The following is a 57,671-nucleotide window of genomic DNA, read 5'->3' as shown; positions in this document are numbered from 1 at the left end:
CCACCTTCATGCCGATGCGCTTCATGGTCGACAGCATTTCCGAGCGCAGGTCCTGCACCGCGTCGGTGGGGTTGACCGGGAAATAGCCGCCCTTGACGCCGGGGCGATGCCCGGAATTGCCCATCTCGAATTCCGCGTCGGTGTTCCAGGCGGCGTCGTCGGCGTCGACCTCGAAGGACACCTTGTTCATGGTGTTGGAGAACCGCACGTCGTCGAACAGGAAGAATTCGGCCTCCGGCCCCCAGAAGGACTGGTCGCCGATGCCGGTGGATTTCAGATAGGCCTCGGCCTTCATCGCGGTGCCGCGGGGGTCGCGCTCGTAATGCTCGCCGGTGTCGGGCTCCAGCACGTTGCAATGCATGCACAGGGTCTTTTCGGCGTAGAACGGGTCCATGTAGGCCGAGGCCGGGTCGGGCATCAGCTTCATGTCGGACTGGTCGATGGCCTTCCATCCGGCGATGGAGGAGCCGTCGAACATCAGCCCGTCCTCCATGAAATCCTCGTCCACCTGATCGGCGATCATGGTCAGGTGCTGAAGCTTGCCGCGCGGATCGGTGAAGCGGATGTCCACGTACTGGACGTCCTCGTCCTTGATGGTCTGGAGCACGGAATTCGCGTCGCTCATCTGTATGTCCCTTTCCTGTCTCGGGTTTTTCGGGGCCCGGCGGGGTCGCGCGCCGCGGGGCGGGTGTCTGGAATGCGGGGGAGGGGGGGGCTCAGAGCGCCTCGACCCCGTCCTCGCCGGTGCGGATGCGGATCGCCTGCTCGACGCTGGTGACGAAAATCTTGCCGTCGCCGATCTTGCCGGTGCGCGCGGCGCCGATGATCGCCTCGACGGCCTTTTCCACCAGATCGCTTTCGATCACCACCTCGATCTTCATCTTGGGCAGGAAATCGACCACGTATTCGGCGCCGCGATACAATTCGGTGTGCCCCTTCTGGCGGCCGAAGCCCTTGGCCTCGATCACCGTCAGCCCCTGCACGCCAATGTCCTGCAGCGCCTCCTTCACCTCGTCGAGCTTGAAGGGCTTGATGATGGCTTCGATCTTCTTCATCGGCGTCGGGCTCCCCGGAGTTGTCGCGCGCATGAGGCGGCGGTGGGATCGGATCGCGGCCGGGGCGCGGCCCCGCGCGATCCTGTCTTGCATGGCGTATGCCAATCACTTCAACTGGGCGAGTTCAATGGAGCGCCGCGCCGCGCCGGGCGTCGGGCGTCGGATTTATGGAAATCCGCCCATTTTTTAGGCGCCTTGCCGCAGGATTGGGCGAATCGAAAAGGCTTGGAATGGTTGGAATCGACGGGCCGCTGGAACTGCTGACCGCGGCGCAGATGCGCGCCATCGAGCGCGCCGCGATGGATGGCGGCGCGGCCTCCGGGCTTGAACTGATGGAGCGCGCCGGGCGCGGCGTGGTCGAGGCCATGTTCGAATGGCGCCCTGATCTGGGGGCGCGACCGCGGCGCGCGACGGTGCTGTGCGGGCCGGGCAACAATGGCGGCGACGGCTATGTCGTCGCCCGGCTGCTCAAGCGGCGCGGCTGGCTGGTCGAGGTCTTCTGCCATGGCGACCCGGCGAAACTGCCCCCGGACGCCGCGCAAAACCATCGCCGCTGGGGGGAGCTGGGCGAGGTCCTGCCCATCGCGCCGCTCGCCGACGGGTTTCCCGATTGCGACATCTGCATCGACGCGCTGTTCGGGACCGGGCTGGCGCGGGGGTTCGACGCGACGCTGGACGCGGTGCGCCAGGCCCATGCGCGCGGCGGCTTCGAGACCGTCGCCGTGGACATGCCCTCGGGGCTGTGCTCGGACAGCGGGCGGGCGCTGGGCGCGAGCCCCTGCGGGGCGGGGGGCGGGGCGTTTCGCGCCGCCCTGGCGGTGACGTTTCAGCGGCCCCGGCTCGGCCATTGTCTTGGCGATTCAGCCATCTGTCTGGGGCGCTTCGCGGTGAAGGACATCGGGCTGGAAACCCAGACCGCGCGACTGCTGGCGCAATGGGGGAGCGAGGTCGCGACGCTGGTCGGCGCGCCGGAACGCCTTGGCAAGGCCGTGCGGGCTCACAAATACGGCTACGGCCATGCGCTGGTGCTGTCGGGGGGCGTCGGGCGCGGCGGCGCGGCGCGGCTGGCGGCGCGCGCGGCGCTGCGCGTGGGCGCCGGGCTGGTGACGGTGGGCTGCCCGCCCGCGGCGCTGATCGAGAACGCCGCCCGGCTCGACGCGATCATGCTGCGCCGCATCGCCGACGCGGACGCGCTGGCCGAGACGCTGGCGGATCGGCGCATCAACGCCGTGGCGCTGGGCATGGGGTTGGGAGTGAACGCGCGCACGCGCGCGATGGTCGCGACGGCGCTTTCCGCGCCGACCCACCCGTCCGCGCTGCTGGACGCCGACGCGCTGACCGCCTTCGCCGACGACCCCGACGCGCTGTTCGCGCTGCTGAAAGCCGCGCGCGCGGCGCGGCGCGGCGCGGGGTCGATTGCGGGGCGGGGGGTGGCGATGACGCCCCATGCGGGCGAATTCGCGCGGCTGTTCCCGGACATCGCCGCGCGGCTCGCGGCGCCGGCGACGAAGGGCCCGGCGTATTCCAGGGTCGACGCGGCGCGTCAGGCGGCGGCGCGCGCCGGCTGCGCGGTGCTGCTGAAAGGCCCCGACACGGTGATCGCCGACCCGGAGGGCCGCGTCGCCGTCCATGCGGCGTTCCATGAACGCGCCGCGCCCTGGCTTGCCACCGCCGGGTCGGGCGACGTGCTGGCCGGGCTGGTCGCGGGGCTGCTGGCGCGCGGATTCGCGCCCATGCGCGCCGCGGGCGCCGCCGCCTGGCTGCACGCGGCGGCGGCGCGCGACTTCGGCCCCGGCCTGATCGCCGAGGACCTGCCGGAGCGCATCCCCGCCGCGCTGCGCGATCTGGGGGCCTGATTTCCACGCCCCGCGCCGATCGAAAAACGATTTTTCGCTCGCGCCGGGTTTTCAACCCTGTTACGACACGCCGGAATCCGAACCGCGACGCCGGGCCGCCCTGGCCATGGCGCCGCGCTAGGCGCGCAGTATCCGTTGCGGGCGTGGTGGAATTGGCAGACACGCGAGATTTAGGTTCTCGTGCCGCAAGGCGTGGGGGTTCAAGTCCCTCCGCCCGCACCAGTCCCCCGCCCGTGACGACAGTTTGATGATGAGGACGAGAATGCAGGTCACCGAGACGATGTCCGAGGGTTTGAAGCGCGCATACGCCATGACGGTGCCCGCCGCCGAGCTCGCCGAGAAGATGAACGAGAAGATCGAGGCGGCGCGCGGCGAGGTCCAGATGAAGGGCTTTCGCAAGGGCAAGGTGCCGCTGCCGCTGCTCAAGAAGATGTTCGGCAAGTCCATGCTGGGCGAGATCGTGCAGGAAAGCGTCGACGGCGCGATCCGCGATCATTTCGAGCAGACCGGCGACCGCCCGGCGACCCAGCCCGACGTGAAGATCGTCAACGAGAATTTCGACGAGGGCGACGACCTCAACGTCGAACTCTCCTACGAACGGCTCCCTGATGTGCCCGAGGCCGATTTCGCCGCCATCAAGCTTGAGCGCCTGACGGTGGAGATCGAGGACGACGCGGTGACCGAGGCGCTCGACAACCTCGCCGAGAACGCCCAGACATTCGAGAAACGCGACGACGACGCGGCCGCCGCCGAAGGCGACCAGGTGGTGATCGATTTCCTCGGCAAGGTTGACGGCGAGGCGTTCGACGGCGGCGCCGCCGAGGATTACCCGCTGGTGATCGGCTCCAATTCCTTCATCCCGGGCTTTGAGGAGCAGCTGATCGGCGCCAAGGCCGGCGACGAGGTCGAGGTGAAGGTGGATTTCCCCGCCGAATACGGCGCCGAGAACCTCGCCGGCAAGGCCGCGGCGTTCGCCTGCACCGTCAAGGAGGTCCGCGCGCCGGTGAAGGCCGAGATCGACGACGAGCTGGCCAAGAAATTCGGCGCCGAGGATCTGGAGGGCCTGAAGACCCAGGTGCGCGAGCGCCTCGCCTCCGAATACGCCTCGGCGGCGCGGGCGCTGCTGAAGCGCAAGCTGCTGGACGAACTGGACGAGGCGGTGAAGTTCGAGCTGCCCCCGAGCCTCGTCGAGGTCGAGGCCAAGCAGATCGCGCATCAGCTCTGGCATGACGAGAACCCGGACGTGGAGGGCCACGACCACCCCGATGTCGAGCCCACCGACGAGCACAACAAGCTTGCCGAACGCCGGGTGCGCCTTGGGCTGTTCCTCGCCGAGACCGGCCAGAAGAACGAGATTTCGGTCAACGAGAACGAGCTGAACCAGGCGATCTTCAACCAGGCGCGCCAGTATCAGGGTCAGGAAAAGGCGTTCTTCGACTTCGTGCGCGAAAACCCGCAGGCGCTGCAGCAGATCCGCGCGCCGCTGTTCGAGGAAAAGGTGGTGGATTACATCCTCGAACTGGCCGACGTCACCGAGACCAAGGTCAGCAAGGACGATCTGCAAAAGGCGCTGGAGGCGCTGGACGAGGACTGATCGCCGCGACTGCGGCAGCGACAGACGTCAAGGCAACGGCCCGCGACCAGCGTCGCGGGCCGTTGCGTCTTTCAGGCCCCGTTCGCCCGCCGCGCCCGGCGCATTCGCCCCCGTCAAGGTTTTGTCAACGCTTCGTAAACCTTTGTGTCTGACGATCCGGGCGCCGGCAGCGGCGCGCCGGAAAGGGGCGCGCATCGGGGCGCGCCCAGGGGGGGCTGGCAGGCGATCCGGCGGCGCCATCTCCCCTTGAAGGGGTCCCGGAGAGTGACTAAACCAAGACCCGACGACGCCAAGGCGGATTGGCGAACGGAACCGCGGCTGAAGCCGCAGAGCGAGGCGAACCCCATGAAAGATCCCGTCGAGCATTACATGAACACGCTTGTCCCGATGGTGGTGGAGCAGACTTCGCGCGGCGAGCGGGCCTATGACATCTTCTCGCGCCTGCTGAAGGAACGCATCATCTTCGTCTCCGGCCCGGTGCATGACGGCATGTCGACGCTGATCGTGGCGCAGCTGCTGTTTCTGGAGGCCGACAACCCCAAGAAGGAAATCGCGCTTTACATCAACTCGCCCGGCGGCGTCGTGACCTCGGGGCTGTCGATCTACGACACGATGCAGTATATCCGCCCCAAGGTGTCCACGCTTTGCGTCGGACAGGCGGCGTCCATGGGCTCGCTGCTGCTGGCGGCCGGGGAAAAGGGCATGCGGTTCTCGCTCCCCCATTCCTCGATCATGGTGCATCAGCCCTCGGGCGGCTATCAGGGGCAGGCGTCCGACATCGCCATCCACGCCCGCTATACGGCGGAGCTGAAGGAACGCCTCAACGAAATCTACGTGAAGCATTGCGGTCAGGACATCGAAACCGTGGAAAAGGCGCTGGACAGGGACAATTTCATGACCCCGGTTGCGGCGAAGGACTGGGGGCTGATCGACCAGATCGTGGACAGCCGCGCCGCGCCGGAGGGCGAGGACTGAGCCGCGATCGCGCCGCCGCCCCGCGCCCCGGACGCGGCGCGGCGGCGGCGGCGGGATCGCATGCGGCCCATTCTCGCCTTGCGCCGGGCGCGACAAGTGCGCAAATTGGCGACAAGATCGGATTCGGAGCCTGCGTCGAATACGCTATGTTAAGGCCTGCGGGCGTATCTCGACGCCTCAGCGCCCTCTGCGGCGGGAGAAACGAATGACCAAGACGACCGGACAGGACTCCAAGAACACCCTGTACTGCTCCTTCTGCGGCAAGAGCCAGCACGAGGTGCGCAAGCTCATCGCCGGGCCGACCGTGTTCATCTGCGACGAATGCGTCGAATTGTGCATGGACATCATCCGCGAGGAGGCGAAGACCTCGCTGGTGAAATCCTCCGACGGCGTGCCGACGCCGCAGGAGATCTGCCAGGTGCTCGACGATTACGTGATCGGGCAGTCGGTGGCCAAGCGGGTGCTGTCGGTGGCGGTGCACAACCACTACAAGCGGCTCAACCACGCCGGCAAGCAGGCCGACGTGGAACTGGCGAAGTCCAACATCCTGCTGATCGGCCCCACGGGCTGCGGCAAGACGCTGCTGGCGCAGACGCTGGCGCGCATCCTCGACGTGCCCTTCACCATGGCCGACGCCACCACGCTGACCGAGGCGGGCTATGTGGGCGAGGATGTGGAGAACATCATCCTCAAGCTGCTGCAATCGGCCGACTACAATGTCGAGCGCGCCCAGCGCGGCATCGTCTACATCGACGAGGTCGACAAGATCTCGCGCAAGTCAGACAACCCCTCGATCACCCGGGACGTGTCGGGCGAGGGCGTGCAGCAGGCGCTGCTGAAGATCATGGAGGGCACGGTGGCCTCGGTGCCGCCCCAGGGCGGGCGCAAGCATCCCCAGCAGGAATTCCTGCAGGTGGACACCACCAACATCCTGTTCGTCTGCGGCGGCGCCTTCGCCGGGCTCGACCGCATCATCGCCCAGCGCGGCAAGGGCTCGGCCATCGGCTTCGGGGCCGAGGTGCGCGCCGATGACGATCGCGGCATCGGCGAGGTGCTGGCGGAGCTGGAACCCGAGGATCTGCTTAAGTTCGGCCTGATCCCGGAATTCGTCGGCCGCCTGCCGGTGATCGCAACCCTGCGCGATCTCGACGAGGCGGCGCTGGTCACCATCCTCAGCGAACCCAAGAACGCGCTGGTCAAGCAGTATCAGCGGCTGTTCGAGATGGAGGACGTGAAGCTCAGCTTCACCGAGGACGCGCTGGTGGAGGTGGCCCGCAAGGCGATCACCCGCAAGACCGGCGCCCGCGGCCTGCGCTCGATCCTCGAAAACGTGCTGCTGGACACCATGTTCGACCTGCCCACCGCCGAGGGCGTCGAGGAGGTGGTGGTCAATCGCGAGGCGGTCGAGGGCGGCGCCAAGCCGCTGCTGATCTACGCCGACAAGACGGCCGAGGCCAACGCCGCCTCCTGATCCGGGGGCGGCGCCGGTCCGCTTGCCGCCCGGCGCGCCGGGGGCGGCGGCCGGGATCTTCGCTCATGCTTAACCGAATCCGCCCAATCTGCATCGGTCCGGTCTCTCCGGGGCGCCGACGCTCGGTCGCGACCGCCGGCGCGGCAATCGGCCCTGCCTTGAAACTCCCCGGTTTCGGGTCCAAATATGGGGCAACCAACTTCAGGGAACGCCCGCGTCGCCGCCTGTTCGGGGCCGGACGTTCTGCACGAGAGGAAAATTCATGACCGAGACATCTCGCGACGCGCGCCTCGCCCTGCCGGTTCTGCCGCTGCGCGACATCGTCGTTTTTCCCCATATGATCGTGCCGCTGTTCGTAGGGCGCGACAAATCGGTGCGCGCGCTCGAAGAGGTGATGCGCGACGACAAGCAGATCCTGCTCGCCAGCCAGCGCGACGCCGGGCTCGACGAGCCGAGCGTGGAGGATATCTACGATACCGGCGTAATCGCCAACGTGCTGCAATTGCTGAAACTTCCCGACGGCACCGTCAAGGTGCTGGTCGAAGGCCAGACCCGCGCCAGGGTGCTGCGCTTTCTCGACAATGATGAATATTTCGAGGCCGAGGCCGAGACGCTCGACGACGAACTGGGCGATCCCAGCGCCGTCGAGGCGCTCAGCCGTTCGATCGCCGGCGAATTCGAGAAATACGTCAAGCTCAACAAGAACATCCCCGACGAGGCGCTCGGCTCGCTGTCCGAGATCGACGATCCGGCGCGGCTCAGCGACACCATCTCCGGCCATCTGGGGATCAAGATCGCCGAGAAACAGGCGTTGCTGGAACAGTTGAGCGTCGAAAAGCGGCTGGAGAAGATTTACTCGCTGATGCACAGCGAAATCTCGGTGCTGCGGGTCGAAAAGAAGATCAAGTCGCGCGTGAAGACGCAAATGGAGAAGACCCAGCGCGAATATTATCTCAACGAACAGATGAAGGCGATCCAGCGCGAACTGGGCGACGGCGAAGAAGGCCGCGACGACAGCGCCGAATACGAAGAAAAGATCGCCAAGACCAAGCTGTCGAAAGAAGCCCATGACAAGGCCATCGCCGAACTGAAGAAGCTGCGCCAGATGTCGCCCATGTCCGCGGAGGCGACCGTGGTGCGCAACTATCTCGACTGGATGCTGTCGATCCCGTGGGGCAAGCGCAGCCGGGTCAAGAAGGACCTGACGCTGGCGCAGAAGATCCTCGACGACGACCATTACGGGCTTGAAAAGGTCAAGGAACGCATCATCGAATACCTGGCGGTGCAGATTCGCAGCCAGAAACTGCGCGGCCCGATCATCTGTCTGGTCGGCCCGCCGGGCGTGGGCAAGACCTCGCTGGGCAAGTCGCTGGCGCGGGCCACGGGGCGCGAATTCATCCGCATTTCGCTGGGCGGCGTGCGCGACGAGGCCGAGATTCGCGGTCATCGGCGCACCTATATCGGGTCGATGCCGGGCAAGATCATCCAGTCGATGAAAAAGGCCAAGACCATCAACCCGCTGATCCTGCTCGATGAAATCGACAAGATGGGGCAGGATTTCCGCGGCGATCCGGCCAGCGCCATGCTGGAGGTGCTGGATCCCGAGCAGAACTCGACGTTCTCCGATCATTATCTCGAGGTCGAATACGACCTCTCCAACGTGCTGTTCGTGACCACGGCCAACACCTACAACATGCCGCGCCCGCTGCTGGATCGCATGGAAGTGATCTCGATCTCGGGCTACACCGAGGAGGAAAAGGTCGAGATCGCGCGCCGCCACCTGCTGCCCAAGCAGGAAAAGGGCCATGGGCTGAAATCCGGCGAATTCGCCATCGAGGATGACGCGCTGCTGCAGATCGTGCGCCGCTACACCCGAGAGGCCGGGGTGCGCAATCTGGAGCGCGAACTGGCCAAGCTGTGCCGCAAGTCGATCACCGAGATCATCAAGGACGGGGTCGAAAGCGTCACCGTGACGCTCGACAATCTCGAGGATTACCTCGGCGCGCCGCGCTTCAAGTACGGGCTGGCGGAGGAGCATGACCAGATCGGCGCCACCACCGGCCTCGCCTGGACCGAAGCCGGGGGCGACCTGCTCTCCATCGAGGCGCTGAAACTGCCCGGCAAGGGGCGGATGAAGACCACCGGCAAGCTCGGCGACGTGATGAAGGAATCGATCGAGGCGGCGTCTTCCTACGTGCGCTCGCGCGCGGTCGATCTGGGCGTCACGCCGCCGACCTTCCAGAAGATCGACATCCACGTGCATGTGCCCGAGGGCGCGACCCCCAAGGACGGACCTTCGGCCGGGGTGGCCATGGTGACCTCGATCGTGTCGGTGCTCACCAACATTCCGGTGCGCAAGGACGTGGCGATGACCGGCGAGGTGACGCTGCGCGGCAACGTGCTGCCCATCGGCGGGCTGAAGGAAAAGCTGCTCGCGGCGTTGCGCGGCGGCATCAAGACCGTGCTGATCCCCATGGAGAACGTGAAGGATCTGCGCGACATCCCGGACAGCGTGAAAAGCGGCCTGGACATCATCCCGGTCGAGAACGTGACCGAGGTGCTGAAAGTGGCGCTCGTTTCCGCGCCGACGCCCATCGAATGGTCCGAGGAGGACGCCGCGGCGGCCGCATCGACCAAGGGCGCGGCCGAGGAGATCCGCGCGCACTGATTGCCGGCGATCGGACCGGCGATCGGACCGGCGGGCGCCGTCGACGCGGCGCTTGCCGGGCTGTTGCCCGGGCGCCGGAGCGGGCGTGTTGACGCGGCGCCGGCGCTCGCCTATCCCTGACCTTCCGGGCGGTTAGCTCAGTTGGCAGAGCGCCTCGTTTACACCGAGGATGTCGGGAGTTCGAGCCTCTCACCGCCCACCAATCCACAGCATCGGCGATCCGCGCCGCCGGGCCGCCCCCGCGCGCCGCCGTGGCGGCGCGGGCGGAAAAACCCGCGCCGAACACGCCTTCACCGGCTTGTGACCCGGCGGGAAATCCCGTATTGGCTGAATCCCATGCAGGCGAGCGGCGGCGATGCGCCGACCGGCTCGCGACCCAAGGCAACGCACTCAAAACCGAGGCACAGGCATGGCGCGTTTCATTTTCGTAACTGGCGGCGTGGTTTCCAGTCTGGGCAAGGGGCTGGCCTCGGCGGCCCTTGGCGCGTTGCTGCAGGCGCGGGGGTTTTCGGTCCGGCTGCGCAAGCTCGACCCCTATCTCAATGTCGATCCCGGAACCATGAGCCCTTTCGAGCATGGCGAGGTGTTCGTCACCGATGACGGGGCTGAAACCGATCTTGATCTGGGCCATTACGAACGCTTCACCGGCGTCGCGGCCCGAAAAACCGATTCCGTGTCCTCGGGGCGGATCTATTCCACGGTGCTGGAAAAGGAACGGCGCGGCGATTATCTGGGGAAGACCATTCAGGTCATCCCTCACGTCACCGATGAGATCAAGGAATTCCTCAGAATCGGCGAGGATGAGGTCGATTTCATGCTCTGCGAGATCGGCGGCACCGTCGGCGACATCGAAGGCCTGCCGTTTTTCGAGGCGATCCGCCAGTTCGCGCAGGAAAAGCCGCCCGGCCAGTGCATGTTCATGCATTTGACGCTTCTGCCCTATATCGCCACGTCGGGGGAGCTGAAAACCAAGCCGACCCAGCATTCGGTGAAGGAACTGCGCTCCATCGGCCTCGCGCCGGACGTTCTGGTCTGCCGCGCCGATCAGGAAATCCCGGAGAAGGAGCGCGCCAAGCTGGCGCTGTTCTGCAACGTGCGCCCCGAACGGGTGATCGCCGCGCTGGATCTGAAATCCATCTACGAAGCGCCGCTGGCCTATCATGAACAGGGTCTGGATCGGGCGGTGCTCGACGTGTTCAACATCTCGCCCGCGCCAAAGCCCAATCTGGAGAAATGGCGCGAGGTGGCCGAACGGGTCTACCATCCCGACGGCGAGGTGCGCATCGCCATCGTCGGCAAATACACCCAGCTTGAGGACGCCTACAAGTCGATCAAGGAGGCGCTCACCCATGGCGGCATCGCCAACCGGGTGAAGGTGAATGTCGAATGGCTCGATTCCGAGGTGTTCGAGCGCGACGACGCGGCGCAGCGGCTGGCCGGCTTCCACGGCATCATCGTGCCGGGCGGCTTTGGCGAACGCGGCACCGAGGGCAAGATCGAAACCGCCCGTTTCGCGCGCGAACGCAAGATCCCCTATATGGGCATCTGTCTGGGCATGCAGCTGGCGGTGGTCGAGGCGGCGCGAAACCTTGCCGGGGTCGCGGATGCGGGGTCCGAGGAATTCGACCACGAGGCCGGCGAGAAACGGTTCACTCCGATCATCTACCACATGAAGGGCTGGCTTGAGGGCAACCGCAAGGTCAGCCGCTCGGCCGGCGATGACAAGGGCGGCACCATGCGGCTCGGGGCCTATGACGCGGTGCTGGCCGAGGGGTCGCGCGCGGCCGAGATCTACGGCGCGACGACGATCTCCGAACGTCACCGGCATCGCTACGAGGTGGACATCGCCTTTCGCCAGCGGCTGGAGGAAAATGGCATTGTTTTCAGCGGCCTGTCGCCGGACGGCAAGTTGCCGGAGATCATGGAGATCCCCGACCACCCCTGGTTCATCGGCGTGCAGTTTCACCCGGAGCTGAAATCAAAGCCCTTCGATCCGCACCCGTTGTTTCGCAGCTTCGTCAAGGCGGCGGTGGCGCAGTCGCGGCTGGTCTGAGCCGCGGGCGCGGCGGCGCGGCAAGGGGCGGCCGGTCCGGTCGCCACCAGCCCCCCCCGGGCGCGTCAGAGCTTGTCGAGGATCTCGCGCGCTTCGGCGGCCTCCTCGGCCTCGGGGTCGAGGCGCAGGCCTTCGGTCAGCTCCCGCTTGGCGAGATCGAACTTTCCGCGCCGGAAGGCCACGGTGCCGAGATTGTAGTGGATCACCGCCACGTCGGGCAGCTTTGCGACCGCGGCTTCGAGCATCGCCTGCGCCTCGCCCAGCCGGTCGTTGCGAAACAGCGCGTAGCCGAGCGTGTGCATCACCTCGGGGTTGTCGGGCTGCAGCGCGCTGGCCTTGCGGGCGTTGTCGAGCGCCGCGGTCAGCTTGCCCTTGCGCAGTTGCACCAGCGCCAGATTGTTCATCGCCGGCCAGTGATTGGGCACATTCGCGACGATCCAGCCATAGAGGGTCTCGGCGTTGTCATACTGCTTGGCGGCGTCGTAGAGCGTGGCGAGGAAGAACCGGTCGGCGCCGCTGTCGGGGTTGATGCTCAGCACCTTCTCGGTGAAATCCATGGCCTTTTCGAAATCGCCGCGGGCCATGGCGAGCTTGCCGGCCTCGCGATTGATGTCGATGGACTCCGGTTCGCGGCGAAAGCCCTCGTCGATCATCGCCTGGGCCGCGTCATAGTCGCCGATCTCGCGCAGATAGATCGCCTTGCGCGCCGGGCCGACGGCGCGATCGGGATATTCGGCGATGGCGCGATCCATGGCCGCCAGCGCCGCGGCGTCGTCGCCGGCCTCCAGCCGGGAATCGGCGAGCGCGATCAGCGCCGCCAGCGACACGCCGTCGCGCTCCATCATGCGTTCGAACACCTCGGCGGATTTTTCCGGCTGCCCGGCGTCGCGATACAGCCGCGCGATGCGCACGTCGATGGCGACGGGGGCGGGGCTGAGGCGCGCGGCCTCCTGCAGCGCGGCGATGCCGCTCATCACGTCGCCCCGCGCCACCAGGGTCTCGCCGATCTGGATATGCGGCGCGGCCTTGTCGGGGGCCAGTTCGGCGGCCTTGCGGAAGCTTTCGAGCGCCGCGTCGGAGTCGCCCTCGGCGCGGCGCGCGGCCCCAAGCCCGAGCAGCGCCTGCCAGTTGTCGTCGTCGATGGTCAGCGACATCTCGAACTGGGTCAGCGCCGGACCGATGCGTCCGGCGCCGAGAAACGCGTCGCCGAGAATGCGGTGAGCGACGGCGAAGCGCGAGCGGTCGCGTTCCCAGGGCACCAACAGGCTGATGGCGCGTTCGAATTCACCCTTCCGATTGTAGAGCGAGGCGAGGTTGATGCGCACCCCGGGTTCGTCGCCGGCGGGGCCCGCGACCACGGATTCGTAGTGGCTGATGGCGGAGTCCAGATCGCCCTTCAGCTCGTAAAGCGTGCCCAGCCGCCGGTGGGCGTCGATCATCTCGTCGTCGAGCCGCACCGCCTCTTCCAGCGCCTGCCGCGCGCCTTCCGCGTCCTTCAGCGCGAGCAGCACAAGGCCGCGATTGAAATGCAGGCCGGCCTGATCCGGGGCCAGGCGCAGGGCGGTGTCGATCGCCTCCAGCGCCTCCTTGAAGCGCCCGGTCCTGACCAGCACCGCGCCGAGATATTCGTATCCTTGCGCGACGTTCGGCTTGAGGCGGATGAAATTGCGCAGCAGCTTTTCCGCCGGCTCCAGATCGCCCTCGCGCATCAGCGTCAGCGCCTGGCCCAGCATCGCCGCGTTGTTGTCGCCGGAGGCGAAGGGGTCCACGGGGGCCGCGCGCGACGCGTCGGGCGCGATCATGGCGGCGCCGATGGCCACGACGCCGATAGCCGCGACGCCGCGCAGGAGGGGTGTGAAACGCTTCATGAATTTCGCCTTCTTGACTGACCGGAACGCCGCGACGGCGCCGCGTTGGCGCGCCGTTCTTCACGCCTGAATCTATACACGGCCATGCCCGTGTTCAACCCGAGCGCCCCGGCGCAGGCCGATGCCGGCGCCTGCGCGGTGCGACCCTATCGGCGATTCGTTTCCGATGGGTTAGGATCGACTCCCCCCGCCAGCCCGCGCCGCGCGCGCAACGCCTTGCCACGCCGCCGGAACGGCCTAGGCTGAAGCCCCGCGCCGCCCGTCCCGGAGCGCGCCGGCAACAGATGGATTCCGAACCAGCGATGCGATTTCTCCCGATGATTTTCCGCAAGGCGATCCGCAAGGGCCGTCTGCATGTGACCGGCCCCGACGGCGCGACCGAAGTTTTCGGCGGGCGCGAGCCCGGGCCCGAAGTGGCGATCCGCATCAACGACGCCTCGCTCGACTGGCGCATCGCGCTTGACCCGGAGCTGAAGGCGGCCGAGGCCTACATGGATGGCGGGCTGGAGATCGAGGGCGGCGCCATCCGGCTGCTGGAGCTGTTTTTCCTCAACAAGCGCAATTTCGACCTCAGCCCCGGCAACATCTTCTTTCGCGGCCTGGACCGGCGGCGCAAGCGGCTGATGCAGCGCAACCCCATTGCCCGGTCGCGCCGCAACGTGGCGCATCATTATGACCTGGGCAATGATTTCTACCGTCTGTGGCTGGACCCGGACATGCAGTATTCCTGCGGCTACTTCCCCACCGGCGAGGAGGACCTGGAAGAGGCGCAGCTGCTCAAGAAACGCCATATCGCCGCCAAGCTGCAACTGGCGCCCGGGCAGCGGGTGCTCGACATCGGCTGCGGCTGGGGCGGCATGGCGCTGTATCTGGCCGCAGTCGCGGGGGTCGAGGTGCATGGCGTCACCCTGTCCGAAGAACAGCTGGCCGTGGCGCGGGCGCGGGCGGCGGCGGCGGGGCTCGCGGATCGGGTGACGTTCGAATTGATCGACTATCGCAATGTCGAGGGGCGGTTCGAGCGCGTCGTCTCCGTCGGGATGCTCGAACATGTGGGGGCCGGGCATCTGATGGAGTATTTTCTCAAGATCCGCGACCTGCTGGTCCCGGCGCAGGACGGCAAGCATGGCGGGTTGGCGCTGATCCATACGATTTCGCACAATTCGCCGCCGGGGATCACCGGGCCGTTCATCCGCAAATACATCTTTCCGGGCGGCTACGCGCCGAGCCTGTCGGAAATGGCCGGCACGCTGGAGCAAACCGGTCTGTGGATGCTGGACGTTGAGATCTGGCGCGTGCATTACGCCGATACGCTGAAGATCTGGCGGGAAAACTTCGAGGCGAAGCGCGCCGAGGTCGAAGCCATGCATGACGCGCGTTTCGCGCGCATGTGGGAATTCTATCTGGGCGCCTCGGAATGCGCCTTTCGCTATGGATCCTCGAACGTGGCGCAGTTGCAGATCGGGCGCGACCGGGACTCGGCGCCGCTGCATCGCGACTATGTGGCGCGGGCCTGCGCGATCCTGGCCGCGCGCGAGGCCGAGGCGCTGCCCGCCATCGCGGCGGCGACCGCGGCGGCCTTCGCGCGCGGCCGAGACGGTGTTTCAGACGGTGTTTCAAACGGCGGTTGAGCGCGCGCCGGTTTCGCCCGGTTGGCGCCGCCGCTAGGGTGTCGCCAGATGATTCCGTCGCGCCCACCGGCGCGCCCAGACCCAGCGCCCACCAGCGCGCCCAGACCCAGCGCCCACCGGCGCGCCCAGACCCAGCGCCCACGCCGGCGCCGCATTTCAGGAGCCGCACTTCATGTCCGACACGTCCTCCATCGCCGCCGTGGCGCTCTATGCCGGGCTGAACGGCCTGATCCTGCTCTGGCTCGGCATGAAGATCGGCAAGATGCGGCTGGAACTGGGCGTGTCGGTGGGCGATGGCGGCCATGCGGTGATGGTGCGGGCCATGCGCGGGCAGGCCAATTTCATCGAATTCGTGCCCATGAGCCTGATCCTGCTGTTCGCCATGGCGTTTCTGGGGGCGCCGGTCTGGGTGCTGCACCTGTTCGGGGTCATGCTCACTGCCGGGCGGCTGCTGCATGCGATGCATTTTCTCGCTCCCGACGCGCCGCGCTGGCAGCGGGGCGCCGGATTCATGTTGAGCGCGGCGGTGCTTGGATTCGGGTCGATCGGCGTGATCGGCCACGCGCTGGTCAACCTGTGAGCGGCGCGGCGATCTGCGCGGCGCTGCTGGACGCCGCCAGGCGCGCCGGCGCCGATTCCGCCGATGCGTTGGCCGCGGAGGGCGAAAGCCTGTCCATCGACACCCGCGGCGGCAAGCTTGAACAAGCCGAGCGCGCCGAGGGCGTCGATGTGGGGCTGCGGGTGCTGATCGGGCGGCGGCAGGCCTGCGTGTCGGCCTCGGACGCCCGCCCCGCGACCATCGCGGCGCTGGCCGAACGCGCGGTGGCCATGGCCAGGGCGGCGCCCGAGGACCCGTATTGCGGGCTTGCCGACCCGGATCAGATCGCCCGCGACTGGGATCTGGCGGCGCTGGATCTCGAAGATCCCTCGGGCGCCCCGGACCCGGCGGACCTGGAGCGCACGGCGCTGGAGGCCGAGGCCGCCGCCGCCGCCGTCAAGGGCGTCAGCCAGGTCGAGGCCTCGGGCGTCGCCTGGGGGCTGAGCCGCCTGCATATGGCTGCGAGCAACGGCTTTTCCGGGGGCTACGCGCGCAGTTCGCATTCCATCTACGTCTCGGCCATCGCCGGCGAGGGGCTGGGCATGGAGCGTGATCACCGCGCCGAAAGCCGCCGGCGCCGCGACGAGCTTCCCGCGGCGGCGGAGATCGGCCGCGTGGCGGGGGCGCGCGCCGTGGCGCGCCTGTCGCCGCGCCGCCCGCCCGCCGGGCCGGTGACAGTGATCTACGATGAACGCGTTGCGGCCTCGCTGATCAGGCATCTGACGGCGGCGGCCAACGGCGCCGCGGTGGCGCGCGGGTCGAGCTGGCTGAAGGACCGGCTGGGGGAGCCCGTGCTGCCCGCGGGCTTTGATCTGATCGAGGAGCCGCTGCGCCGGCGCGGCCCGTCCTCTCGCCCCTTCGACGCCGAGGGCGTCGCGACCGGCGAACGCGCCGTCATCCGCGACGGCGCGCTTGCCGGCTGGACGCTGGACCTGGCCTCGGCGCGCAAGCTGGGGATGCGGACCACCGGCAATGCCGGGCGCGGAACCGGCGGGCCGCCGCATCCGACGATAACCAACCTCAGGTTGAATTGCACCAATGCAACATCGCGTAAGGGGTTGCTATCCGACATGGGGACCGGCCTGCTCGTCACCTCGCTGATCGGCGCGTCGATCAACGCCAACACCGGCGATTACAGCCGCGGCGCCTCGGGGTTCTGGGTGGAGAACGGCGAAATCGCCTACCCGGTCAACGAACTGACAATCGCCGGCAATCTCAATGACATGCTGGCCACGCTTCGCGCCGCCGACGATTCCGACCCCCATCGCGGCGCCGTCGTGCCGAGCCTGCTGGTCGAGGGCATGACCCTTGCCGGCGCCTGATCCGGCGGGCCCCGGCGCCGCGCCGCACGCCGCCGATCTGGCGTTGCTGGAGGATGCGGCGCGCGCGGCCGGCGAGATCGCGCTGCGCCATTTCCGCGCGGACCCGGAAACCTGGGACAAGGGCGGCGGACAGGGGCCGGTGACGGAGGCGGATCTGGAGATCGACCGCATGCTGCGCGCCATGCTCACCGCCGCGCGCCCCGATCACGGCTGGCTGAGCGAGGAGACCGAGGACGACCCGGCGCGGCTCGACGCCGAGCGGGTGTTCGTCGTCGATCCCATCGACGGCACGCGGGCCTTCATCGCCGGGCAGCCGGCGTTTTCCCATTCGCTGGCCATCGTCGCGCGCGGCGAGGTGATCGCGGCGGTGGTGTTCCTGCCAGCCAAGGACCGGATGTTCGCCGCCGCGCGCGGCGCCGGCGCGCGCCTCGACGGCGCGCCCATCGCGCCGAGCCCGCGCACGCGGCTGGACGGCGCGCGGGCGCTGACCGGCGCGGCGCAGCTGGCCGGCGACCTGTGGCCCGGCGGCCCGCCGCCGGTGTCGCGGCATTTTCGTCCCTCGCTGGCCTATCGGCTGTGCCTGGTCGCCAACGGGCGGTTCGACGCGATGATCACCCTGCGCGACGCCTGGGAATGGGACGTGGCGGCGGGCGACCTGATCGCGCGCGAGGCCGGGGCCCGGGTCACCGATGGCAAAGGCGCGCCCGGGCGCTACAACAACCCGACGCCGCTGCTGCCCGGCATGATCGCCGCCGCGCCCGGCCTGCACGGGGCGATCATGGCGCGACGATCGGGCGGGCGCGCCGGTTGAAGCGCCGCGAATGGCGGATCGGGATCCGCCCTACTCGAAATGCAAGGCGGGCGCGGGCCGGATCCCGATCCGCCATTCGCGGCCTCGGCCATTGACGCCCGGCGCGATCAGGGGCTAGGGCTCGTCAACCGCAATCGTGGGCCGCGCCCGCCCGCGCATCCGGAGACCATCATGACCCAACGCCTGCATCTCGTCTTTGGCGGCGAACTGGAAGACCCCCAGAGCACGCAGTTTCGCGACATCGGCGGAATCGACATCGTCGGCATGTTTCCCGATTACGCCAGCGCCTACGCCGCCTGGAAGGACGCCGCGCACCGCACCGTCGACAACGCCCATATGCGCTATTTCATCGCCCATATCCACCGCCTGCGCGACGAAGAGGTCGAGGCCAGCCCCACCGAGGAGCTGGGCTGAGGCCGCCCGCCTCCCGCCCGCGCCGCCATGGCCTCGATCCTGCGCCACGTGCGCTCCAACCGCATCCTGCGCCACATGGCGGCGCTGGCCGGGGCGGGCTATATCCTGCTGGCGGACCGCACCACGCGCTGGGTCATCGAGGGCGCGGAGATCCGCGACGCCCTGAGGACCGGCGAGGGGCGCTGGCTGATCCCGGTCTGGCACGGACGGCTGCTGATCATTCCGGCCGACAAGACCCGGCGCATGAATGTGCGGGCGATGATCTCCAACAACCGCGACGGCGAGATCATCGCCACCTGCATCCGCTATTTCGGCGCGCCCTCGGTGCGCGGCTCGACCCATGATCCGCGCAAGGCCGACAAGGACAAGGGCGGGCGCGCCGCCTTCGAGGCGGCGTTGGCGGCGTTTCGCGACAATGAACACCTGACGCTGGTGCTGACCCCGGACGGGCCGCGCGGCCCGCGCATGCGTTGCCAGCCGGGCGTCGCCAACCTGTCGGCGCAGCTTGGCGTCGCGGTGATCCCCTTCGCCTATTCGACGGCGCGCGGAAAAATCCTGCGCAGCTGGGACCGGTTCCTGCTGCCGCGGCTTTTCGATCGCGGCGCCAAGGTGTTCGGGGCGCCGATCCCGCCGCCCGCCGATCCGGCGCCCGGGGCGCTCGAAGCCCATCGCCTGACCATCGAGGCGGCGCTGATCGCGGTCACCCGCCGCGCCGACGAACTGGTCGGGCGCATGCCGGTGGAGCCGGAGGCGCCGGCGGGATGAGCGTCTCGCCGATGCTGACCGCCTATCTGGGCGCCGCGCGCGCCTTGGCCCCCGTGGCCCGGCGGCTGCTGGCGCGGCGCGCGGCGCGCGGCAAGGAGGATCCCGCGCGCATGGGCGAACGGTTCGGGCGCGCCGGTCTGCCCCGCCCCGCGGCGCCGCTGATCTGGCTGCACGCCGCCAGCGTCGGCGAATCCCTGTCGCTGCTGCCGCTGATCGGCGCGCTGGCCGCCGCGCGCCCGGATCTGGAGTTTCTGGTCACCACCGGCACCGTCACCTCCGCCCGGCTGATGGCCGAACGCCTGCCGCCGCGCGCCCGGCACCAGTTCGTTCCCATCGACCTGCTGAGCGCGGTGCGGGGGTTTCTCGACCACTGGCGCCCGGATCTGTGCATCTGGGTGGAGAGCGAGCTGTGGCCGGCGCTGATCGTCGAGGCCGCGGCGCGCGGCGCCCCGCTGGCGTTGGTCAATGCGCGCATGTCGGAAAGATCGGCCCGGGGCTGGGCGCGCTGGGCGCCGGGGATGATCGCCGCGCTGTTGTCGCGATTCGCGCTGATCGCGGCGCAGGACGCGGCCAGCGCCGACTGTCTGAAGGCATTGGGCGGGGCGCCGGAAAAACTGTTTCTCACCGGATCGCTGAAGGCCGGGGCGGCGCCGCCGGACCTGCCCGAAGCGCGCGCGGCGCTTGCCTCGCCGGGCCGGCCGCTCTGGCTCGCCGCCTCCACCCATGCCGGCGAGGAGGACGCGGCGGCCGAGGCGCATCGCATCGCCGCCGCACGCATCCCCGGGCTGCTGACCCTGATCGCGCCGCGCCATCCCGAGCGGGGCGGCGCGATCGCCGCGCGCTTCGCCGCCGCGGGGCTGAAGGTCACGCGCCGGTCGCTGGGCGACCCGCCCGGCGGCGATATCCATCTGCTCGACACGCTGGGCGAAATGGGGGCGTGGCTGCGGCTGGCCCCGGTCGCCTTCATCGGCGGCTCGCTTGCCCCCCATGGCGGGCACAACCCCCACGAGCCGGCGGCGCTGGGCGCGGCGATCCTGCACGGGCCGGACAGCGCCAATTTCGCCGCCGAATACAAGGCGCTGGACGCGGCGGGCGGCGCGGCGCAGGTGCGGGACGCCGCCGAACTGGGCGCCCGGGTCGCCGATCTGCTGGGGGATGCGCGGCTCTGCGACGAGATGACCGCCGCCGCCCGCGCCGCGCTTGGCGATGGCGGCGACGCCCTGGCCCGGGTCATGGAGCTGCTGGCGCCGCTGCTGCCGCCCCCGGCGGCGCGCGGGGGCGGCGGATGATCCGGGCGCCGCGATTCTGGGCCGCGCCGCCCGCCGCGCCCGGGGCGCTGGCGCGGCTGCTGGCGCCGCTGGGGCGGATCTATGGCTGGGCCACGGCGCGGCGGCTGCGCCGGGCGCGGCCCTGGCGGGCGCCGGTCCCGGTGATCTGCGTCGGCAACCTCACCGCCGGGGGCGCCGGCAAGACGCCGACGGTGATCGCGCTGCTGGAACGGCTCGCCGCGCTGGGGATCGCCGCGCATGTGGTGACGCGCGGCCATGGGGGAACGGCTGGCGGGTCGGCTGGCGGGGCCGGAACGGGGCCGCATCTGGTGGACATCGCCCGTGACGACGCGGCGCTGACCGGGGACGAGGCGCAGTTGCTTGCCGCCTTCGCGCCGGTCTGGGTGTCAAGAGACCGCGCGGCGGGCGCCAGGGCGGCGGCGGCGGCGGGGGCCGAGGCGATTCTGCTCGATGACGGGTTCCAGAATCCGGCGCTGGTCAAGGACCTGTCGATCCTGGCGGTGGATGCCGAGGCGGGCTTCGGCAACGGGCTGATGATCCCCGCCGGGCCGTTGCGCGAACCGGTGGCGGCGGGGCTGGCGCGCGCCGACGCGGTGCTGGCCATCGGCCCGGCGCCGGCGCGCGCCCGGCTGCTGCGCGATTGGCCGGCGCTTGCCCAAATGCCGGTGCTGGCGGGCGAGATCCGCGCCCGCGAGATCGGCGTCGACTGGCGCGGGCAGCGGGTGCTGGCCTTCGCCGGCATCGGGCGGCCGGAAAAATTCTTCGACACCCTGCGCGGGCTCGGCGCGGATCTGGTCGCGACCCACGCCTTCCCCGATCACGCCGCATTCCAGCCGCGCGCGCTGCGCCGATTGCAGGCCGAGGCGGCGCGGCTCGGCGCGCGGCTGGTCACCACCGAAAAGGACGCGGTGCGCCTGCCGCCGGATTTTCGCGGCCTCGCCATGCCGTTGCCGGTGGTGCTGGGCTTTGCCGCGCCCGAGGCCGTGGACGCGCTGCTGCGGGCGCTGCCTTTCGCGGCGAAACCGGGGTGAGCGTTCAGCCCCGGTTTCGCCGCGAAAGGCAAAGGCCCAGAAACCGACGCAATTCAACCATGCGGATGCCGAGATCAAGGGCGATAAACCCATTATTGTCCCTCGGGTCGTTATCTACATGACGGCTGACATTACTGGGACGCGTCCACGCCTCATACTGGCGATCAGCGGCGCGTCCCGTTTTTTTCTTCTCATGAATCGCCTTTTCGCCCGGAACCGCCCGGAACCGCCCGCATCGGCGACGCGGCCTGGCCCGGACATGGAAACGGCCCCGCCTTGTCGGCGGGGCCGTCTTTCATTCGACAGAGAGGCGCGCCGCCCCCGAAGGCCGGGCCCGGCCTTCGGACCTTGCATCCGGGGAGGCGGGCGCCCGGATCAGCAGGCGGCGACGGCGCGTCCGGTCAGCACCTTGACGAGATGCGCGCGATAGGCGGCCGAGCCATGCAGATCGGCGATCATGCCGTCCGCCGACACCGACAGCCCGTCCAGCGCCCCGGCCGAGAAATCCGCCGACAGCGCGGCCTCCGCTTCGGTCCAGCGATGCACGCCGTCCTCCGACGCGCCGGTGACCGCCACCCGCACCCCGTCGGCGCCGCGCGCGACGAACACCCCGACAAGCGCGAAGCGCGAGGCGGGCTGGAGGAATTTCTGGTAATTGGCCGCCTCGGGGATCGGGAAGCGCACCTCGGTGATGATCTCGCCGTCCTCCAGCGCCGTGGTGAACATGCCCTGGAAATAGTCGTCGGCGGCGATTTCGCGCGCATTGGTGACGATCGTGGCGCCGCAGGCCAGCGCCGCCGCCGGGTAGTCCGCCGACGGGTCGTTATTGGCCAGCGAGCCGCCGATGGTGCCGCGGTTGCGCACCGCCGGATCGCCGATATGGCTGGCCAGATCGGCCAGCGCCGGGAAGCTGGCCGCGGCCGCCTCGGCCACCGCCGCATGGGTGGTGGCGCCCTTGACGCTGACCGCGCCGTCACCGGCCGAAACCCCGACCATCCCGTCGACGCCGGTCAGGCTGACCAGCGAAGACGGCTGCGCCAGCCGCTGCTTCAGCGTCGGAATCAGGGTCTGCCCGCCGCCGAGCGCGGTTGCGTCCTCGGCCTTGAGCGCCGCCACCGCGTCGTCGATCGAGGTGGGTTTCACGAATTCGAACTCATACATGTCCGGTCTCCCATTGGAGCGATTTATGTCCTGTGCGCCGCGCCCCCGCCCTGCGGGACCGCGGCGCCGTCGGTTCAGCCGTTCATCGCCGCCCAGACCCGGGCGGGGCTCAGGGGCATGTCGATATGGGCGATGTCATGGCCGCCGGCGTTCAGCGCGTCGATCACCGCGTTGACCAGCGCCGGAGGCGATCCGATCGCCCCGGCCTCGCCGCAGCCCTTCACCCCGAGCGGGTTGTGGGTGCAGGGCGTCTGGCAGGAATGGTCCACCTCGATCGAGGGGATGTCATCCGCCCGCGGCATCGCGTAGTCCATGTAGCTGCCCGAAATCAGCTGGCCGTTCTCGTCATAGACCGCGTGTTCCAGCAGCGCCTGTCCCAGACCCTGCGCGACGCCGCCATGCACCTGTCCGCCGACGATCATCGGGTTGATGACATTGCCGAAATCATCCGCGGTCCAGAAGCCGAGCACATCCACCTTGCCGGTGTCGGGATCGACCTCGACCTCGCAGGCGTAGCCGCCGGCGGGGTAGGTGAAGTTGGACGGGTCGTAGAAGGAGGTTTCCTCCAGCCCCGGTTCGAGTTCCTCGAGCGGATAGTTGTGGGGCACGTAGGCGGCCAGGGTGACATCGGTCCAGGCGACCTTCTTGTCGGTGCCCGCAACGGTGAATTCGCCGTTGGCGAGTTCCACGTCGCCCTCCGCCGCCTCCATCAGATGCGCCGCGATCTTCTTGGCCTTGGCGATGATCTTTTCGGTGGCGCGCACCATGGCCGAACCGCCGACGGCAAGCGAACGCGACCCGTAGGTGCCCATGCCCATGGGGATCTTGGCGGTGTCGCCATGCACGATGTCGATCTGGGCTTCGTCGATGCCCAGCATGTCGGCGATCACCTGCGGGAAGGTGGTCTCGTGCCCCTGACCGTGGGAATGCGACCCGGTGTAGACCGAGATCGACCCCGTGGGGTTCACCCGCACCGTGGCGCTTTCGTAAAGCCCGGCGCGCGCCCCGAGCTGGCCCACGAGGTTGGAGGGCGCGATGCCGCAGGCCTCGATGTAATGGGCGATGCCGAGCCCGCGCAGCTTGCCGTTGGCGGCGCTTTGCGCGCGGCGGGCTTCGAAGCCGTCCCGGTCGCACATCTCCAGCACCTTGTCCAGGGTGGCGTCGTAATTGCCGGTGTCGTAGGTCAGCGCCACCGGGGTGTCATAGGGAAACTGGTCCGGCTTGATGAAATTGCGCCGGCGCAGCTCCACCGGGTCGATGCCCATTTCCTTGGCGGCCATGTCCACGACGCGTTCAAGCTGGAACGAGGCCTCCGGGCGCCCGGCGCCGCGATAGGCGTCCACCGGCACGGTGTTGGTGAACACCGCCTTGACGTTCACATAGACCAGCGGCGTGGTGTAGCAGCCCGCCATCAGCGTGCCGTGCAGCCAGGTCGGCACCGAGGGCGCGAAGGTCGACAGATAGGCGCCCATGTTGGCCAGCGTGTCGGTGCGCAGGGCCAGGAACTTGCCGTCCTCGTCCAGCGCCAGTTCGATCTTGGTCACGTGATCGCGGCCATGGGCGTCGGACACGAACGCCTCGGAACGATCGGCGGTCCATTTCACCGGTCGCCCCACCGCCTTGGCGGCGAAGGTGCAGAAGGCTTCCTCGGCGTAGTGGAAGATCTTGGTGCCGAAGCCGCCGCCCACGTCGGGCGAGACCACCCGCAGCTTGTGTTCCGGCAGGCCCAGCACGAAGGCGCCCATGAGCAGGCGGATCACATGCGGGTTCTGGGAGGTGGTGTAGAGCGTGTGCTCGTCCGTGGAGCGGTCGTAGTCGCCGATGGCGACGCGGGGCTCCATGGGGTTGGCGATCAGCCGGTTGTTGACCAGTTCCAGCGTGGTGACGTGATGGGCGCCCTTGATGGCGGCGTCCACGGCCTCCTTGTTTTCCTCGACGAAGCCCCAGTCGAAGCAGAGGTTGTCGGCGAGATCGTCATGCACCTTGGTCGACCCGTCGCCAAGCGCCGCCTTCATGTCGACGACGGCGGGCAGCTCCTCGATGTCGAGATCGATCTTTTCGGCCGCGTCGCGGGCCTCGGCGAGGCTCTCGGCGATCACCACGGCGATGGGATCGCCCACATGGCGCACCTTGCCCTGGGCCAGCACCGGATGCGCGGGCTCCTTCATCGGTTCGCCGAAGCGGTCGGTGACGCACCAGCCGCAGGGGATGCCGCCGACGCCTTCGAAATCCTTGCCGGTGAACACCCTGAGCACGCCGGGCGCCGATTCAGCCGCGCTGACGTCGATGCCGTTGATCCTGCCATGCGCCACGTTCGAGCGCAGGAAATACGCGTGGGTCTGGCGGGCGATGTTGATGTCGTCGGTGTACTTGCCGTTTCCGGTCAGAAACCGGACGTCCTCGCGGCGCTTTGACGATGCGCCTATGCCGAAATCCTTGGGCATTTCTTGGTCCTCCCTGGGGCCGATTTCTCCGCCGCCGCGCGTTCGCGGCGCGGACCGGCCCTGTGTTTGACGATGCGGCCGCGCTTTCGCGTCGCCGCGCCCCCTGCGCGTCGGCCGCCCCCTGACGAGGCGGCCCGGCGCGGGGCGGTTTCCCGGTTGATCGGGCGGTCTCGATCGGGCGGTCTCGATCGGGCGGTCGATCCGGCGGCGGCGCGCGCGGCCTGCGCCTGCGCGTCCGCCGGGTCGGGTCGGCCGCCCGATCAGCGCGCCCGATTCAGCGCGCCCGATCGGTGCGCGGGCCGGATCACTCCGCCGCGACCGAGGCGCCCGACAGTTCTGCCGCCGCCGCCTGAATCGCCTTGACGATGTTGTGATAGCCGGTGCAGCGGCAGATGTTGCCTTCCAGATAGGCGCGGATCTCGGCCTCCGAGGGGCTGGCGTTGGTCTTCAGCAGATCCGCGGCCGACATCACCATGCCCGGGGTGCAGAACCCGCATTGCAGCCCGTGATGTTCCTGAAACGCCGCCTGGATCACGCCGAGGTCGCCGTCGGGCCTGGCCATGCCCTCGATGGTGGTGACGTCCGCGCCCTGCGCTTCCTGCGCCAGCATGGTGCAGGACTTCACCGCCTTGCCGTCCACATGCACCACGCAGGCCCCGCATTGCGAGGTGTCGCAGCCCACATGGGTGCCGGTCAGATGAAGCTCCTCGCGCAGAAACTGCGAAAGCAGCGTGCGCCCCTCTACGTCGCCGGCGACGGCCTTGCCGTTCACCCGCATGGAAACAATCGTCATGCGTCCCTCCCTGTTTGGACCTGTTGGCCCTGTCTGGACCTGTTGGACGGCTCAGCCGGTGATCCGGCTCAGCCAGCTTTTCTTCTTGCCGTCCGCCGCGTCATCGGCGCTTTCGGCGTCGTCGTCTTGCGGCCCTTCGACTTCCTGGCGGAAGCGGTCGAAGAACTGCGCCGCCATCTTCTTGGCGAATCCGTCGATCAGGCGCGAGCCGAGCTGCGCCAGCTTGCCGCCGACCTTGGCCTCGACCTCGTAGGTCAGCACCGTGCCGCCCGCATTGTCGCCCTCGCCGTCGCTCAGCGTCACCGCGGCGCCGCCCTTGGCGAAACCGGCGGCGCCGCCCTTGCCTTCGCCGCTGATGCGGTAGCTGACGCCGGGCACGATGTCGCTGAGCTTCACCGCGCCCTTGAAGGTGGCCTTCACCGGGCCGACCTTCTGCACCACCGTGGCCTCGAAGCCGTCCTCGGGGCTGCCCGCCATCTCGGTGCAGCCGGGGATGCATCTGGCCAGCGTCTCCGGGTCGTTGAGCGCGGCCCACACCACCTCGCGCGGCGCGGCTATGTCTATCGAGCCATTCATTTCCACGAGATCGGTCCTCCATTCGAAAGGCAGGTTAGTCGGGGTCGCGCGCAAAGGCCATAGGGGCGTTGGCACGATTGCGTTTGCCCGGTCCGCGTTTGCCCGGTCCGCCCGACGGCGCGCCGGCGCGGCGCGGAATACATTGACGCATCGCGCAGAAGCCCGAAACTGAATTAGCCTGCGCGGCGCGGCCGATCAACGCCGAAGCCGGCCCGCGCCCGAAGACCGTCGTTTTCGGGCCGCCACATGAAGGGGAGACATCGCCATGACCGACCATGAACCGCGCGACCGGGTGGAGCGCTGGGTCGATCTGCCGGCCAAGGCCGGTCGGGTCTGGTCCGAGATCGGCCCGTTCGGGGCCATCGCCGACTGGCACCCGGCCATCGAGAAATGCGAACTGGTGGATCTCGAAGGCGTGCGCCACCGCCACCTGACGCTGGTCGGCGGCGATCTGATTCTGGAGCGGCTCGACGAAGAGGGCGACCATCTTTACCGCTACTCGATCGTCGAGGGGCCGCTGCCGGTGGCCAATTACAAGTCCACGCTCACCTGCTTTCCCGAGGGCAGGGGCTGCCGGGTGTTCTGGTCCTCGACCTTCGACCCGCTGGGCGAGGATTCCGACGCGCTGATCGGCGGCATCTACGAAGCCGGGCTGGCGGCGCTGCAGGCCCGGTATCCGGGCTGAACGCCGCCGCGCCCCCGACCAGCGACAGCTTCGCGACCGCCCCGCCGCAAACCGGCGGCCGGGCGGTCGCGCGAAAGGAACCCAGATGATCGATTCGACCGGTCTGACCATCGGCGCGGCCTTCGACCTGGCCGCCGCGCGCCATGGTCCGGCGCCTTTTCTGTGCATCCCCGCCGACGCGGCCCGCGCCTGGAACCCCGAGGGCGTCGAACTGAGCTACGCCGAGATCGCCGCGCAGGTCGCGGCGCTGCGCGTCCGGCTGGCGCAGGCGGGCTGCGGGCCGGGGCATCGCATCGCCCTGCACCTGGAAAACCGCCCCGCGCATGTGGCCTGGAAACTGGCGATGAACGCGCTTGGCGTGTCCTGCGTGCCGATCAATCCCGATCTGCGGCCCGCCGAAATCGCCTATATCCTGGAGGACAGCGCCCCCGACCTCGCCGTGGTCGCGCCGCCGCTGCGCGCCCAGTTCGACGCCGCCATGGCGCTGGGCCGCCCCGTTCCCGTTGTCGGGCCGGCGCCGCAGGGCGATCTGCCGGCGCCCCGGACCAGGGCTGCGAAAACCTTCGACGACGCGCAGGAGGCCAGCCTCGTCTACACCTCGGGCACCACCGGGCGGCCCAAGGGCTGCATCCTGTCCCACGCCTACGAACTGGAGTTGGGGCGCTGGTATCTCGCGACGGGCGGGCGCATGGCCATGAGCGAGGGCGAGCGGCTCTACAACCCGCTGCCGCTGTTCCATGTGAACGCCGGCATCCTGACCATCTTCGCGATGATGCTGAGCGGCGGCTGCCAGATCCAGCCCGCGCGCTTCAGCCGCGCCGCCTGGTGGCGCGACATCCGCGACTGCCGCGCCAGCATCGCCCATTACCTCGGCGTGGTGATCCCGGCGCTGATGGCCGTGCCCGAATCGCCCGACGACAAGGCGCATGGCCTGCGGATGATGGTGGGCGCGGGGGTCGAGCCCTCGCTGCACCGCCCCTGCGAGGCGCGCTTCGGCGTGCCGCTGATCGAGGTCTGGGGCATGACCGAGATGTGCCGCGCCATCACCGCCCATGAAGACCCGCGCCACATCGACACCCGCGCCTTCGGGCGCGCGCGCCCGGGGCTGGAGGTGCGCGTGGTCGAGGACGTGGATGGCGAGGATCGCGACGTGCCGGTCGGCGCGCCGGGCGAGATGATCATGCGCCATTCCGCCGCCACGCCGCGAAAAGGCTTCTTCTCGGGCTATCTCAACAAGCCCGAGGCCACTGCGGAGGCCTGGCGCGGCGGCTGGTTCCATACCGGCGACACGGTGCGCATGGACGAATCCGGGATGCTGTTCTTCATCGACCGCAAGAAGAACATCATCCGCCGCTCCGGCGAGAACATCGCCGCCGCCGAGGTCGAGGCGGTCCTGCACGGTCACGCGGCGGTGGCGCAGGCGGCGGCGCTTGCCGTGCCCGACCCGATCCGCGACGAGGAGGTCTACGCCTGCGTGGTGCTGAAGGACGGCGTCGCGCCCGATGCGGCCATGGCCAGGACCCTGTTCGATCACGCCTTCGATCTGCTGGCCTATTACAAGCCCCCGGGCTGGCTGCGCTTCGTGCCCGAACTGCCGGTGACCGGCACCCAGAAGGTGCAGAAACACCAGCTGTTCGCCCCCGGCCAGGACCCCACCGCGCTGCCCGGCGTGCATGATTTCCGGGATCTGAAGAAGAAGACGCGCCAGGCGGGCTAGTTGGCCAGCGCCGGATCGGTGAGCAGACGCCCCATCAGCCGGTCCACCGGCGCGTAGTCGTCGGTGAGCAGGATCGGCTCCCCCGGCGGGGCCAGCGCGATCATCGCCGCGGTGGGCGCGCGCACCCAGTCGCGGGGCAGGCCGCGGGTGGCGGCAAGCCGGTCCAGCCCGGTGGGGCGGTCCGAGGCCAGCAGGATCCAGGTGGCGCGGGCCTCCTCCGGGCGGATTTCGGCGCGGTCGAGCCACAGTTCGACGCTGGCGAAGCGCCGTTGCAGGCTGTGGGCGAGCGACAGCAGGAAGCGCGGCGCGCGCAGCGCGTCCACCACGTTGATCGCGTAGATGCCGCCGGGCTTCAGGCGGCGCGCAATCTCGGCGTGGAATTCGTCGGTGACCAGATGCTGGGGGATGGCCACGTCCTTGAAGGCGTCGCCGAAGATCACGTCGAAGCGGCGCGATTCGGGCAGGCGGCGCAGCGCCATGCGGCCGTCCATGTGCAGGATCTCGGCGCTGGCGGGGTCGAACCACATGCGCTGCGCGGCCAGCGCCGTCACCTCCGGGTCGATCTCGGCCACGGTCAGGCGGGCGTCCGGATACTGCGCCGCCCAGGCGCGGGGCAGGGTGTAGGCCCCGCCGCCGACGAAGAACGCATCCAGCGCCGGGCCGGGAAACCGCGCGCGCACCACCTCGTCGACCAGGGCCAGATAGGGCGACAGCAGCAGCGTCGGGTCGGCCTGCACGTTGACCCCGTGCGCGAGGTGGTCGAGCGCCATGATCCGCGCCGGGCGCCCCATGTAGCGGGTGTCATCGACGCGGATGCAGTAATAGGCGCTTTCCCGCGCGCAGGGCGTGGCCAGCGCGCCGGGGGTCGCGCCCAGCGCCGCGACGCCCAGCGCCACCGCCAGCGCGCCGCCGCCGCCGACGCGCCCGAAATAGGGGATGGCGAGCAGCGCGTAGACCGCCGCCACGCTCAGCGCCGATGCGGCGCTGCCCAGCCAGGAAATCATGACCAGCCCCGCCGCCAGCGTGCCGAGTATCGCCCCCGCCGCGCCCAGCGCGAACATCCGCCCCAGCACCCGGCCGGCGGCGGCGCGATCGGCCTCCAGCGCCATCTTGGTCAGCAATGGCGACAGCAGCCCGGCCAGCAGGCTCGGCAGGAAGAACGCCGCCAGCGCCAGCGCGCCGATGCGCCCGATGGGGGGCGCGGCCTCCAGCCCCGGCGCGGCGAGGCGCAGCAACGGCAGGCTCGCGGCGGTGGCGATCGCGGCCCCGATCAGCGCCAGCCCCACGGCGCGCCCGGGCCGCGCCGCGCCGTCGGCCAGCGCGCCGCCGATCCAGTGCCCCAGCGACAGCCCGGTCAGCACCACCGCGATCACCGCCGTCCAGCTGTAAAGCGACATGCCCACATAGGGCGCCAGCGCCCGCCCGGCGACGATCTCCAGCGCCATCGACGCCGCCGAGGACAGCAGCAGCGTCAGCGGAACCCAAAGCCGCAGCCGCCATCCGATCATCGGCGCGCCGCGGGGCGTGGCGAGGGCGGCGCCGCAAGGCGGGGCGGCGACGGGGGCGTGGGCATGGGGGCGATCTCCCGATCATCGGAGCGCGCGCCGCGCCCCTGAACCGCGCCGAAGCTAGCAATCGCCCGCCCGCCCGTCCAGCGCGGGGGCGGCGACCGCATGGACAACAAGACAAGGGCGGCCCCAGGCGGGACCTGCACGCCCCGCCGCCGCGCGACTCGTCGCCGAACCCCCCGCGCGCGCGCCATTGAAGCGCGACAGGTCCGAGGCGCCGGCAAGCCCGGCGGGCGGGTTGAAATCGGCCTGCCGCGCGCCGCCATGTCCGCGATCGGCGCGATGTCGCTGACGTCGCTGTCATGCGCCTCGGTCGATCCGAGGGCGTTCTGCGTCGTCATCAAGAATGCGCCGGCAGGTCGGAAAGCTGGGCGGCGCCGGTTCCGGCCTCCGGCCCGGTGCGCAGATGGCATCCGCCCATGTCCTTGACGGCGCGAACGGATTGCCCGCGGCATGGCCCATCCGCGCAACGCAAACCTCCCAAACGCCGTTCATGCATGCGCAGGGCGCCAGGGAACGCAAACGCTGTTTGGGGGCATTCGCGCCTATGGGGCATTCGCGGCGCGACAGGACCCAGAATCAGGAAAAACCCAATTCCGACAGGTGAAAATCAAGGCGCTTCCACCGCTTGGGGCAATTGGACTAGGCTGCGCCATCCGTCCCGACCGCCTGGCGTCCGGGCGCCGCGTCTTGTCCGGCCCCCCGCCCCCGCGCGGCGCGGGCGGGGGCGACAAGGGGCGTCGTCGGGACCGCCTGCCGGGACCGGAGGCGCGCAGCAATCTTGGAGACCAGCGAATTGGCGCAGACCCATCACCCCGTCGCCGGGCGAACCGTTTCGGCGGTTCTTGCCGCCCATCCCGCCGAATCGCCGGCGATCGGCGCGCCCGATCGCGACTGGCTCAGCCACGGGGCGCTGCGCGATCTGACCGCGCGCATCCGGGGCGCGCTCGCCGCCGCCGGCATCGGGCGCGGCGACCGGGTGGCGATCGTGCTGCCCAACGGGCCGGAGATGGCGGCGGCCTTCCTCGCCGTCGCCCAATGCGCGACCACGGCGCCGCTCAACCCCGGCTACCGGGGCGAGGAATTCGATTTCTATCTGTCCGACCTCAACGCCAGGGCGCTGATCGTCATGGCGGATTACGACGGCCCGGCGCTGGCGGCGGCGCGGGCGCGCGGCGTCGGCGTGCTGCGCCTGACCCCGGGCGGCGGCGCCGGGGATTTTTCCCTGCGCGCCGAGGGCGGGCCGTTCGGGGGCGCCGAATCGCAAGCCGACGCGACCCCGCCGGGGCCTGACGACATCGCGCTGGTGCTGCACACCTCGGGGACCACGTCGCGCCCCAAGATCGTGCCGCTGACGCAGGCCAATCTCTGCGCCTCGGCCGCGCATATCGGCGCCGCGCTGGATCTTGGGCCGGAGGATCGCTGCCTCAACGTCATGCCGCTGTTCCATATCCACGGGCTGGTGGCGGCGACGCTGTCGTCGCTGGCGGCGGGCGGCTCGATCTGGTGCGCGCCGGGCTTTGACGGCTTGCGCTTCTTCCGCTGGCTCGACGTCGCCGCGCCCACATGGTTCACCGCCGTGCCGACCATGCATCAGGCGCTGCTGCCGCGCGCCCCGCGCAACGCCGAGATCACCGAACGGGCGCGCAAGCGGCTGCGCTTCATCCGCTCCTCCTCGGCCTCGCTGCCGCCGCAGGTGATGCTGGCGGTGGAGCAGGCGTTCGGCGCCCCGGTGATCGAAAGCTACGGCATGACCGAGGCGGCGCATCAGATGTGCTCCAACCCCCTGCCGCCGCGGCCGCGAAAGCCCGGGTCGGTGGGCGTCGCCGCCGGGCCGCTGGTGACCACCGCCAGTGAAACCGAGGACCGGCTGCTGCCCGCGGGCGAGACCGGCGAGGTGGTGATCTCCGGCCCCAACGTCACCCCCGGCTACGAGGCCAACCCAGAGGCCAACGCCAAGAATTTCTTCGAGATCGACGGGCGGCGCTGGTTTCGCACCGGCGATCAGGGCGCCTTTGACGACGAGGGCTACCTGCGGCTGACCGGGCGGCTGAAGGAGATCATCAATCGCGGCGGCGAAAAGATCAGCCCGCTGGAGGTGGACGAGGTGCTGATGGACCACCCGGCGGTGGCGCAGGTGGTGACCTTCGCCATCCCGCACCGCACGCTGGGCGAAGACGTCGGCGCCGCGGTGGTGCTGCGCGAGGGCGCCGCGGCGACCGATCGCGAAATTCGCGATTTCGCCCGCGCCCGGCTGGCGGATTTCAAATGCCCGCGGGTGATAAAGCTGCTCGACGAGATCCCCAAGGGCGCCACTGGCAAGCTGCAGCGCATCGGGCTGGCGGAAAAGCTCGGCCTGGGCTGAGCCGGGTCAGGTCGCGGAAAGGATTGCGAAAGAATGAAAATCTGCATTTTCGGGGCCGGGGCGATCGGCGGCTTTCTGGGCGCCAAGCTGGCCGGCGCGCGGGACGCGACCGGCGCCGAGGTCAGCCTGGTGGCGCGCGGGCCGCATCTGGCGGCGATGCAGGCGAACGGGCTGCGGCTGATCGAGAACGGCGCGCAGACCGCCCACGAAGTGCGCGCCTCCGACGACCCGGCGGCGCTGGGGGTGCAGGATTACGTCATCATCACCCTGAAGGCGCATTCCGTGCCCGGCGTGGTCGGGGCCATGCAGCCGTTGCTCGGCCCCGACACCACGGTGGTGATGGGGGTGAACGGCGTGCCCTGGTGGTATTTTCATCGCTTCGAGGGGCCCTTGCAGGACACCCGCATCGCGGCGGTGGATCCGGGCGGGGTCCAATGGGACGGCATCGGCCCCGAACGGGCGCTCGGCTGCGTGGTCTACCCGGCGGCGGAGGTGGTCGAACCGGGGCTGGTGAAGCTGATCGAGGGCAACCGGTTCAGCCTGGGCGAACCCTCGGGCGAAAGATCGGATCGCGCGCTGGCGCTGTCGCGCGCCCTGGTCGCGGCGGGGCTGAAGGCGCCGGTGCGCCCGCGCATCCGCGACGAGATCTGGCTGAAGCTGTGGGGCAATCTTTCGTTCAACCCGATCAGCGCATTGACCCACGCGACGCTGGACGTGCTCTGCACCGATCCCGGCACGCGGGCGGTGGCGCGGGCGATGATGGTCGAGGCGCAGGCCATCGGCGAGACGCTGGGCGTGAAGTTTCCCGTCGGCGTCGAGCGGCGCATCGACGGCGGCGCGGCGGTGGGCGCGCATCGCACCTCGATGCTGCAGGATCTGGAGGCCGGGCGCCCCATGGAAATCGACGCGCTGGTGAGCGCGGTGCAGGAACTGGGCCGCCTGACCGGCATCGCCACGCCGAGCATCGACATCGTGCAGGCGCTGGTGGCGCAGCGCGCGGCCGTGGCGGGGCTGCGGCCCTAGCGGCGTCGGGCGGCGGTCCGGATTGTGAAGGAAATTTTGGCGAGAGTCGCGTATTGGTGGATATCCGGAAAGCTGTCGCCAAAGGAGGACACGATGCCGATCGTCGCGCGATACTCAACGCAAAACGCCCGATTCACCCCGGGCTTCGGCGACCAGATTCGCGAAGATTACGTTGGCTGGGATGCGGATGAACTGATTTTTCCCGGCATCAGCACCTGCACCGGCGTCGCCGCCGCGACGGCGGCGGGGCGCCTGGCGGGCATGCATCTGACCATCGCCACGCCCGGCGCCGCCGTCGACGCCCTGATCGCCAGGGCCATCGAGTATCTGCAGGGGCCGCCAGCGCTGATTCTGCTGTTCGGCGCGCTCGCCCATCCGGCGGCCCAGGACAGCGAGACCAATCCCACGGGCGGATGGAAACTGGAACCCAGGTTCCACTGGCCCCGGCAGATCGCGACCTTCCGCGCCGCCCTGAACGCCCCCGGGGCGGAAACCCGCCTGCGCGCCCAGCACGGCGTCGGGGCGGATTTCGATTACCGCGTCGTCAGCGAAGACGGGGGCGCATGCGCGCTGTCCTGCCGCGCGAACGGCGGAGACGGCGACTGGACGGATGTCAGCACGATCCGCATGGCCTGACCCCGCCGGCCCAGCGTTCAGGCGATTGCGCGGCCTTGGTTGGGGATGGTTCGGGCCGATCGCCGCCTCGCGCCGCCAAGAATGACGGCAATCAACGGCGTCAGCAGGAAAATTCCTGAATTCGGCAACGGGACCACGGCAAAATTTCCAGAGACCAGTTCGGGTCTGGACGCCATGAAGAGTGAAATGGATTCCCGAGTTTCGACGTTGATGAAGTAGACCGATTCGGATATGAGAAATGAGGATAGGGGCGGGAAATATGGAGGACCCTCCGACCCGATGTCACGTCGGAATTCCAGATAGTCGTCCCGATTTATCTCGTAGGGATAAGATCCATAATCCGTCCCGGCGCAATCCCCAAGCAGCAAGCCGCATTTCTGGGCGGATCTGGGCAAGAAGTCCGTATCGGCGCCATTTGACTGGACGCCCAGCATGCCCCTGTAAATCACCTTTTTCCTGCGTTTGTCAAAAATGGTTACTTCTCCGACATATTGGGTGTCTACCCAAGGATATTCTTCAAAAGAATCGTCTGCGCGAGCTTTATATTTGAATACCAATTCATAATCTATGGGATCCGGAGCAACATTCACCCCGGTGACGCCAGTCAGATCGCAGCTCGTGATTGTGGTCAGTCCATGCAAGTAATAGCAATAATCAGGAAAGAATCCCTCATATCTGGCAATGCCATGCCCTTTGTACTTCCTGGGATTGTAGTCAATTTGGCCGGATAGCGCGTATGGCGCGGCTGCGCCGAAGCAGGCGAGCGCCAAGACAGTTGCGTAAATAAACTTTCCAGCTTTCATGAATAGGTCCTCCACAATTTAATTCTGCATACTTAAAAATATATTGTAATTTCATTAAAGTAAAGAAATCAAAGAGGGGCGGCGGGCATGCCGGTGACGCGGTTGCGCCTCTGGACTTTCAGAATCCCGAAGGCGGGCGTTGACGATCGGGCCGAAAGTCGCGCGCGGCGCAAGTCCCGGTCTGCGACTTTTGTTGGAGGCGGGCGCGCCTTCAGGCTTGTCCGGCGCGACCGCCCGCCATATGGTCGGGCGACCCGCTGGGAGAGACCGGATGCGCAAGCGTCCGGCGCCGAAGGAGCAACCGCCCCGGAAACTCTCAGGCCAAAGGACCGGCGAGGCCAGACCAGGACCATACTGGGCAGACTCTGGAGAGAGGCGCTGGCGCGCCCGCCGAAGGGATAGCGATCTCAGGCGAAAGGACAGAGGGGGCGTCGAAACGCGTGGCGTCCGCCGCGCGCGCTCATCGACGCCGGACCCATGCGCGCCAATGCGGCCGCCCGGCGGGACATACCGGGAGGCGCCAAGATGGCCCAGGATTCCGACGACCTGCTGCACACCCCGCTCCACGACCTGCATCTGGCGCTTGGCGGCAAGATGGTCGGCTTCGCCGGCTATGCGCTGCCGGTGCAATACAAGCCCGGCGTGCTGAAGGAACATCTGCACACCCGCGCCGCCGCCGGCCTGTTCGATGTCAGCCATATGGGGCAGGTGACCCTGCGCGCCCGATCCGGCGACCTCGCCGACGCGGCGCTGGCGCTGGAAACCCTGGTCCCCGCCGACATTCTGGCGCTGAAGCCCGGGCGCCAGCGCTATGCGCTGTTCACCAACGATGCGGGCGGCATCGAGGATGATCTGATGGTCGCCAACATGGGCGACCGGCTGGGGCTGGTGGTCAACGCCGCCTGCAAGACCGCCGACATCGCGCATCTGCGCGCGCATCTCGCCGACGCCTGCGAGATCGAGGCGCTGGCGGATCGCGCCCTGCTGGCCCTGCAGGGCCCCGCCGCCGAATCCGCGATGACCGCGATCGGCGCCGATGTGGCGGGCATGAAATTCATGGACGCCCATGAAGCGACGATCATGGGCGCGCTCTGTTACGTCACCCGATCGGGCTACACCGGCGAGGACGGGTTTGAAATCTCCATCCCCGCGGGCGACGCCGTGAAAATCGCCGAGGCGCTGCTGGCGCAGGACAGCGTGCTGCCCGTCGGGCTCGGGGCGCGCGACAGCCTGCGGCTTGAATCCGGGCTCTGCCTCTATGGCAACGACATCGACGCGACCACCACGCCGATCGAGGCCTCGCTCAACTGGGCGATCCAGAAATCCCGCCGCCGGGGCGGGGCGCGCGAGGGCGGCTTTCCCGGCGCCTCCGTGATCCTCGAACAGCTGGAAACCGGCCCGGCGCGGCGGCGCGTCGGCATCGCCTCGGCGGGCCGCGCCCCCATGCGCGCCGGCACGAAGCTGTTCGCGCGGGCCGAGGGCGGCGAACCGGTGGGGGTCATCACCTCCGGCGGCTTCGGACCCAGCGTCGGCGGCCCGGTCTCCATGGGCTATCTGCCCACCGAGATGGCGGCGCTCGACACGCCCGTTCACGCCGAAGTGCGCGGCAAGCGCTTGCCTGCCAGCGTCGCCTCGCTTCCCTTCACCACCCAGACCTACAAGCGCTGAGGAGCTTCCCATGACCAAATTCACCGAAGATCACGAATGGCTGAAGCTTGACGGCGACACCGTCACGATCGGCATCACCGCCCACGCCGCCGAACAGCTCGGCGATCTGGTGTTCGTGGAGCTGCCCGAGACCGGCGCCGAGGTCGAGTCCGGCGACGACGTGGTGACCATCGAATCGGTCAAGGCCGCCTCGGACATCGCCGCGCCGCTGGACGGCGTGATCACCGAGGTCAACGAGGCCATCGTCGAGAACCCGGCCCTGGTCAACGAGGACCCCATGGGCGCGGGCTGGTTCTTCAAGATGAAGATCGCCGACCCGGCGGCGCTGGACGAGATGATGGACGCGGCCGCCTACAAGGCAAGCATCGGTTGAGGAGACCCCGCGCATGAACACCGAGACCAAGTTCGCCTTCACCGACTACCTTCCCTACGATTTCGCCAATCGCCGCCATATCGGCCCCTCGCCCGAGGAAATCGCCGGCATGCTGGAGGTGATCGGGGCCGAAAGCCTCGACGCGCTGATCGACGACACGGCGCCCGCCGACATCCGTCAGGGCGAACCGCTCGACTGGGGCCGCCCCATGTCCGAGCGCGAGGTGCTGTTCCACATGCGCGAAGTCGCGAACATGAACACGCCGCTGGTGTCGCTGATCGGGCAGGGCTATTACGGCACCGTCACGCCGCCGGCGATCCAGCGCAACATCCTGGAGAACCCGGCCTGGTACACCGCCTACACGCCGTATCAGCCGGAAATCAGCCAGGGCCGGCTTGAGGCGCTGCTGAATTTCCAGACCATGGTGACCGATTTCACCGGGCTCGATGTGGCCAACGCCTCGCTGCTGGACGAGGCCACGGCGGCGGCCGAGGCCATGGCGCTGGCGCATCGGGCGTCGAAATCCAGGGCCGGGGCGTTTTTCGTGGACGCCGACTGCCACCCTCAGACCATCGCGGTGATCGAGACCCGCGCCGCGCCGCTGGGCATCGAGGTCATCGTCGGCGACCCCTTCGCCGATCTCGACCCGGCGGCGGTGTTCGGGGCGATCTTCCAGTATCCGGGCACCTACGGCCATGTGCATGACTTTTCGCCGCTGATCGCGGCGTTGCACGCCCAGAAGGCGCTGGCGGTGATGGCCGCCGACATCCTGGCGCTGGCGCTGCTGAAATCGCCGGGCGAGATGGGGGCGGACGTGGCGATCGGCTCGACCCAGCGTTTCGGCGTGCCCATGGGCTGCGGCGGCCCGCACGCCGCCTACATGGCGGTGAAGGACGCCTACAAGCGCGCCATGCCCGGGCGGCTGGTCGGGGTGTCGATCGACGCGCGCGGCAATCGCGCCTATCGGCTGTCGCTGCAGACCCGCGAACAGCATATCCGGCGCGAGAAGGCGACCTCGAATGTCTGCACCGCGCAGGCGCTGCTGGCGGTCATGGCCTCGATGTATGCGGTGTTCCACGGCCCCGAGGGCATCAAGGCCATCGCCCAGCGCATCCACCGCAAGACCGTGCGTCTCGCCAAGGGGCTTGAAAAACTCGGCTTCACGGTCGAACCGGCGGCGTTCTTCGACACCATCACCGTCGAGGTCGGCGCGGTGCAGGGGGTGATCCTCAACGCCGCCGTCGCCAATGGCGTGAACCTGCGCAAGATCGGGGCCACGCGCATCGGCGTCAGCCTCGACGAGCTCACCCGCCCGGCGACCATGGAGGCGGTCTGGGCCGCCTTTGGCGGCGAGTTCCACGATGACGACCTGACCCCCGACTACCGCCTGCCCGACGCCATGCTGCGCGGCACCGACTACCTCGCCCATCCGGTGTTCCACATGAACCGGGCGGAAACCGAGATGGTGCGCTACATGCGCCGGCTCGCCGATCGCGATCTGGCGCTGGACCGGGCGATGATCCCGCTGGGCTCCTGCACCATGAAGCTCAACGCCACGGCGCAGATGATCCCGATCACCTGGCCGGAATTTTCCTCGCTGCACCCGTTCGCCCCCGCCGACCAGATGCGGGGCTACGCGCATCTGGTCGCCGACCTGTCGGACAAGCTCTGCGCCATCACCGGCTATGACGCCATGTCCATGCAGCCCAATTCCGGCGCGCAGGGCGAATACGCCGGGCTGCTGACCATCCGCGCCTGGCATCGCGCCCGCGGCGAGGGCCATCGCGACATCTGCCTGATCCCGGTGTCCGCGCACGGCACCAACCCGGCCTCGGCGCAGATGGCGGGCATGAAGGTGGTGGTGGTGAAATCCGCCGGGAACGGCGACATCGACGTCGCCGATTTCCGCGCCAAGGCGGAAAAGCATTCCGAAAGCCTCGCCGCCTGCATGATCACCTATCCCTCGACCCACGGCGTGTTCGAAACCACGGTGCGCGAGATCTGCGAGATCACCCACGACCATGGCGGGCAGGTCTATATCGACGGCGCCAATCTCAACGCCATGGTCGGGGTGGCCCAACCCGGCAGGATCGGCGGCGACGTCAGCCACCTGAACCTGCACAAGACCTTCTGCATCCCCCATGGCGGCGGCGGCCCGGGCATGGGGCCGATCGGCGTGAAGGCGCATCTGGCGCCCTATCTGCCGGGGCACCCGGCGACCGGCGGGCAGGAGGGCCCGGTGTCCGCGGCGCCCTGGGGCTCGCCCTCGATCCTGCCGATCTCCTGGGCCTATTGCCTGATGATGAGCGGGGCCGGGCTGACCCAGGCGACCAGGGTGGCGATTCTCAACGCCAACTACATCGCCAAGCGGCTCGAAGGCGCCTATGACGTGCTGTTCAAGGGGCCGGGCGGGCATGTGGCCCATGAATGCATCCTCGACACCCGCCCGCTGGCGGACAGCGCCGGGGTCACCGTGGACGACATCGCCAAGCGGCTGATGGATTGCGGATTCCACGCCCCGACCATGAGCTGGCCGGTGCCCGGCACGCTGATGGTGGAGCCCACCGAATCCGAAACCCGCGCCGAGATCGACCGTTTCTGCAACGCCATGCTGGCGATCCGCGAGGAAGCCCGCGACATCGAGGAAGGTCGCATCGACGCCGCGAACAACCCGCTGAAGAACGCCCCGCACACGGTGGAGGATCTGGTGGGCGACTGGGACCGCCCCTACACGCGCGAACAGGCCTGCTACCCGCCGGGCGCCTTCCGGGTGGACAAGTACTGGACCCCGGTGAACCGCGTGGACAACGCCTGGGGCGATCGCCATCTGGTCTGCACCTGCCCGCCGCTGGAGAGCTACGGCGACGCCGATTGACCCCCAAGCGCGGGGTCGGGATCCATCCTTCAGTCCCGACCCCGCCCGAACCCGATGCGGCGCAGCCGCGAGGGCGCGCCGGAATCCTCCAATGCCCTTTGTCCCCCAATGCCCTTTCTTGCCTGAACTGGCAGAGCCCGACCCGTGGACATGTCAGGATTTCAGCGAGCCCTCGCTGCTTCGCAGCATCGGGGTTCGAGCGCATCGAACCGGTCTGACGCCAACCGGCGGGGCGCTTCGCGAGGGGCGCCGCGGCGGGATCGAGAGACGATCCTGACGGCCCGCCGCTTCGGGGCCTCCTGCGCCGCCGCCGGGGCGCGGCGGTCGATGGCGGCGCCCGCGCGGTCCTCAGCCTCGATCCGGCCGGCTGGCGCAGCGCGCCGAAGCTGGCGCCCGGGCGGGGCCGGGCTGACGGTCCGGCCATGGAGCGTCGCGTCGGACGTCCGGAGGGAATGGTCCGCCGCGCCCATTGGCGTGACGCCGCGTCTGGCCGTGTGATCAGGGGGCGCTGTCTGGCGCGGGTCTTGTCCGGACGGCGCCTGCCGGGCCCGGGATCTCGAGCCAATCCTCCCGCCCGTCGAGCCACGCGGCCACCGCCTTCGCCGTGTCAACTGCGCCGCCTTTCTTCAGCGCGCATTCCCAGATCACCGCGACGCGCCAGCCTGCTTGCAGCAGGCGGCGCGCGGCCTCGGCGTCCCGCGCCACGGTGCGGGCGAATTTCGGCCCCCAGTAGTCAAGCCGCGTCGCCGGGGTCGAGGCGGATTTGCAGCCCGGATGCCGGTGCCAGAAACAGCCATGCACGAACACCGCCGCCTTGCGGCGGGCGAAAACCAGATCCGGCTTGCCGGGCAGGCTGGCGCCGCGGCTCGCCCCGTGCAGGCGATAGCGCAGGCCGCGCCGATGCAGCGCCCGGCGCAGGGTCATTTCCGGCCCGGTGTCCCGCCCCTTCACCCGCGCCATGACGCGCGAGCGCGTTGCGGCGTCGTAGCTGTCGCTCATGGGCGGGGCCTCCCGTGCAGGGGCAGCGCCACGGCGCCGAGCCAGGCGCCGGGGCGCTGAAACGCGCAGACGCGGCAATCGGCGGGGGCGCGGGCGTCGAAGGCGGCGAAATCGTCGTCGAGGCCGCAGCCGCGCAGTTTCGCCACCGCCTCCTTGCGCACCCAGATTTCAAGGAACCGGCGCAGCGGATCGCGCGCCGCGCGCACGGCGTCGCGTTCGTCGGGATGCAGCAGGGCGGCGGTGGCGACCGCGTCCTGCGCGCCGCGCGGGAACAGCCGCGCCAGGCGCGACGGGGCGAGGGATTCGATGTCCGCCCCCACGGCGCAGGATGGGTGCGAGGCGTCCCTGCGGCGTATCGCCACCAGCGCCCAATCCCCGGATCCCGAGGCGCTGAACGCCAGATCATCGCGGGGGGCGCCATCGGCGGCGCTGGCGAAAGGCTTGCCCCGGGCATCCGCGCGCACCGGGCCGTCATGGCCGGCGCGTTCCAGCGCATGGCGCTGGAACGCCCGGCGCGCCGCGCGCCGCATGGACTGGCGTTCGGCCGGGTCCATGGCGGTCTCCGCGCCGCCGAGGCGTGCGAGACGCAGCATGAGCCCCGGCGGCGCGCCCGGCGGATCCGGGGGCCGAACCTCGCGCCAGGCGGGCGGCGCACCGGTCACTGGTTCGCACCGTCAGTGACGGGGCGGTGCGCCGCCTCGGCCGCGTCAGCGTCCTGGTTCGGGCGCGCGTCGGGCGCCGACCCGGGGTGCGCCACCGGGCGCGGCGGGCTCTGGCTCGGGTCCGGATGCGCGCCGGTCGCCTTCAGGCAACGGGCCAGCAGCGCCTGCATGTCCGCCGCCTCGCCATGGGCTTGGGCAAGCCAGCGCGCCAGCGGCGCCGCGTCATGCGCCTGCCCGGCATTCAGCAGAAATTCGGCGACCTGCCGCACGTTGCGCGGCGCCCATGGCCGCAGCGCCAGCGCCTCGCGCGCGGCGGCGATGGCGTCGTCATGCCGTTTTCGGCGGCGCAGGACACGGGCCAGATGCAGGCGCGCCACCGGCGCATCGGGGGCCAGCGCCACGGCGCGCCGTGCGGCTTTCAGCGCCGGGCCGCCGCGCCGCGCGGTCAGATGCAGGCGCGACAGGGCGAATGACAGCCCCGCATCCCCGCCCGCGGCGGCCAGCCCCGCATCCCCGCCCGCGGCGCTCAGCCCCGCATTCCCGCCTGCGGCGCTCAGCCCCGCATTCCCGCCCGCGGCGCTCAGCGTCGCCGACGCCGCCCGCAACCGATCGGCGGCGCCAAGGCGGGTGGCGAGCGTCACCGCCTGTTGCACGACCCAGGCCGGCGGCGGGCCGGGCGCCCATGGGGCGCCGCCCGCCAGCGCCGCGAGATAGTGATCCAGCAGGGCTTCGCGCCCGCCCCGGGCCAGCGCCGCGAAAGCCGCGAACTGAAAGCCGCGCCGGGCCAGGTCGGGCCGGCCGACCGGCGCGGGGCTGGATTCGCATGCGGCGATGGCCCGGGCCAGCGCGGCGGCGGCGGCGCGGGCAAGCGCCGGCTCGCTGACCAGGTCCACATGCTCGCCGCGCAGGCGGGTCACGCAAAACCGCCCGTCGGCGAGATCCCGCCAGCCGCCGTCGGGCGCGACGAAACCGCGTTCGGCGCAGGCGTCCATCTGCACGAAGGCCAGATCGCCGGGCCAGGCGGCGTCCGACTGCATCTCGCGCCGCCGCAGGCGCTGGTCGTGCAGGGATTCGGCGGTCGCGGGCGGGCGCGCCGCCGGGTCCATGGCCGAGGGCAGGGCGAATATGTCGAGGATCCCCAGCACGCCCAGCCGCACGCCCCGCGCGGCCAGCGGCGGTCCCATGTCCCAGGCGACCCGCGCCGCGTAGGAAAACCCGGCGAGATGCGCCTGCGGGCCGCCGGCCGCGCCGCGCCGGCGCGCCAATTCGCGGATCAGCGTCGCCGCGCAGGCCGCCGCCAGATCGCCGGGCGACACCAGCGCCGGTCCCGGTCCGTCGCTTCGGGCGCGCAATTCCCAGACCGGCAGGTCCTCGGGCAGCCCGGGCAGCAGATTGTAGGCGTAGCTGCCGTTGCCATCCACATTCGGCGCCAGCACCAGCGGCGCGCGCCCCGCCGCGCCCGGCTGCAGCGTGGCGATGTCCACGCCGGGGCCGCGGGGGCTTGCCGCCGGCGCGGCGCCGGCGGGGGCCCCGGAGATCGCGCGCGCCGTGGCGCCGGCCATCATGCGCGCCAACCCGGCGATGGTCGGGTCGTCGAAGAATTCGGACAGCGCCGGGCGGCGCCCGAAGCGGCGCTCCAGCTCCGCCATCAGCCGCAGCACCATGATCGAGGAGCCGCCGGAGGTCAGGAAGCTCGAATGGCGCGAGCGCGGCGGCGCGCCGGTCAGCGAGGCCCAGATCTCGACGAAGGGCGCGTCGCCGGGCAGCGGATCCGTCGATCCCAGGCCCCCGCCGCCCGGAAAACCGCCCGACGGCCCGTGCGGCGCGGCGAACAGCGCCTTCAGATCGGTCTTGTCCGCGGCGGTGCGCGGGAAATCGCCGACGAAAACGATGCGCTGCGGGATCATGTAGCCGGGCAGGCGTTCGGCAAGCGCCGCGCGCAGCGATTCGGGGTCCGGGGCGGCGCCGGCGGGGCGGATCGCGGCGGCCAGCGCCGGATCGCCGGCGATGTCGATCAGCGCCGCGGCGGCCTGCGCGACGCCGGCGCAGCATTCCAGCGCGCGCTCGATCTCGCCGATCTCGATGCGGTTGCCGCGCAGCTTCACCTGCCGGTCGCGGCGGCCGAGAAAGGCGATGGTCCCGTCGGGCAGCCGGCGGGCCAGATCGCCGGTGAGATACAGGCGCGCGCCGGTCCCGGGCTCGGCGACGAAGCTTTGCGCGGTGCGTTCCGGCAGGTTGAGATAGCCCCGCGCCAGCCCAGGGCCGCCCAGCGCCAGTTCGCCGATCATCCCCGGCGGAACCGGTTGCAGGTCGGGGCCGAGAATACGCGCGCCATACCCCGGCAGCGGCGCGCCGATGGGGGCGATGGCGTGGCGCGCCGCGGCGGAGTCCATGACCTGGCGCGTGGCCCAGATCGTCGCCTCGGTGGGGCCGTAGAGATTGACCAGCCGCGTCGCGCGCGCCAGCAGCCGCGCCGCCAGGGGGCCGGGCAGGGCCTCGCCGGTGGAGACGATGCGCAGCCCCCGCGGCAACCCGGCGTCCAGCAGCATCCGCAGCGTCGTGGGCGTGGCGTGAAGATCGGTGACCCGGTGGCGCCTGATCAGCCCGATCAGCGCCTCGGGGTCGCGGGTCTGGGATCCCGAGGCGATCACCAGTCTTGCGCCCGAGGCCAGCGGGCCGAGGAGTTCCCAAAGCGCGATGTCAAAGCCGCTGGGGGCCAGCGCCAGCCAGGTCGCGCCCGGGGGCGCGGGCATGGCCTCGGCCATGGCGGCGAACAGCGCGGCCATGGCGCGGCGCTCCACGGCGACGCCTTTCGGCGCGCCGGTGGAGCCCGAGGTGTAGATCACGTAGGCGAGGGCGTCGGGCGCCGCGCGGCTGGACGGCGGGCGCTGCGCGGATGGGATGGGCGCGGATGGGATGGGCGCGGCGAGGATCGTCGCCAGATCCAGGACCGGCGGTCCGCCCGGCGCGCCGCCGTCGGGCGCGTCGGCGATCATCAGCCGCGCGCCGCTGTCGCGCAGCATATGCGCGGCGCGGGCGGGCGGGGTTCCGGGGTCGATCGACATGAACGCCGCGCCGGCGCGCAGCGCGCCGGTCAACACGGCGGGCAGGGCGGCGCGCCGGCCGAGCCGCAGGGCGATGACGGGTTCGGGCCCTGAATCGCGAGGCAGCGCCGCGCGGATCGCAGCGGCGACGCGCTCGGCGGCGGCGTCAAGCGCCGCGCGGGTCAGGGTCGCGTCGGGGCCGATCACCGCGATGTCCTCGCCGGGGGCGTCGATGGCCCGGCCCGGCGGGAAGGCCGGCGCGTGACGCGGCGGCGGCGCGCAGGCGCCCAGCGTCCTTTCCCGCGCCAGCTCCGCCGGCGTCATCGCCGGCAGGGTCGAGATCGCCCGCCCGGGATCGGCGATCGCCGCGTCCAGCACCGCCCGCCAACGCGCCGCCAGCCGGGTCGCCAGCGCGTCGGTGAAAACCCCGGAATCGTATTCCAGATAGCCGCGCAGCCCGTCCGGGCCGGTGTCAAAGCCGAAGGTCAGCGCGAAGCGCGCCGTCGCGCCGCGCAGGTGCAGCGCCCGCGCCGCGACGCCGGCGAATTCGGGGATCAGGGGGTCGGGGAAATGGGTGAAGGCCAGCGAGATCAGCTCCGCCCCCGCGACGCCGCCGGTCTGCGCGGCGGCGGCGGCGGCCTCCTCGAAGGGCAGGGATTGATGCGCCAGCGCCTCGGCGACCGCCGCCGAGACCCGGGCCGTCAGCGTGCGAAAGCTCGGGGCGCCGGACAGGTCGACGCGCAGCACCACGGTGTTGACGAAGGCGCCGATGATGTCCGCCGCCGCGCCGTCGAACCCGTCGCGCCCGGCCACGGGCAGCGCCACGGCGATTTCCGTGGCGCCGCCCTGGCGATGCAGCATGGCCAGCGTCGCGGCGAGCAGCAGGGCGGGCTCGGTGCGCCCCTCGCGCGTCGCCATGTCCCGCAGCCTTGCGCCCAGCGCCGGATCCAGCGGCATTTCCACCCGGGCGCCGGCGTGGCGGCGCACGCCGCCGGGGGCGTCCGGCGGGATGCAGGGCGGCGGCAGATTGGCGAGCTTGTCCCGCCAATGGGCCGTGTCGCGCGCCCTCGCCGCGCCGTCGCGCCGGCTGCGCGCCCAGATCGCCGCGTCCCCGGTGTCCGCGCGCGGCGGCGGGGGCGCCGGGCGCCGCGCCGCGTCCGCCGCCCCGGCCGTTTGCGCGGCGTAGAGCGCCGACAGGTCGCGCATCAGGATGCGCAGCGACCAGCCGTCGCAGATGATGTGATGCTGGCTCAACGCCAGCAGATGCGCCGTGTCGGCGAGGCGGATGAGCCGCAGGCGCGCCAGCGGCGGGCGCGACAGGATGAAATCCTCGCGGCTCAGATCCTCGGCAAGGGCGAGGGCGGCGGCCTCGGGATCGGGCGCGGCCGCAACGTCGCGCCGTTCCAGCGTCAGGCGGATCGCGCCGGGGGCGTAGATGGTCTGGGTCAGGGCGCCGGCGACCTCGTCAAAGCCGGTGCGATAGGCGGCGTGGCGCGGGGCCAGCGCCGCGACCGCCCGCGCCAGGGCCTCGGCGTCCAGATCGCCGTCGAGCCGCCAGGCGTGGGGCACGTTGTAGGCGGCGGCGCCGCCGACCTGATGCAGCAGCCAGAACCGCTGCTGCGCGGCGGTGGCCGGCAGGCGTTCGCGATCGGCGGCGGGGCGCGGGCGGATCGGCGGCGGCGCGGCCGGCCTGGCGGCGGCGCGCAGACGCCCCAGCAGGCCGCCGCGCCCGGGGGGGGGGCGGGCCATCAGCGCGCGCCGTCAGGTCCGGGCGGGGCGGCCCCGGCCGGCGCCGCGGCCTCGGCCTCCAGCTCCGCCAGCGCCGCGTTCAGCGCGCTCAGGTCCAGATCGGGGGTGGCGGCGCGCAGGGCGTCCGACAGCTCCAGCGGCGTGGGCGCGTCGAACAGCGCCCCGGCGGCGAATTCGCGCCCCAGTATCGCCCCGAGGCCGGCGATGACCGTCGCCGCGGACAGGCTGTCGCCGCCGATGACGAAGAAATTGTCATCCTCGGCCACCGCATCGAGCGCCAGCGTCTCGGCGAAAAGATCGGCGATCAGCAACGCCAGGGGGTCATCCGGCGCGGGCGGTGCCTTGCCATCCGCCATGGGGGGGGCGGTCATGTCCGCCCCTTGCGCCGGGCGCGGTCGCGATATGTCGATCTGGCGGTTGTCAAGGCTGCGGGTCCTGCCGATTTCGCCGGGCGCGCCCGCGGGGGCGGGCGTCGCCGGGGCCGGTCTGCTTGGCGCCGAGACTCCCAATTGCGCGTCAGCGCGTCAAGCGTCGCGATCATCGCAGGCCGGCGGCGCGGCCAGATCGGCGCGCAGGGCGGCCGGGTCGGCGCGGCGCCCGGTGAACAGCCGGAACGCATGCAGCCCCTGATGGAAAAACAGCTCGTAACCCGAAATCACGCGCAGCCCCTGCGTTTTCGCCGCGGCGAGGAAATCGGTCTCCAGCGGCGTGTAGACCGCGTCGAAGGCCCATCGCGCGCCCTGCAGCGCCGCGGCGCGAATCGGCGCGCCGGGATGGCCGACCATGCCCGTCGGCGTGCAGTTGACCACGCCATGGGCGCCCTCGGCGGCGGCCTCGGCCGTGGCGACGCGCGTGACCGCCAGCCCGGGCGCCCAGACGGCGAGCGCCCCGGCCAGCGCCGCCGCCTTCGCCGGGTCGCGGTCGCAGATCCGCAGCCCGGCGGCGCCCAGTTCGGCCAGCCCGAAGGCCGCCGCCCGCCCCACGCCGCCGGCGCCGATCAGGCAGACGACGCCGGGGCCGGGCGGCGGCGACGCGTCGTCGCAGGGGGCGGGCGTCATGGCCGCGCGCCAGGCGGCGACGAAGCCGCTGCAATCGGTGTTGTGGCCCGTGGGGCGCGGGTCGGACGCGCCCGGGGGCGCGAAAATCACCGTGTTCACCGCGCCCATGGCGGCGACCGTCGGATCGGCGGGGCGGCTGCTTGCGGCGGCGCGCTCCTTGTAGGGGTAGGTGACGTTGACGCCGCGCCGGCCCTCGGCGGCGCAGCGCGCGAGCAGGGCGTCGAAATCGAGCCCCAGCGCGGCGGGAACCAGCCGGTCGTAGCGGATGTCGAGCCCGGCCCGCGCCCCCGCCAGCCGGTGCAGGCGCGGGGCGCTCGACGCGGCGATGTTGTCGCCGATCAGCCCCAGCCGCAGATCCGCGCCGCGCGCGCGGTCGTTCCGATCGCGTTCGTTCCGATGTCGCATCGCCGTTCCCGCGATAGGCCCCTGTCGCGCGGCGCAGGCCGCGCGCCAGATGAACCCGAACGCCGCCCCGCCGCAAGCCCCGCCGCAAGCCCCGCCGCAAGCCCCGCCGCAAGCCCCGCCGCAAGCCCCGTCGCCGGGCGCGCAATCGGGCCGCCAGGGTTAAACTCCTGCCCCGCAAGCGCGAAAAGGGTGATATTCTGTTCAGGAGTCGCGATGAATGCGCGTCGGGATAAATTGCCCCGGCGTCGCCGGTCGGGTTCGATGCGGGACATATTGCCGAATGGGGGCGGCGCCTCTGGTCGCTCGGGAGGAGAGTTGCCGTGAAGAAAGTGACCATCGTCGGAACCGGCGTGGCCGGCATGACCGCGGCGCTGAGGCTGCTGGAGCGCGGCTACAGCGTAACGATGTATGAGCAGGACGACTTCATCGGCGGCATGCTCGGCGCGCGCAAGGACGCGGTCACCGGCACGATGCGCGAGCATTCCTACCACATGTTCCCGAACTGGTATTACAACTTCTGGAAGATCGCCGAGGAGATCGGGATCAAGGGCAATTTCACCCCGCGCGATTCGTTCCGGTTTCTCAGGGGCGACGGCAAGCGGCCGCTGCCGGCGCTGTTCAATCCCGGCGGCCCGCAGGACATGCTGCGCAACCTCGCCTCGGGCGCGGCGCCGCCGCCGGACCTGTTCGTGTTCATGTATTCGATGATCGACATGCTGGCGGAGCCGCCGCCCGAGGACGGGCTGCTCGACGAATACTCGGTGAACGGGTTCCTGCGCTCGCGGCCCTACATGACCGAAACCGCCGCCGAGCTGCATCGCAGCACCTGGCAGACGGTCTGGGCGATTTCCAGCTCCCAGGCCTCGATGCGCAGCTACCGCACCTTCATCCTGTATGCCAACCGGGTGTCGGTGCCCGAGCTGTGGCTGCTCGCCGGCAACAAATACGACGCGCTGATGAAGCCCTGGCTGGAAAAGCTCGAATCCCACGGCGACCGTTTCAGGCTGCACAAGCTGAAGCATCTGCGCAGGGTGATCCCGAGCGCCGACGGCGCGCGCATCGACAAGCTGGAATTCGTCACCCCGAACCGCTCGCCCTCGATCCACCATGACGACTGGAAACCGGTGGGCAAGCCGAGGATCGTCAATGTCGCCGATCAGGACGTGATCCTGGCGCTGACCCCCGGCGGGCTCGCCAGACTGGTCAGGGGGGCGCTTTACAACGCCGATCCGCGGCTGGGAGAGGTGCGCTACCTGCAGGCCGAGCCCATGGGCACCATGGAGCTGTATTTCAAGACCAGGCATGAGGGGCTGTCCAACGACGTCACCATTCTCACCGACGCGCCCTATTCCATGACCTATCTGGATTACTCGCAGCTCTGGCCCGATCAGGATGCGACGTTCCTGTATGTCACCGTGTCGGACGTGATCCCGCTGCTGGGCCTGCCCGAGGAGGCGCGCGACGCCAATGGCGATCTGACGCTGGATCTGGATCATCCCAGGACCGCCATCGATTACGTGATGCGCGCGTTTCGCAAGAAGATGCCCTTTGACATGGATGACGTGGACCTGCGGCGCTCGGCCTTCGAGACCAACACCGGCGAGGCGCTGTTCGCCAATCTGGTGGGCAGCTGGAAGCATCGCCCGGAGGTGGTCACGGGGCTGGAGAACCTCTGGCTGTCGGGGACCTTCCTCAAGAATTTCGTCGACGTGGCCACCATCGAGGGGGCGGTGGTCAGCGGGCTGGAGACCGCGGAGGCGATTCGCGCGCGCCGCACGCCCGACGAGCCCGAGGTGACGACCCGCATCCCCGAGGCCTTCCCCCAGAGCATGTACAAGACCCTGCGCGCGGCCTGGGCGCCGGCGGCGGCGAACGCCAAGCTGTGGTCCGACGCCAACGCGGCCTCGGGCGGCAAGGCGACGGACTGGCGGCCGTTCCTGGCGCAGCTGCCCGGGCGGGCGCCGGATCTGCCGGACTATCTGGGCTCGCTGTTCTGGAACATGATGCCGGCCTCGCGCTGGTCGGATCCGGTGAAGGGCCTCGGGCCGCTGTATTGGGATTACGATCCCGACGGTCGCCGCAAGGCGTCGGGGACCGGCGGCGGGGGGGGCGGCGGTTGATGTCAAGCATACGCATCTGGCTGACCGAACTGGATCTGGCGCAATACATCGACATCTTCGAGACCCAGGCCATCGACATCGACATCCTGCCGCAGCTCGACAATTCCATGCTGGAATCGATCGGCGTCGCGGCGCTGGGCCACCGCCTGCGCATCCTGCGGGCCATCGAGGCCATGGGCGCGGCCCAGAAACGGGCGCGCCTGGATGCGCAGGCGGGCGGGCGTTTCAGCGGCTGGGCCGAGGGGGCCGGGGGCATTGGCGACGATTTGAATCAGTCCGGCGCGGGGCCGGGCGCGGACCATGCGGCAGGCGCCGGGCAGGGCGCTGCGCGACGTGCGCTGCGCGACGGCGGCTTCCAGAGCGGCGGCGCAAAGCGGCGCGGGCCGGACGGGCCGCAAATCGCCCCGGGCCCGGGCGGCATGCCGATCCCGACCCGGGGCGGGCCGACGCCGCGCGACGGCGCGACGAACGGCGCGTTGCACGCCGGCGGCCTTGGCGGCGGCGGCGCGATGCTGGACCTGTGGCGCGACACCGCGCGCGCCACGCGCCGCGCGCAGGAGGCCGAGCGCCGCCAGCTCACCATCATGTTCTGCGATCTTGTTGAATCGACGGCGCTGTCGACCCGGCTCGACCCCGAGGATTTCCGCGACCTGATCCGGCTCTATCACGAACTGGTCTCCGACGCCGCCACCCGGGCGGGGGGGCATGTGGCGCAGTTCCTCGGCGACGGGGCGCTGGTCTATTTCGGCTACCCGCTGGCTCAGGAGGACGCCGCCGAGCGCGCCGTCAACATGGGGCTGGCGCTGATCGAATCGGTGGCCGCGCAGCGCCCCTATCCCGGCGAACGCCTGCAGGTGCGCGTCGGTCTCGCCACCGGGCTGGTGGTGGTGGGCGACATCGTCGGCAAGGGGCTGGACGAGGGCGCGGTGGTGTCCGGCGAAATCCCCAACCTGGCGGCGCGCCTGCAGACCGCGGCGGCCCCCAACACGATGGTGGTCAGCGCCGCCACCCGCGCCCTGCTGGGCCGCAGTTTTCGCATGAGCCGGCTGGATCCGCAGGCGTTGAAGGGCTTTGGCGCGCCGGTGGTGGCCTGGCGGGTGCTGGGCGACAGCGACATCGGCGTGCGATTCGAGGCGCGCCGGGCGGCCGGGCCGCTGATGCCGCTGATGGGGCGCGGCGACGAACTCGACCGTCTGACCGCGCGCTGGCGGGCGGCGCAGGACGGATCGGGCGGGGTGTTCATGATCCATGGCGACGCGGGGCTGGGCAAGAGCCGCCTGCTGCGCGAGCTGATCCTGCGCACCAGGGACGGCGAGCGCACGCTGGTGCAGTTCCAGTGCTCGCCCTATTTCGCCAACACCGCGCTGCATCCGATCCGCCGAATGCTGGAGCACACCGCCGGGTTTCTGCCCGGGGACGGGCCGCAGGACCGGCTGGACAAGCTGATCCGGGTGCTGGGCTACGACGAGGACGAGGACGAGGACGAGGACGGGGACCGGGGCGAGGCCCTGACGCTGATCGCCGCCATGCTGGGGCTGCCGCTGGACCGGTTTGCGCCGCTGCAGATCTCGGTGGGCCTGCAGCGCCGCCGCCTGACCGCGGCGCTGATCTCGCGGCTGATCGCCAGCGCCCGGCGCCAGCCGGTGCTGATGGTGTTCGAGGACCTGCACTGGGCCGACCCGACGACGCTGGAGGTGCTCGGCGCCGTCGCCGAGATCGCCCACGAACACCGGGTGCTGCTGGTGGAGACCTTCCGCCCGGAATTCCAGCCGCTCTGGGCCAACCGGCCGGGCGTGGACATCTGCCGGATAGAACGGCTCGACGCCGCGGCGGTGCAGGGGATCATCAGCCATGTAAGCGGCGATGATCCGCTGCCGGCGGACATGCGCGCCAAGCTTGCCGATCGCGCCGACGGCGTGCCGCTGTTCATCGAGGAGCTGACCAAGTCGGTGATGGAGGCGCGCAAGGAAAACGTCGTCGCCGAGGATGACGAACACGACGTGCCCGCGACCCTGCTCGACACGCTGATGGCGCGGCTCGACCGCCTGTCCTCGCCGCGCCGCATCGCCCAGATCGGCGCGGTGATCGGCCGGGAATTCGACGAGGGCCTGCTGCTCGCGGTGTCGGGCCAGCCGACGGGGGAACTGCATGACGCGCTGATCCATCTCGCCAAGGCCGACCTGATCTATCCCGCTGCGGAAAACGGCCGCTGGGTGTTTCGCCACGCGCTGATCCGCGACGCCGCCTACGCTTCGCTGCTGCATCGCAACCGGCGGTTGCTGCATCTGCGCATCGCCGAGACGCTGGAATCCGAATTCCCCGAGCGCGCCGCCCAGGCGCCGGAATTCGTCGCCCGGCATTTCGACGGCGCGGGCGCGGCGGACCGCGCGGCGCCGCAATGGCTGCTCGCCGGCCAGATCGCCTGGCATCGCGGCGCGGTGAAGGAGGCGCAGGCGCATCTGCATGCCGGGCTGGCGCAGGCCGCCGCCATCGCCGACGCGCGCCGGCGCGACGAGGTGGAGCTGCAATTGCAGCTGACCCTCGGCATCGTGCAGTTCGCCGGGGTCAGCTACGGCGCGCCCGAGGCCGAGGCCGCCTTCGTGCGCGCCGGCGAGCTGTGCGCCAATGTCACCGATCCCGACATCCTGGCGCCGTTCCTGCAGGGCTATGGCACGCTCCTGGCCATGAAAGGGGATGCCGGCGCCGGCCACGAGGAGATATCAAAACTGGCGGATCTGGCCCAGGACGATCCGCTGCACATGATCTACGCCGCTTCGACGCTGATCTGGTCCTGCTTCAACCGCGGCGAATTCGCCGCCGCGATCGACTGGGGCGCGCGCATGGAAACCTGTCTCGCGGCGCATCCCATGGATCCCGACGGGCCGCGCCGCTCGCCCGGCGACCCCATCGTCATCGGGCGCAGCTTTCACGCCGCCGCGCTGTGGTCGCTGGGCTATCCCGATCAGGCGGCGCGCCGCGCGCAGGCGGCGCTCGACTACGCCGACATGCTCCAGGACCCCTACAACAAGCTCTACGCCCAGGTGAACGGCGTCTGCCGGGTGGCGGATCTGCTGGGGCGCACCGAGGACGTGCTGGCCATCGCCACCGAAGCCACCGACTACGCCGCAGCGCTGGGCTATGAATTCGCCAGCGGCTACAGCCTGTTCTGGAAGGCCCGCGCGCTGGCGGACCAGGGCGACCGGACCGCCGCCGCGGCGATCATCGAGGCCTCGCTGGCCGCCTGCGGCGCGGTGGGCGTGCGCTATCACGAACCGCATTTCCGCGCCATGCAGGCGGTGAACCTCGCCAGGCGCGGCGAAGGCGCCGCGGCGGCGGCGGCGCTGGACGGGCTGGAGGCGCTGGTCGAAAGCTCGGGCGAGCTGTGGCAGGCGACGGATATCCGCATCGCCCGCGCCCAGGTCGCCGAGGCGGCGGGCGACGACGCGACGGCGGAGGCGGCGTGGCGCGACGGCGTCGCCGCGGCGCGCGCCCAGGGCGCCCGGTCCTGGGAATTGCGCGCCGCCACCGGGCTTGCCGGGCTGCTGATGCGCCGCGGCGCGCGCGACGCGGCGCGCGCGACGCTGGCGCCGCTGCATGGCTGGTTCGCCGAGGGCCGCGACACCCGCGACCTGAAACGCGCGGCGGCGCTGCTGGCCGAGATCGGCTGACGCCGCCCCCGGCCCGAGGGCGGATCGGGATCCGCCCTGCGCCCTGTGCGCGGCGCCGGCGCGGGGGTCCGATTTGCGCGCCGGCGTCAGGCGGCGGCGCCGAGCTTGCGGGTGCGGGTGACCAGCGCGATCAGCGGTTCGGGCGCGGCGGCGTGGCGCTCGGCCTCGGCGATGGCCGCGGCGGCGATGGAATCCAGCTCCGCCTCGGCCTCGGGCAGGGCGGCGCGGAACGCCTCGGACAGCAGGTGGTAATTGTCGGGGTTGGGGTCGCGATGCATCGCCGCCACCCGCGGATCGCGAATGGCGATGGCGGCGGGCAGGGTCAGGATGCCGTCGCGGATGTCCTCGTCGCCGCCCTCGCCCAGCGCCTCGGCGCCGCGCACGTCGCTGACGTCGTCGCAGGCGTGGTAGAGAATGCCGAGCTGACGCCCGTAACGGCGCAGCCGGTCGCTGCGATCGCCGAGACAGGCCGCCGCCTCGAACATGGACCCGGTGTCCTCCTGGGCCAGCATGCGCCAGTCCTCGACCCCGAGCGCCTGGCGGCGCAGGCGCCATTGCGCGCATTCCGCCACCCCGAGCCGGGTCATCAGTTCCGAGACCAGCCGCACGCCGTCCGGGTCGTCGGCGAGCAGTCGGTAGGCTTCGGCCACCAGATAGCCCGAGACCATCAGCGCCTTCAATTCGCCAAAGCGCGTGTGCAGGGTCGCCTTGCCCCGGCGTTCGTCGGAACGGTCGAGAATATCGTCCACCACCAGCGTCATGTTGTGGAACAGCTCCAGCGCCACCGCCGAGCGGATGGTCGCGTCGCTCACTGCGCCCGCCCCCATGGCGCGCGCGCAGCTGAACAGGGTCAGCGGGCGGAAATATTTGGAGCCGCTGAGGAATTGCCATTCCAGCGCCTCGGTCATTTCGTCCGACGCCCCGGCCATCCAGTCGCCGATGGCCTGTTGCAGGCGGTGGGTTTCCGATTCGAAGCCCAGTTCGGGGATGATCCAGTCCGCGCGATCGGCGGCGTGGTCGTTGTTCATGGTTTCGCCCGGACGTTGCGCTTGCCCTGCGGCGCCGGATCCAGATCGCCGGATTGCGAGGCGCGCAGCTCCGCCTCGATCTGCATCAGCTGGGCGCGCAGCGCCTCGGCCTCGCTCATGGAGGCGTCGGCGACCTCGCGCAGGCAGGCCCGGGCCTTGTCCAGCAGGATCAGCCGGCGCAGGGTGCGGGCGTCGGTCTGGCCGCCGGGGGCGGCGTCGTCCGCCGCCTCCGGGGTCGGGCGCACCAGGTCGGCGAGGCCGATGCCCTGGGACGCGAAGATTTCCGCCATCTGTTTCCAGTAGCGCAGGCCGCTGGTCAGCCAGACCGACTGCGCGCGCGCCAGCAGCATCAGGATTTCGCGGTCGCTGCCCATGCGCGGGCCGTCGAAGGCCTGGCTGGCGGCGGGGGGCAGGGCCTCGATCATCAGGCGCAAGGCGTTCAGGTAGAGCCGGATGAGGTCTTCGATGTCGCCGGGTCCGGGGGCGTCCGGGCCGGCGCCCTCGACGCCGGACCAATCGCCCCCCGGCCAACCGCCCCCCGGCCAACCGCCGCCGGACCAACCGCCCCCCGGCCAACCGCCGCCGGACCAGTCGCCGCCCGGACAATCGCTCCCCCGCCGATCGCCGCCCGGCCCGCCGGGCCGCGCCCCCGGGCCGTCAAATCCCGGTTTGAAATCGCGCCTCTGGCGCCGGTCGTCGAAATCTGGCGGATCGCCTGCATTGCTGGCCATAATTGGTCCCCTCTGCCCGCATTACCGGACAAGACTAGACCTGCCGCCGCGTTTCGCAAAACGATTCCGGCGTTTTCCGCGGAATGCTTCAGGGGCCGCGAGGGGCCGCGCGCTCACCCGGTTTGCGCCAGCGGCGCGCGCTTGGCGTTGAGCGCCGCTTCGGCGATTTCCGGGGCCAGCGCGTGGAAGGCGTCGTACTGGGTGAGATAGACCTCGCCGCTCAGCTCGTCGAGGAAATGCACCCGGCGCAGGCGGTCCATCACCGGGCCCTTGACCTCGGACAGATGCAGGGTCACGCCGCTGTCGCGCAGGCGGTGGTTGATCGCCTCCAGGCTTTCCAGCGCCGAGGCGTCGATGAAATTCACCGCCGGGCAGACCAGGATCACGTGGCGAATCGCCGGGTCCTCGGCGACCTTGTCCGACAGCGTGTCCTCCAGAAACCGGGCGTTGGGGAAATACAGCGCCTCGTCGATGCGGATCGACAGGATTTCCGGCGTGGTGACCACGTCGTGGCGCTTGACGTTGCGGAAATGCTCGGTGCCCGGCACCTGCCCGACAATGGCGTAATGCGGGCGCGAGGTGCGGTGGAACTGCAGGAAGACCGACAGGCCGACCCCGGCGAGGATCCCGGCCTCGACCCCCATGGCCAGGGTCAGCAGGATGGTCGCCGCCTGAGCGGCGAAATCCGCCTTGGAATAGATCCACGTGGTCTTCAGCGCGCCCAGATTGACCAGGCTCAGCACCGCGACGATGATCGTGGCGGCCAGCGTCGCCTTGGGCAGGAAGAACAGCAGCGGCGTCAGCGCCAGCGTCGCCAGCCCGATGCCCACGGCGGTGAAGATGCCCGCCGCCGGGGTCTCGGCGCCGGCATCGAAGTTCACCACCGAACGAGAGAACCCGCCGGTCACCGGAAAGCCGCCGGTGAGCGCCGAGCCGATGTTGGAGGCGCCGAGGCCGATCAGTTCCTGATCGGGGGAAATCCGCTGGCGGCGCTTGGCGGCCAGCGTCTGGGCCACCGAGACCGATTCCACGAATCCGACCACCGAGATCAGCAGGGCGGAGACGGCGATCGAGCTCCACAGCTCCAGATCGAAGCTCGGGACGGCGATCGGCGGCAGGCCCGGCGGGATGGCGCCGACGATGGCGACCCCGCGATCGGCGAGCCCGAACGCCCATGTGACCAGCGTCGTCGCCGCCACCGCGCCCACCGGCCCGGCCTTGGCCAGGATGTCGGCCGGCATCGGCTTCACGCCCTTGGCCAGCAACAGGGATTTCAGCGATTTGCGCGACCAGAACAGGAAGGCCGTGGCGCTGACGCCGATCACCAGCGTGAACGGGTTGATGTCGCCGATCCGCGCCGCGAGGCTGGTCAGCAGCTCCAGCAGGTTGTGCCCGGACGCCTTGACCCCGAAAATATGCTTGAGCTGGCTGGTGGCGATGATGATGCCCGAGGCGGTGATGAAGCCCGAGATCACCGGATGCGACAGGAAATTCGCCAGAAACCCCAGCTTCAGCAACCCCATGGCGGTGAGCATCAGCCCCGAGAGCAGCGCCAGCGCGATCGCCGCGGCGTAGTATTCCGGGGCGCCTTGCGCCGCGACCTCGCCCGCCGCGGCGGCGGTCATCAGCGACACCACCGCCACCGGCCCGACGGCCAGCGCGCGCGAGGTGCCGAAGATCCCGTAAAGCACCAGCGGCGCGATCGAGGCGTAAAGCCCGACCTCCGGCGGCAGCCCGGCGAGCAGCGCATAGGCCAGCGATTGCGGGATCAGCATGATGGTGACGATCACCGCCGCGACCAGATCGCGGGTCGCGGTGTCCCGGTCGTATCGGGATCCCCAGTCGAGGATCGGAAAATACCGCTTCAGCATCCGGGTCTCCAGAACAATCTCGTGAATCGACCGCGCTCGCGCAGGGGCGGATCGGGGGCGGATCGGGCGCGGCGAGGCGGTCGCGTGTCAGGTCGTTTTCAGCCGGGGCGGGTCGCGAACGGAGTGTGCGCCGCCAGCCCCAAGACTTGGTTAATGCGCCACGCCGGCGGCGCGGGGCGTTCCTGTTGGTCCGTCACCGGCGCGCCTGGCGGCCCGCCGGCTGTTTCGCGTCGTCGCCGCAGGGCTCGCCT

The 57,671-nt window shown here is 70.2% G+C and carries 41 protein-coding genes, 2 tRNA genes and 2 riboswitches (1 of these 45 running past the window's edge); of the genes, 26 read left to right on the top strand and 17 right to left on the bottom strand.

Annotated features, from left to right (window positions below):
* A protein-coding gene (gene glnA / locus AC1HC7_RS10610; protein ID WP_479496766.1) for a type I glutamate--ammonia ligase crosses the window boundary here: on the bottom strand, nt 1–625 show its start. 785 nt of this gene lie to the left of the window's left edge; 625 of the gene's 1,410 nt are visible here — the first part of the coding sequence; its start codon is at nt 623–625; its stop codon lies off the left edge, out of view.
* A gap of 91 nt (nt 626–716) precedes the next feature.
* Nucleotides 717–1,055 carry a P-II family nitrogen regulator gene (locus AC1HC7_RS10605; RefSeq protein WP_479496767.1) on the bottom strand — a complete coding sequence of 113 codons (339 nt, stop codon included), beginning with the start codon at nt 1,053–1,055 and terminating at the stop codon, nt 717–719.
* A gap of 230 nt (nt 1,056–1,285) precedes the next feature.
* Here AC1HC7_RS10605 and AC1HC7_RS10600 point away from each other — a divergent pair, with 230 nt between their 5' ends.
* The 8 genes from AC1HC7_RS10600 (at nt 1,286) to AC1HC7_RS10565 (ending at nt 11,672) form a co-directional block, all read left to right on the top strand.
* Entirely contained in the window at nt 1,286–2,911 is a 1,626-nt protein-coding gene (locus AC1HC7_RS10600) for an NAD(P)H-hydrate dehydratase (RefSeq protein WP_479499002.1), read from the top strand.
* 137 nt (nt 2,912–3,048) lie between these two features.
* Nucleotides 3,049–3,133, top strand: a tRNA-Leu gene (locus tag AC1HC7_RS10595).
* 40 nt (nt 3,134–3,173) lie between these two features.
* Nucleotides 3,174–4,505, top strand: a complete 1,332-nt coding sequence (gene tig / locus AC1HC7_RS10590) for a trigger factor (RefSeq protein ID WP_479496769.1) — start codon at nt 3,174–3,176, stop codon at nt 4,503–4,505.
* 345 nt (nt 4,506–4,850) lie between these two features.
* Complete coding sequence (locus AC1HC7_RS10585) at nt 4,851–5,480, top strand: ATP-dependent Clp protease proteolytic subunit (protein ID WP_479496770.1); 630 nt, start codon at nt 4,851–4,853, stop codon at nt 5,478–5,480.
* 205 nt (nt 5,481–5,685) lie between these two features.
* Nucleotides 5,686–6,951: an ATP-dependent Clp protease ATP-binding subunit ClpX gene (gene clpX, locus AC1HC7_RS10580; RefSeq protein WP_479496771.1), complete on the top strand. Its 1,266-nt coding sequence runs from the start codon at nt 5,686–5,688 to the stop codon at nt 6,949–6,951.
* A gap of 262 nt (nt 6,952–7,213) precedes the next feature.
* Entirely contained in the window at nt 7,214–9,619 is a 2,406-nt protein-coding gene (gene lon / locus AC1HC7_RS10575) for an endopeptidase La (RefSeq protein ID WP_479496772.1), read from the top strand.
* A gap of 126 nt (nt 9,620–9,745) precedes the next feature.
* Nucleotides 9,746–9,821: transfer RNA gene (locus tag AC1HC7_RS10570), tRNA-Val, on the top strand.
* A 207-nt stretch (nt 9,822–10,028) separates the two neighbouring features.
* Nucleotides 10,029–11,672 (top strand): CTP synthase, encoded by a 1,644-nt coding sequence (locus AC1HC7_RS10565; protein WP_479496773.1) that lies wholly within the window; start codon nt 10,029–10,031, stop codon nt 11,670–11,672.
* Between the two features lie 65 nt (nt 11,673–11,737).
* Here the strand turns inward: AC1HC7_RS10565 and AC1HC7_RS10560 are convergent, their stop codons facing one another.
* Complete coding sequence (locus AC1HC7_RS10560; protein ID WP_479499001.1) at nt 11,738–13,540, bottom strand: tetratricopeptide repeat protein; 1,803 nt, start codon at nt 13,538–13,540, stop codon at nt 11,738–11,740.
* A gap of 302 nt (nt 13,541–13,842) precedes the next feature.
* Between AC1HC7_RS10560 and AC1HC7_RS10555 the strand changes: the two genes are divergently transcribed.
* The 8 genes from AC1HC7_RS10555 to lpxK all read left to right on the top strand — a co-directional run bounded on the left by AC1HC7_RS10555 (nt 13,843) and on the right by lpxK (nt 21,398).
* Nucleotides 13,843–15,168, top strand: coding sequence for a class I SAM-dependent methyltransferase (locus AC1HC7_RS10555; protein WP_479499000.1), 1,326 nt, complete (start codon nt 13,843–13,845; stop codon nt 15,166–15,168).
* 172 nt (nt 15,169–15,340) lie between these two features.
* Nucleotides 15,341–15,748: an MAPEG family protein gene (locus tag AC1HC7_RS10550; RefSeq protein WP_479496776.1), complete on the top strand. Its 408-nt coding sequence runs from the start codon at nt 15,341–15,343 to the stop codon at nt 15,746–15,748.
* Nucleotides 15,745–17,088: a TldD/PmbA family protein gene (locus tag AC1HC7_RS10545; RefSeq protein WP_479496777.1), complete on the top strand. Its 1,344-nt coding sequence runs from the start codon at nt 15,745–15,747 to the stop codon at nt 17,086–17,088. Before AC1HC7_RS10550 ends, AC1HC7_RS10545 begins: the two co-directional genes overlap by 4 nt.
* Nucleotides 17,075–17,899 carry a 3'(2'),5'-bisphosphate nucleotidase CysQ gene (locus tag AC1HC7_RS10540; protein WP_479496778.1) on the top strand — a complete coding sequence of 275 codons (825 nt, stop codon included), beginning with the start codon at nt 17,075–17,077 and terminating at the stop codon, nt 17,897–17,899. The genes AC1HC7_RS10545 and AC1HC7_RS10540 overlap by 14 nt, the downstream gene beginning before the upstream one ends.
* A 171-nt stretch (nt 17,900–18,070) precedes the next feature.
* Entirely contained in the window at nt 18,071–18,313 is a 243-nt protein-coding gene (locus AC1HC7_RS10535) for a DUF4170 domain-containing protein (protein ID WP_479496779.1), read from the top strand.
* 27 nt (nt 18,314–18,340) lie between these two features.
* On the top strand, nt 18,341–19,078 hold the full coding sequence (locus tag AC1HC7_RS10530) for a lysophospholipid acyltransferase family protein (protein WP_479496780.1): 738 nt from the start codon (nt 18,341–18,343) through the stop codon (nt 19,076–19,078).
* The gene (locus AC1HC7_RS10525) at nt 19,075–20,367 is read left to right on the top strand and encodes a 3-deoxy-D-manno-octulosonic acid transferase (protein ID WP_479496781.1); all 1,293 of its coding nucleotides are present in this window, start codon (nt 19,075–19,077) and stop codon (nt 20,365–20,367) included. Before AC1HC7_RS10530 ends, AC1HC7_RS10525 begins: the two co-directional genes overlap by 4 nt.
* Entirely contained in the window at nt 20,367–21,398 is a 1,032-nt protein-coding gene (lpxK, locus tag AC1HC7_RS10520) for a tetraacyldisaccharide 4'-kinase (protein ID WP_479496874.1), read from the top strand. Before AC1HC7_RS10525 ends, lpxK begins: the two co-directional genes overlap by 1 nt.
* Before the next feature lie 375 nt (nt 21,399–21,773).
* On the opposite strand, the gene AC1HC7_RS10515 is transcribed toward lpxK, so the two are convergent.
* The 4 genes from AC1HC7_RS10515 to AC1HC7_RS10500 form a co-directional block, all read right to left on the bottom strand.
* On the bottom strand, nt 21,774–22,559 hold the full coding sequence (locus tag AC1HC7_RS10515) for an FAD binding domain-containing protein (RefSeq protein WP_479496782.1): 786 nt from the start codon (nt 22,557–22,559) through the stop codon (nt 21,774–21,776).
* Nucleotides 22,560–22,633: 74 nt separating this feature from the next.
* Entirely contained in the window at nt 22,634–25,003 is a 2,370-nt protein-coding gene (locus AC1HC7_RS10510; RefSeq protein ID WP_479496783.1) for a xanthine dehydrogenase family protein molybdopterin-binding subunit, read from the bottom strand.
* 304 nt (nt 25,004–25,307) lie between these two features.
* On the bottom strand, nt 25,308–25,796 hold the full coding sequence (locus tag AC1HC7_RS10505) for a (2Fe-2S)-binding protein (RefSeq protein ID WP_479496784.1): 489 nt from the start codon (nt 25,794–25,796) through the stop codon (nt 25,308–25,310).
* Nucleotides 25,797–25,847: 51 nt separating this feature from the next.
* Nucleotides 25,848–26,378: a CoxG family protein gene (locus AC1HC7_RS10500; RefSeq protein ID WP_479496785.1), complete on the bottom strand. Its 531-nt coding sequence runs from the start codon at nt 26,376–26,378 to the stop codon at nt 25,848–25,850.
* A gap of 259 nt (nt 26,379–26,637) precedes the next feature.
* On the opposite strand from AC1HC7_RS10500, the gene AC1HC7_RS10495 reads away from it, so the two are divergent.
* Nucleotides 26,638–27,057, top strand: a complete 420-nt coding sequence (locus tag AC1HC7_RS10495) for an SRPBCC family protein (protein ID WP_479496786.1) — start codon at nt 26,638–26,640, stop codon at nt 27,055–27,057.
* Between the two features lie 85 nt (nt 27,058–27,142).
* Complete coding sequence (locus AC1HC7_RS10490) at nt 27,143–28,774, top strand: AMP-binding protein (RefSeq protein WP_479498999.1); 1,632 nt, start codon at nt 27,143–27,145, stop codon at nt 28,772–28,774.
* On the opposite strand, the gene AC1HC7_RS10485 is transcribed toward AC1HC7_RS10490, so the two are convergent.
* Complete coding sequence (locus tag AC1HC7_RS10485; RefSeq protein WP_479496788.1) at nt 28,771–30,282, bottom strand: fused MFS/spermidine synthase; 1,512 nt, start codon at nt 30,280–30,282, stop codon at nt 28,771–28,773. The genes AC1HC7_RS10490 and AC1HC7_RS10485 overlap by 4 nt on opposite strands.
* Before the next feature lie 841 nt (nt 30,283–31,123).
* On the opposite strand from AC1HC7_RS10485, the gene AC1HC7_RS10480 reads away from it, so the two are divergent.
* The 3 genes from AC1HC7_RS10480 to AC1HC7_RS10470 all read left to right on the top strand — a co-directional run bounded on the left by AC1HC7_RS10480 (nt 31,124) and on the right by AC1HC7_RS10470 (nt 34,366).
* A complete protein-coding gene (locus tag AC1HC7_RS10480; RefSeq protein WP_479498998.1) occupies nt 31,124–32,707 on the top strand; it encodes an acyl--CoA ligase in 1,584 nt (527 codons plus the stop codon).
* 33 nt (nt 32,708–32,740) lie between these two features.
* Nucleotides 32,741–33,730 carry a 2-dehydropantoate 2-reductase gene (locus tag AC1HC7_RS10475; RefSeq protein ID WP_479496790.1) on the top strand — a complete coding sequence of 330 codons (990 nt, stop codon included), beginning with the start codon at nt 32,741–32,743 and terminating at the stop codon, nt 33,728–33,730.
* Nucleotides 33,731–33,823: 93 nt separating this feature from the next.
* Nucleotides 33,824–34,366 (top strand): hypothetical protein, encoded by a 543-nt coding sequence (locus AC1HC7_RS10470; protein ID WP_479496791.1) that lies wholly within the window; start codon nt 33,824–33,826, stop codon nt 34,364–34,366.
* Nucleotides 34,367–34,383: 17 nt separating this feature from the next.
* Here the strand turns inward: AC1HC7_RS10470 and AC1HC7_RS10465 are convergent, their stop codons facing one another.
* The gene (locus AC1HC7_RS10465; protein WP_479498997.1) at nt 34,384–35,169 is read right to left on the bottom strand and encodes a hypothetical protein; all 786 of its coding nucleotides are present in this window, start codon (nt 35,167–35,169) and stop codon (nt 34,384–34,386) included.
* A gap of 248 nt (nt 35,170–35,417) precedes the next feature.
* Nucleotides 35,418–35,511, top strand: a riboswitch (glycine riboswitch).
* Between the two features lie 13 nt (nt 35,512–35,524).
* Nucleotides 35,525–35,602: riboswitch (glycine riboswitch) on the top strand.
* Nucleotides 35,603–35,694: 92 nt separating this feature from the next.
* Here AC1HC7_RS10465 and gcvT point away from each other — a divergent pair.
* From gcvT to gcvP, 3 genes are read left to right on the top strand one after another with little or no spacing between them, the layout of a single operon-like run.
* Nucleotides 35,695–36,837: a glycine cleavage system aminomethyltransferase GcvT gene (gcvT, locus tag AC1HC7_RS10460; RefSeq protein WP_479496793.1), complete on the top strand. Its 1,143-nt coding sequence runs from the start codon at nt 35,695–35,697 to the stop codon at nt 36,835–36,837.
* A gap of 10 nt (nt 36,838–36,847) precedes the next feature.
* A complete protein-coding gene (gene gcvH, locus AC1HC7_RS10455) occupies nt 36,848–37,210 on the top strand; it encodes a glycine cleavage system protein GcvH (protein ID WP_479496794.1) in 363 nt (120 codons plus the stop codon).
* Nucleotides 37,211–37,223: 13 nt separating this feature from the next.
* Entirely contained in the window at nt 37,224–40,085 is a 2,862-nt protein-coding gene (gene gcvP / locus AC1HC7_RS10450) for an aminomethyl-transferring glycine dehydrogenase (RefSeq protein ID WP_479496795.1), read from the top strand.
* A gap of 498 nt (nt 40,086–40,583) precedes the next feature.
* Here the strand turns inward: gcvP and AC1HC7_RS10445 are convergent, their stop codons facing one another.
* The 5 genes from AC1HC7_RS10445 to AC1HC7_RS10425 form a co-directional block, all read right to left on the bottom strand.
* Nucleotides 40,584–41,084 (bottom strand): very short patch repair endonuclease, encoded by a 501-nt coding sequence (locus AC1HC7_RS10445; RefSeq protein ID WP_479496796.1) that lies wholly within the window; start codon nt 41,082–41,084, stop codon nt 40,584–40,586.
* A complete protein-coding gene (locus AC1HC7_RS10440) occupies nt 41,081–41,677 on the bottom strand; it encodes a 4'-phosphopantetheinyl transferase family protein (RefSeq protein WP_479496797.1) in 597 nt (198 codons plus the stop codon). The genes AC1HC7_RS10445 and AC1HC7_RS10440 overlap by 4 nt, the downstream gene beginning before the upstream one ends.
* 65 nt (nt 41,678–41,742) lie before the next feature.
* On the bottom strand, nt 41,743–46,539 hold the full coding sequence (locus tag AC1HC7_RS10435) for an amino acid adenylation domain-containing protein (protein ID WP_479498996.1): 4,797 nt from the start codon (nt 46,537–46,539) through the stop codon (nt 41,743–41,745).
* The gene (locus tag AC1HC7_RS10430; protein ID WP_479498995.1) at nt 46,539–46,910 is read right to left on the bottom strand and encodes a phosphopantetheine-binding protein; all 372 of its coding nucleotides are present in this window, start codon (nt 46,908–46,910) and stop codon (nt 46,539–46,541) included. The genes AC1HC7_RS10435 and AC1HC7_RS10430 overlap by 1 nt, the downstream gene beginning before the upstream one ends.
* A 153-nt stretch (nt 46,911–47,063) precedes the next feature.
* The gene (locus AC1HC7_RS10425; protein ID WP_479496800.1) at nt 47,064–48,002 is read right to left on the bottom strand and encodes a shikimate dehydrogenase family protein; all 939 of its coding nucleotides are present in this window, start codon (nt 48,000–48,002) and stop codon (nt 47,064–47,066) included.
* Nucleotides 48,003–48,322: 320 nt separating this feature from the next.
* On the opposite strand from AC1HC7_RS10425, the gene AC1HC7_RS10420 reads away from it, so the two are divergent.
* Together AC1HC7_RS10420 and AC1HC7_RS10415 are read left to right on the top strand one after the other, a co-directional pair.
* On the top strand, nt 48,323–50,122 hold the full coding sequence (locus AC1HC7_RS10420; RefSeq protein WP_479496801.1) for an FAD-dependent oxidoreductase: 1,800 nt from the start codon (nt 48,323–48,325) through the stop codon (nt 50,120–50,122).
* Complete coding sequence (locus AC1HC7_RS10415) at nt 50,122–53,790, top strand: AAA family ATPase (protein ID WP_479498994.1); 3,669 nt, start codon at nt 50,122–50,124, stop codon at nt 53,788–53,790. The genes AC1HC7_RS10420 and AC1HC7_RS10415 overlap by 1 nt, the downstream gene beginning before the upstream one ends.
* Nucleotides 53,791–53,876: 86 nt before the next feature.
* Here the strand turns inward: AC1HC7_RS10415 and AC1HC7_RS10410 are convergent, their stop codons facing one another.
* The 3 genes from AC1HC7_RS10410 to AC1HC7_RS10400 form a co-directional block, all read right to left on the bottom strand.
* Nucleotides 53,877–54,818, bottom strand: a complete 942-nt coding sequence (locus AC1HC7_RS10410; protein WP_479496803.1) for a polyprenyl synthetase family protein — start codon at nt 54,816–54,818, stop codon at nt 53,877–53,879.
* On the bottom strand, nt 54,815–55,549 hold the full coding sequence (locus AC1HC7_RS10405; RefSeq protein ID WP_479496804.1) for a hypothetical protein: 735 nt from the start codon (nt 55,547–55,549) through the stop codon (nt 54,815–54,817). The genes AC1HC7_RS10410 and AC1HC7_RS10405 overlap by 4 nt, the downstream gene beginning before the upstream one ends.
* A 113-nt stretch (nt 55,550–55,662) precedes the next feature.
* On the bottom strand, nt 55,663–57,420 hold the full coding sequence (locus AC1HC7_RS10400; protein WP_479496805.1) for a SulP family inorganic anion transporter: 1,758 nt from the start codon (nt 57,418–57,420) through the stop codon (nt 55,663–55,665).
* Between the last annotated feature and the right edge of the window lie 251 nt (nt 57,421–57,671).

Source organism: Oceanicella sp., from assembly GCF_056449545.1.
This window is presented reverse-complemented; position numbering and strand designations above follow the sequence as displayed.

Coding starts and splice junctions, on each gene's coding strand:
- AC1HC7_RS10605 (WP_479496767.1), bottom strand. CDS start 1,055: ATGAAGAAGATCGAAGCCATCATCAAGCCCTTCAAGCTCGACGAGGTG.
- AC1HC7_RS10600 (WP_479499002.1), top strand. CDS start 1,286: ATGGTTGGAATCGACGGGCCGCTGGAACTGCTGACCGCGGCGCAGATG.
- tig (WP_479496769.1), top strand. CDS start 3,174: ATGCAGGTCACCGAGACGATGTCCGAGGGTTTGAAGCGCGCATACGCC.
- AC1HC7_RS10585 (WP_479496770.1), top strand. CDS start 4,851: ATGAAAGATCCCGTCGAGCATTACATGAACACGCTTGTCCCGATGGTG.
- clpX (WP_479496771.1), top strand. CDS start 5,686: ATGACCAAGACGACCGGACAGGACTCCAAGAACACCCTGTACTGCTCC.
- lon (WP_479496772.1), top strand. CDS start 7,214: ATGACCGAGACATCTCGCGACGCGCGCCTCGCCCTGCCGGTTCTGCCG.
- AC1HC7_RS10565 (WP_479496773.1), top strand. CDS start 10,029: ATGGCGCGTTTCATTTTCGTAACTGGCGGCGTGGTTTCCAGTCTGGGC.
- AC1HC7_RS10560 (WP_479499001.1), bottom strand. CDS start 13,540: ATGAAGCGTTTCACACCCCTCCTGCGCGGCGTCGCGGCTATCGGCGTC.
- AC1HC7_RS10555 (WP_479499000.1), top strand. CDS start 13,843: ATGCGATTTCTCCCGATGATTTTCCGCAAGGCGATCCGCAAGGGCCGT.
- AC1HC7_RS10550 (WP_479496776.1), top strand. CDS start 15,341: ATGTCCGACACGTCCTCCATCGCCGCCGTGGCGCTCTATGCCGGGCTG.
- AC1HC7_RS10535 (WP_479496779.1), top strand. CDS start 18,071: ATGACCCAACGCCTGCATCTCGTCTTTGGCGGCGAACTGGAAGACCCC.
- AC1HC7_RS10530 (WP_479496780.1), top strand. CDS start 18,341: ATGGCCTCGATCCTGCGCCACGTGCGCTCCAACCGCATCCTGCGCCAC.
- AC1HC7_RS10525 (WP_479496781.1), top strand. CDS start 19,075: ATGAGCGTCTCGCCGATGCTGACCGCCTATCTGGGCGCCGCGCGCGCC.
- AC1HC7_RS10515 (WP_479496782.1), bottom strand. CDS start 22,559: ATGTATGAGTTCGAATTCGTGAAACCCACCTCGATCGACGACGCGGTG.
- AC1HC7_RS10510 (WP_479496783.1), bottom strand. CDS start 25,003: ATGCCCAAGGATTTCGGCATAGGCGCATCGTCAAAGCGCCGCGAGGAC.
- AC1HC7_RS10505 (WP_479496784.1), bottom strand. CDS start 25,796: ATGACGATTGTTTCCATGCGGGTGAACGGCAAGGCCGTCGCCGGCGAC.
- AC1HC7_RS10495 (WP_479496786.1), top strand. CDS start 26,638: ATGACCGACCATGAACCGCGCGACCGGGTGGAGCGCTGGGTCGATCTG.
- AC1HC7_RS10490 (WP_479498999.1), top strand. CDS start 27,143: ATGATCGATTCGACCGGTCTGACCATCGGCGCGGCCTTCGACCTGGCC.
- AC1HC7_RS10485 (WP_479496788.1), bottom strand. CDS start 30,282: ATGATCGGATGGCGGCTGCGGCTTTGGGTTCCGCTGACGCTGCTGCTG.
- AC1HC7_RS10475 (WP_479496790.1), top strand. CDS start 32,741: ATGAAAATCTGCATTTTCGGGGCCGGGGCGATCGGCGGCTTTCTGGGC.
- AC1HC7_RS10470 (WP_479496791.1), top strand. CDS start 33,824: ATGCCGATCGTCGCGCGATACTCAACGCAAAACGCCCGATTCACCCCG.
- AC1HC7_RS10465 (WP_479498997.1), bottom strand. CDS start 35,169: ATGAAAGCTGGAAAGTTTATTTACGCAACTGTCTTGGCGCTCGCCTGC.
- gcvT (WP_479496793.1), top strand. CDS start 35,695: ATGGCCCAGGATTCCGACGACCTGCTGCACACCCCGCTCCACGACCTG.
- gcvH (WP_479496794.1), top strand. CDS start 36,848: ATGACCAAATTCACCGAAGATCACGAATGGCTGAAGCTTGACGGCGAC.
- gcvP (WP_479496795.1), top strand. CDS start 37,224: ATGAACACCGAGACCAAGTTCGCCTTCACCGACTACCTTCCCTACGAT.
- AC1HC7_RS10445 (WP_479496796.1), bottom strand. CDS start 41,084: ATGAGCGACAGCTACGACGCCGCAACGCGCTCGCGCGTCATGGCGCGG.
- AC1HC7_RS10440 (WP_479496797.1), bottom strand. CDS start 41,677: ATGCTGCGTCTCGCACGCCTCGGCGGCGCGGAGACCGCCATGGACCCG.
- AC1HC7_RS10435 (WP_479498996.1), bottom strand. CDS start 46,539: ATGGCCCGCCCCCCCCCCGGGCGCGGCGGCCTGCTGGGGCGTCTGCGC.
- AC1HC7_RS10430 (WP_479498995.1), bottom strand. CDS start 46,910: ATGACCGCCCCCCCCATGGCGGATGGCAAGGCACCGCCCGCGCCGGAT.
- AC1HC7_RS10425 (WP_479496800.1), bottom strand. CDS start 48,002: ATGCGACATCGGAACGAACGCGATCGGAACGACCGCGCGCGCGGCGCG.
- AC1HC7_RS10415 (WP_479498994.1), top strand. CDS start 50,122: ATGTCAAGCATACGCATCTGGCTGACCGAACTGGATCTGGCGCAATAC.
- AC1HC7_RS10410 (WP_479496803.1), bottom strand. CDS start 54,818: ATGAACAACGACCACGCCGCCGATCGCGCGGACTGGATCATCCCCGAA.
- AC1HC7_RS10405 (WP_479496804.1), bottom strand. CDS start 55,549: ATGGCCAGCAATGCAGGCGATCCGCCAGATTTCGACGACCGGCGCCAG.
- AC1HC7_RS10400 (WP_479496805.1), bottom strand. CDS start 57,420: ATGCTGAAGCGGTATTTTCCGATCCTCGACTGGGGATCCCGATACGAC.